Genomic DNA, 57,671 nt, shown 5'->3' with positions numbered 1-57,671 from the left:
GCGCCCTTGAGATCTTCTGCTTCGACTTCGCCATCAGAGCTGCGTGCTTCCAGAGAAGTGTGCACACCGTCGTGAATATCTGAGGACTGCTCACCGATCGAAACGGAGACGCCGCAGGTCTTGCCGTCAAAGCCCTTTTCAGAAGAATCGAAACCGATCTCCTTCAGTCGACTCCGGACAATACCGGGGATGTCAACGTAGCTCTTCGTGCGAACTTCGCCAACAACATGGACTAAACCGGTAGTCACCACAGTCTCAACGGCGACCATCGATGCAGAATCCTGCGCGAGCATAGCGTCAAGGATGGAGTCCGAAATCGAGTCGCAAATCTTATCTGGGTGCCCCTCGGTAACAGATTCACTGGAAAACAGCCGAAGATTAGAGGCCACGAGCAGTACAACTTTCTTCTAGATCATTTCCCCAGCCCTGCGATGTCGCTGCGGCGTGGGTTTTCGTTTGATTCGATAATTATAGACCAAGCGGTTCAGTCGCCGTAGTAGGCACCGGCTACTCCGCTGGCTGAGGTTCCTGTCGCAGCTCGGAGACTGCATCCAAAATCGAACCGGCTACCGAGAACTTTGAGCCTCGCGGCACGTCCCACTGCTCGCCATCGAGAGACAGCAACCATCCGACATTGTCCGTCGCACCGAAAGTTTGCCCACCTGAGACGTCGTTACACATGAGCAAATCGCAGCCCTTGCGCACAATTTTCTGCTTCGCAAGCTCGAGTGGCGTCGTCGTCTCGTCGCCGGTCTCAGCCGCAAAGCCCACCATCGTCGTGGTTGCCGGAATCTCGCCCGCTTTACGCCGCTCCACAGTGGTAGCCAGAATGTCAGGGTTTTCTACGAGCTGGATGTTGCTCAAAGCGTCGTCTGCGACGCCCTTCTTCATCTTGGCCCCAGCGGTCGATGCCGGACGGAAGTCGGCGACGGCAGCGGCAAAAATGCAGACATCGGCCAACTTGGAGTGTTCGTGGGCGGCCTTGGCCATCTCCAAAGTGGAATCAACCTTTACAACATTCGCGCCCAGCGGTGTCGGCAACTGATCTGTATGTCCTGCCACCACAGTGACCTGAGCGCCACGCTGTGCTGCCATCTCAGCTAGCGCGAAGCCCTGACGCCCTGAGGAGTGGTTGCCGATAAAACGTACCGGGTCGATAGCCTCACGGGTGCCACCGGCAGTAATCATGAAGCGCACGCCCTCGAAGTCGCGGCGGAAGTGGCGCGGATTCTCGACTGCCGCTAATGCCAGCGAAACTATCTGCTCTGGCTCCGGCAGACGACCTGGACCAGTGTCCTTACCAGTCAAACGGCCATGGGCCGGATCGAGGACAATAGTGCCATGGCGACGAAGAATCGCGACATTATCGCGCGTAGCTGGATGGTTCCACATCTCAGTGTGCATGGCAGGAGCCAGAACCACCGGGCAGGTCGCCACAAGCAAAGTTGCGGTGAGAAGGTCGTCGGCACGCCCGTGTGCGGCACGCGCCATAAAGTCGGCAGTCGCGGGAACCACGACGACGAGGTCGGCCTCCTGCCCCACGCGGACATGCTGAACTTCATCGACTGCGTCAAAAACCGTAGTCGACACCGGGTTCCCCGACAGCGCCTCGAAAGTAGCCGCACCTACAAAATTCAATGCGGACTCGGTGGGAACGACGCGAACATCGTGACCGAGTTCCTTGAAGCCACGAACAACGTGTGCGGCCTTATATGCAGCGATGCCGCCGGCAACCCCGACGACAACCTTTAAACATTCGGATACGTCAGCATTACCGGCGGCATGCATACAGATATCTCCCCTTAAGGAAATGCTCTAGCCCTCAGTGTGGTCCAGCAGACCAGCGTTGATTTCACGAAGAGCGATGGACAGAGGCTTCTCAGCGACCCCCGGAGTAACCAGCGGGCCAACGTACTCCAGCATGCCTTCGTCAATCTGCTGGTAGTAGTCATTAATCTGGCGTGCACGCTTGGCAGCGAAGATAGCCAGAGCGTACTTCGAAGAAGCCTTACCAAGCAGCTCATCGATCGGCGGATTGGTAATACCAATTGGCGGGTCGAACACTGCCTCGGTGGCGGTATTTTCCTGGGTCACGAGAAATCTTTCCTCAATAGAACGTGAGTTACTGGGGTGACAATAGAAACCGTCGGAGCAATAGAAACACCATTGCTTGGAAACGATTTCTACTATCGATGATGTGGAGTCGCCCTGTTACTTGCCAGTAGTCAGCGCCTGAGCGATGGCCGCCACAGCATCATCGACATTGTCGTTGACAACAACCTCATCGAATTCGTGCTGAGCATCCATTTCCACTCGCGCGGTTTCCAGGCGACGCTTGACTTGCGCCTCGGTTTCCGTGCCACGACCAGTGAGCCTGCTGACGAGAATCTCCCAGCTTGGCGGAGCCAAGAACAGCAGGTGAGCATTCGGCGCTACCTTACGGATGGAGCGGGCTCCCGCCAGATCCACCTCAACGAGTACCGGACGTCCCTCGGCGAGAGCTTTATCCACCGGGCCACGCGGCGTTCCAGAACGCTGCAGACCACCGTGGATTTCAGCCCACTCGAGCATCTCTCCTGCATCAATATGCTGTTGGAACTTCTCCGGGGTCACGAAGAAATAGTCGCGGCCATCGACCTCACCCGGCCGTGCGGCGCGGGTGGTCATGGAAACGCTGAAGTACAGTCCGGGAACCTCGGCACGGAGCCGACTGACAACAGTGGATTTTCCCACACCGGCAGGGCCGGCAAGGACTACCAGCTGACCGTTTTCATTCCCGGCCACTGCGACTAGTCCTCCACTGCGTAGCCGAAGCGCTCCAGCAGAGCGCGACGCTGACGGTCACCCAGGCCACGCAGGCGGCGGGTCTGAGCAATCTCCAGGTCATTCATGATGTCCTGTGCCTTGACCTTGCCGACCTTCGGCAGAGCCTCGAGCAGAGCGGAGACCTTCATCTTGCCGATGATCTCGTTCTCGTCAGCCTGCTTGAGAACCTCTGGCAGGTCGATAGCGCCACGCTTCAGCTTGTCCTTGAGCTCTGCGCGTACCTTGCGGGCCTGAGCTGCCTTCTCGAGTGCTGCTGCACGCTGCTCCGGGGTCAACTGCGGAAGGGCCACGTGTTCCTCCGTAAAAATAGATTGGTTAGTTTCTTATTTACTTGCACGAGCCTCGCGTCCACCAAGGGCAGGCAACGACACCGTGCTTAACGATTGGAGACCGTACCGCACTTACCGGTTGTTGAGGCAAATGCTGACGGGGTGTCGATAAAAATGACACCAGGGCTTTATCCGCCCCACCTTTCGGTCGTGGTCAACCAACTCCGGCGATTGTAGCACCGTTTGCCCAGGAGAATGGAAATTGACCACGGTTTTTGTACGAAATCTCCCAGGAATCGTCACAGTAACTTGCCTATACCTACTCCGCCGCCACCTGAGGCTCATTAGGAAAATCTCGGCAGCTAGGTACGGAAGAAGCCCGCAGGGGCACCTGTTCTATGAGGTGCGCCCTGCGGGCCTCTGCCAAATTGTCGATTCGCTGCTAACTCTCGGATAGGAACGGAGCCGCAGCTTCAATAGTTGCGCGCCGCAGCGCAGCAGGATCAGGCCCAGCGGAGAGAATTGCACGCGAAATATTTGGCAGTGCAAGCCCCTTGGATTCCCCTGCCAGACGATCTACATCGGCCGGGGTTCCACCCTGAGCTCCCACACCGGGCATGAGAATGGGACCACGCAGGTCACTGAGCACCGGGGCGTCGTCAAGCGTTGCGCCAACAACAACGCCGATGCTGCCCGCCTTTGCACCAGCGTCAATCTGGCGGGCATTAATAGCGGCTGCCTGGTTGACCATGGTCTGAGCCAGACTCTCACCCGAAACCGTCGCCTTCTGTACGGACGCACCTTCCGGATTGGACGTTGCGGCCAGCACGAACAGGCCGCGTCCGTTCTCCAACGCCAACGAAAACGCCGGATCAAGAGCACCGAACCCAAGGTACGGAGATACCGTCAGTGCGTCGGCGGCTAGCGGCGAGCTATCCGACAGCCAGGCATCAGCGTATGCAGCCATCGTCGAACCGATATCGCCCCGCTTGGCATCTGCAATCGACAGCGCACCGGCGTCCTTCAGATCCGCCAACGTCCGCTCCAGGACGGCAAAGCCCTTGGAACCGTAGGCTTCGAAGAACGCCACCTGGGGCTTGACGACGGCAACGATGTCACCGAACGCTTCGACGCATGTGGCGGCAAAACGCTCTAGACCGTCAGCCGAATGCGGCAACTGCCAGGCATCCAGCAGCCCCGGGTGCGGGTCGATGCCCACGCAGAGCCGACCGCGCTCGGCGACAACCTCGCTGAGGCGATCGCCGAAACCTTTGACTGTCCGCACTGCGGAACCTTCAGCCTTCGCGGTCATGTTAGGCCTGCTCCTGAGCAGCCAACTCTGCCGGGTGGAGTTCCTGCAGAGCCTTAACGCTCATCTCACCGTTGCGCAGTGCCAGAATGCCCTGCAGTGCGGCGACGGCCCCCTGAGCGGTGGTCACACAAGTTACGCCCTGGCTCACAGCAGCAGCGCGAATCTCATATCCGTCAGAGCGTGCGCCAGCAGAACCGGACGGGGTGTTGATAATGATGTCAACCTCACCGTCGCGAATCATGTCGACGATGTCGCGCTCGTCCGTCGGCGCATCGGAATCAGTCGTACGCTTTGCGACGACCTCACACTCAACACCGTTGCGGCGCAGCATACCGGCCGTACCCTCCGTTGCCAGGATGCGGAAGCCCATATCCGCCAGCGTGAGGATCGGGAAGACCAGAGTGCGCTTATCGCGGTTGGCCAGCGAGACGAAGATCGTGCCCTCGGTCGGCAGCTCACCGAAACCGGCCAGCTCGCCCTTGGCGAAAGCGGCACCAAAGTTGTCTGCCAAGCCCATGACTTCACCGGTGGACTTCATCTCCGGGCTCAGCAGGCTGTCGAGAGCGCGGCCCTCGAAGTCGCGGAAGCGGTTGAACGGCAGGACGGCTTCCTTAACCGCAATCGGAGCGTCAGCAGGCAGAGAGCCACCGTCGAAGTTGGACGGAATCATGCCCTCTTCGCGCAGTTCCGCGATAGTAGCGCCCATCATGACGCGGGACGCGGCCTTAGCCAGCGGAACTGAGGTTGCCTTGGAGACAAACGGTACGGTACGAGATGCACGCGGGTTGGCCTCGATGACGTAGAGCGTCTCGTCCTTGAGTGCGTACTGAACGTTCATCAGGCCCTTGACACCGATGCCGTGTGCCAGTGCCTTGGTGGATTCACGCACCTTGTCGATGATGCCTGCAGACAGAGTCATCGGAGGCAGCGCACACGCGGAGTCGCCGGAGTGAATACCGGCTTCCTCAATGTGCTCCATAACGCCGCCGAGGTAGACCTCTTCCCCATCACACAGTGCATCAACATCAATCTCGATGGCGCTGTCCAGGAAGCGGTCAACCAGTACCGGGTGCTCATTGGACAGCTCGGTAGCGCGGTTGATGTAGTCCTCCAGAGTGGCCTCATCGTAGACGATTTCCATGCCACGGCCGCCGAGGACGTAGGACGGACGGACCAGCACCGGGTAACCGATACCAGCGGCAACCTGGCGAGCTTCTGCGAAGGAGGTGGCGGTACCGAACTCCGGCGCCGGCAGCTTCGCCTCAGCCAGCACCTTGCCGAACTCACCGCGGTCCTCAGCCAGGTCGATTGCCTCTGGGCTAGTGCCGACAATCGGAACGCCTGCGGCCTGCAGACGCTCCGCCAGGCCCAGCGGAGTCTGGCCACCGAGCTGAACAATGACGCCTGCGACCTTTCCGGACTGGCTCTCAGCGTGGTAGACCTCGAGGACATCCTCGAAGGTCAATGGCTCGAAGTAGAGGCGATCTGCGGTGTCGTAGTCGGTGGAAACCGTTTCCGGGTTGCAGTTGACCATGACGGTCTCGTACCCAACCCGGGAGAGCTCGAGCGCCGCGTGGACACAGGAGTAGTCGAACTCAATACCCTGGCCGATGCGGTTAGGACCGGAACCGAGGATGATGACCTTTTCCTTTTCGGTCTGCGGGGCGACCTCGGACTCAGCAGCCGGGTCCAGCTCGTATGCCGAGTAGTGGTACGGAGTCTGTGCTTCGAACTCGGCGGAGCAGGTATCGACAGTCTTGAATACCGGGTGGATGTTCAGGCGCCAGCGCAGCTCGCGCACGCCGTCTTCGCCGGCCAACTCCGGACGCAGCGCAGCAATCTGAGCGTCGGACAGGCCCCAGTACTTAGCCTCACGCAGCAGGTCGGAGGTCAGCACCGGAGCGTCGATAAGCTCCTTGCGGATATCCTGCAGGTTTTCCATCTCGGCGATAAACCACGGATCCAGGCCGGAAGCTTCGTGGATCTGCTCGATGGATGCACCCAAACGCTGAGCCAGCTCAACGTCGTAGATGCGGCCTTCAGTCGGACGCTTCAGATCCTCAAGGACAGCGTTGACATCGCTTGCGCGCTCACCTGCGAAGTCCTCATCCGGAACAGTCCAGAAACCAGCTGGCTTGTTCTCCAGCGAACGCATAACCTTACCGAGCGCGCCGATGTAGTTACGGCCGATAGCCATGGCCTCACCGACGGACTTCATGGTGGTGGTCAGCGTGTCGTCAGCACCTGGGAACTTCTCGAAAGCAAAGCGTGGAGCCTTGACAATCACGTAATCCTGCACCGGCTCAAACGCTGCCGGGGTTTCACCGGTGATGTCGTTGGTGATCTCATCGAGGGTGTAGCCGATAGCCAGCTTGGCAGCAATCTTTGCAATCGGGAAACCAGTTGCCTTGGAAGCAAGCGCCGACGAGCGGGAGACGCGCGGGTTCATCTCAATGGTGATGATGCGGCCGTCATTCGGGTTGATGGCGAACTGGATGTTACAGCCACCGGTGTCAACGCCGACCTCACGCAGAATTGCGATGCCCTGGTCACGCATGGTCTGGAACTCGCGGTCGGTCAGAGTCATCGACGGAGCGACAGTCACCGAGTCACCCGTGTGGACACCGAGGGCATCAACGTTTTCAATGGAGCAGACCACGACAACGTTGTCGTCGCCATCGCGCATGAGCTCGAGCTCAAATTCCTTCCAGCCGAGGATGGACTCCTCGATCAGAACATTGGCCTCGGGCGATGCGGCCAGGCCGCCACCTGCAATACGGTCGAGGTCTTCCTGGTTGAAGGCCAGACCGGAACCCAGACCGCCCATGGTGAACGACGGGCGAACAACGACCGGAAGACCGAGCTCTGCAACAGTCTCGTGGACTTCTTCCATGTTGTGGCAGACGCGGGAACGTGCGGATTCGCCACCAATCTTGGCGACGATGTCCTTGAACATCTGGCGATCCTCACCGCGCTGAATGGCCGGAATATCAGCACCAATCAGCTCGACATTGTACTTCTCCAGAATGCCCTCGCGGTCCAGCTGAATAGCTGCGTTCAGTGCAGTCTGGCCACCGAGAGTTGCCAGGACAGCGTCAATCGGGTTGCCCTCTGCAGCTTCCTTGGCCAGGATCTTTTCGATGTACTTGGTTTCAATCGGCTCGATATAGGTGGAGTCTGCGAACTCCGGGTCAGTCATAATCGTTGCCGGGTTGGAGTTGACCAGCGTGACTCTCAGGCCCTCTTCGCGCAGCACGCGGCAAGCCTGGGTGCCGGAGTAGTCGAACTCGCAGGCCTGACCGATAACAATCGGGCCGGAGCCGATAACCAGTACGTGGTTGATGTCTGTACGACGTGGCATGGTGTTAGGTCCCTTAGCCCTTTCCTACTTGTTCGAGTTTCCGGTTGCGGACTTGTTGAAATCGACCTTCTGGATCAGCGCCAGGAAGTCATCAAAGAGAGAGTGCGCATCGTGCGGGCCGGCTGCGGACTCCGGGTGGTACTGCACAGAAAAGGCCATGCCGTTCTTCAGTGCGACACCTTCCACGACGTCGTCGTTAAGGCAGGTGTGCGTAACCTCTGCCTCGCCCCACGGGGTATCGAAACTCTCGCCGGCCTTGCCTTCAAGTGCGAAACCGTGGTTCTGAGCGGTGATAAAAATACGGCCAGTGCGGTGGTCTTTCACCGGAACATTGACGCCGCGGTGACCGAAGACCAGCTTGTAGGTATTCAGGCCGAGTGCGCGACCAAGAATCTGGTTACCGAAGCAGATACCGAATAGCGGCATGCCGTCATCGAGGGCAGCCTTGGCGACCGCAACCATCTCATCAGCAGTTGCCGGGTCACCCGGGCCGTTGGACAAGAAGACACCGTCCGGCTGGTATTCCTTCTTAATATCTTCGTACGGAGTGTTAGCCGGAACAACTACGACTTCCAGGCCACGCTTAGCCAGCTCACGCGGGGTGTTGGACTTGATGCCCAGGTCGTAGGCCACAACACGTGCCTTCTTCTCCCCCTGTGGTTCCACGACATAGGCCTCATCGGTGCTGACCTCGCGAGCCAGATCCGCGCCCTTCATCGCAGGCTGAGCGCGAACGATTTCCACCAGCTTATCGACGGGCTGCTGTGCGTCCTCACCGGAGAAAATACCAGCGGCAATCGAGCCATTGTCGCGCAAATGGCGAACCAGCGCGCGGGTATCAATCTGGCGGATACCGATGATGCCCTGTGCCTTCAGTTCATCTTCCAAGCTGCGCTCCGAGCGCCAGTTGGAGGGAATGCGCGACAAATCGCGGATAATAAAGCCAGCTGCCCAAATCTTGTTTCCGCGGGACTCGTAGTCCTCATCGTTCCAACCGGTGTTGCCGATCTGTGGTGCGGTAGCCACAATCAGCTGGCGGTGGTAGGACGGGTCCGTCAGGGTTTCCTGGTAGCCCGTCATAGCGGTGGTAAAAACTGCCTCACCCAGGGTTGTACCGGTGGCGCCGAAACCGCGTCCGCGGAACACTCGGCCATCTGCCAATACCAGGACTGCCGCTGTAGCGGCCGCGGCCTGCGACTCGTTGCTCACGTTATTGCCTTTCAGTTGGGTAGCGTGCGAGGAATTTACATTAATCATACGGGACGCATGTGAATTTTTATGCGTTGACATGAATATTATCCAGCGACCTCTCCGTTAAGAGCGGTCACCTTACCGCGCAGCACGGTAGCTGCCACGGACACGGCCATCTCCATTTCCTCATAAGGAGTGTTCTCGGACTTCGACGCCAGGTCTTCGCCGCGGACCGTCCACTTTTTGCCCGGGTCAACAACGGTCAGGTTGGCAGGCTCACCGACAGCAATCGGACGGCCGTGCCCCGGTAGCTTCACGATTTGAGCGGGACGCTCACTCATGACCTTGGCCAGCCAGCGCCAATCACAATCGCCCTTCAAAACGAACTCTTCGGCGATGATTGGCATCGAGGTCTCCAGACCAAGCATGCCGGGCTTAGCGTGCTCGAACTCGCAGCACTTTTCTTCAGAGCCGTGCGGAGCGTGGTCGGTAGCGACACAGTCAATGATCCCGTCAATCAGAGCCTGACGCAGAGCCAGGGTGTCGCGCTGCTCACGCAGCGGCGGATTGACGCGGTAGACGCCGTCGTAGGTCTCCAACTTCTCATCGGTGAGAATCAGGTGATGCGGGGTAACCTCGGCGGTCAGCGGAATACCATGCTCCTTTGCCCACTTGACCAGCTCAACCGTACCTTCGGTGGAAGCGTGGCAGATGTGCATGCGTCCGCCGTAGTCGCGAGCCATAATGGCATCTCGGGCCACGATGGACTCCTCAGCTACGCGCGGCCACCCGGTCAGGCCGAGTCGTGCGGCGGTCGGACCTTCGTGAGCCGATGCATCTGCGGTCAGACGCGGATCTTCGCAGTGCTGCGCCAGCAATACGTCTTCGCCGCGGGCGTATTCAATCGCGCGGCGCATAATCAGCGGATTATCAACGCACTTACCGTCATCGGAGAACATGCGTACCTTCGCCTGCGAGTCTGCCATCATGCCGAACTCAGTCAGCGTCTCGCCCTTCAGCCCCTTAGTAATGGATCCGACCGGGTGAACGTCGCAGAGGTTCAGCGCCTGGCCCTTGAGCCACACCGACTCAGCAATCGAGGGGTCATCGGTTACCGGCGCGGTATTGGCCATAGTGAACACTGCGGTGAAACCACCGCGTGCTGCGGCGGCGGAACCAGTGGCCAGGGTTTCCGTATCTTCACGGCCCGGCTCGCGCAGGTGCACATGGATGTCAACCAGGCCTGGCAAGAGAACGAGGGAGTCGAACTCCAGGACCTCTACCCCGTCCTCGGCCGTGAGATTTTCACCAATCTCAGCGATAACGCCATCTTCGATCAGAACGTCGACATCTTCGCCTTCACCGTAGGGACGCACACCCTTCAGCAGCAGCTGTCCCCTCGCGGACGCTGCCAGCGGTCCTACCTCGGGGTACGAGGCTTCGTCATACTCATTGCGATTCGACATTTATGCCTGTCCTTCCAAGTTGGCGGAAACACCTGAGGTCAGCAGTGTGAAAAGAACTGCCATACGGACGTGGACACCGTTGGCTACCTGCTGCAGCACGGCAGTGCGCGGCAGATCAGCGACGGCATCGTTAATTTCCATGCCACGAAGCATCGGGCCTGGGTGCATCACAATGCAGTCGTCGCGAAGCATCTTCTCGCGAGCCTTCGACAGCCCGTAGCGAGTGGCGTATTCGCGATGGGATGGGAAGAAGCCTCCGTTCATGCGCTCCTGCTGAACGCGGAGCATCATCACGGCATCAGCATCTCGGATCTCGTCTTCCATGCGGTAGGCAACACGCACCGGCCAGGTCTCGATGCCAAACGGCAGCAACGTCGGTGGCGCGACGAAGACGACCTCGGCGCCGAGCTTGCTTAGCAGATCGGCGTTAGAGCGAGCGACGCGAGAGTGCAAAATATCGCCAACGATGACGACCTTGCGCCCCTCAATTCCACCGAGGCGCTGACGCAACGTCACCGCGTCCAGGAGAGCCTGCGTCGGGTGCTGGTGCTTTCCGTCACCCGCGTTGATGATCGATGGACCGTTGCCAAATTCCTCAGTCCACTTGGCGATCAGCTGTGCCGCGCCCGACGATGGGTGCCTAACGACGATGGCATCGCCGCCGATAGCATCCAAAGTCAGCGCGGTGTCTTTCAGACTTTCGCCTTTCTTCACAGAGGAAGAGGAAGCCGAGATATTAATAACATCGGCGCTCATCCACTTACCCGCAGTCTCAAAAGAAGAGCGGGTACGCGTGGAGTTCTCGTAAAAGAGGTTGTAAATAGTGCGGCCGCGCAGGGTCGGCAGCTTCTTAATTTCCCGACCGCGGATGACCTCCTTGAAACGATCGGCCTCATCCATCAGGCCGACAATTTCATCCTTGGTCAAATCCGCAATGCTAATCAGGTGTTTCACTGTTCCTCCGCCCGGGTGAGAATAACCGCGTCACGGCCGTCAAGTGCCTCTACCAGCACATCGACGTCTTCGTCGCGGGAAGTTGGCAGATTCTTACCGACGTAATCGGCGCGAATTGGTAGTTGACGATGACCACGATCAACCAGCACTGCAAGCTGAATTACTCGCGGGCGACCCATGTCAGCAATAGCGTCGAGTGCGGCACGAATTGTGCGACCTGAGAAGAGGACATCGTCTACGAGAACAACGGTGGTGCCGTCGATTCCGGAGTTTGGAATGTTCGTGGGCTGCAGGGCGCGGTGCGGGCCCTTGCGCAAGTCATCCCTGTACAGGGTGATATCAAGCGATCCAGTTTCCGGGCGAATGCCGGAGAACTGTTCAATCAAATCGGCTAGCTTCTCCGCCAGCGGTACGCCACCAGACGGAATACCGAGGAGAACTACGCGCCCAGCATTTGGGCTATCCAGCGCAGTTTTTTCAATAATTTGGTGCGCGATGCGCGCGATGGTACGTGCAACTTCGTCTGCATTGAGCAGCTCGGTTGTTTGCGGCGTTCCTTCGCTCATCGTGACCTCCTTCCCCGCCTCTCAGTGCGGTCCGTTAAAGGATGTCTTGATTGTGGATATTTGATTATCAGTTTGCGTGACCCGCAACTACGGTCGCGGTGCAAACTTCCGCTGACCAGAATAGCACTCACACTTAAATTGCCTCTAAATGCAACAAAACTCCAAGCCCCCAAAAAAGGGACTTGGAGTTTCAGACAATCCGCGAGAACCGACTGTGATCGGCTCGCAGTGAGCCCGGCCGCTTTGATTGGCTAGGACCCGTTCTCGCTCTTAGCCACGTCTTCAGCCACCAGCTTGGCAATATCGCTCATGTCCAGGCCGGTAATCTTAGCCATCTCATCGGAGTCAGCCAGTGCCTTGTCAGCTTCCTCATTTGCAGCAGCCTGTGCCTGAATAGCCTCGTCGAACTGGGACTCGCCCACCGAAGTGCTAACAGCTGCTGCTGCCAGGCGTGCCTGGTCGGCAATCTTGGCCTCGGCATCGAGAACTGCGTTGATGTACGGTGCCGCCACATCAGTGGAGTATTCCGATGCCAGCTCAACGCCTTCCACCACGGCCACACGCGGAGGCACGTCGGAGTTGTAGAACAGCTCCCAGGTGGAAAGACGCAAAATAGCACGGTCGACTGCCGGTAGGCGACGCAGCGGCCACTCCTCCGTCAGGTACGAAGAAATCGTCGAGTCGATACCGATAATTTCCGCAGCTACACCGCGCACGATCTGCTCGGTGTACTCCGCAATTGGATTCACATCCAGATCGGGATTACGGACCATTTCCAGCCGCTCTTCAAGAAGCTTGACGACGTCGACGCCTCGCTGCTCGGCCTCAAATAGCAGATCTACCGCACGACGGCGCGCACGGTAGCGCGCGCCGTGGCGCTTGTAGTTAGGTTCGCGAACTTTCGCGGACTCCTGCGCATCCGGGGTCTCGACGGACTTGTGATCCTTTTCAGTCATGGATGTGTATGTATCGCTCTCAACAAAAGGGTGAACTAGATGAGGGAATTAGTGGTTGACGCGGGACAGGTAGGAGCCGTCACGGGTGTCGACCTTCAGTACGTCGCCGGTTTCGATGAACAGCGGCACCTGAATCTCAGCGCCAGTCTCCAAAGTTGCCGGCTTGGTGCCACCGGTGGAGCGGTCGCCCTGCAGACCCGGGTCGGTCTGCTCAACCTTCAGTTCAACCGAAACAGGCATTTCAGCGAAAAGAACGTTGCCCTCATGGAAGGACACCTGGCAGGTGGTTTCCGGAAGCAGGAACTTAGCACCCTCCGGCATCTGAGCGTCCAGGATGGAAATCTGGTCGTAGGTCTTGTCGTCCATGAAGACGTATCCTTCACCGTCGTGGTACAGGTACGTCATGTCGCGACGGTCGACGGTAGCAGTCTCAATCTTGACGCCAGCGTTGAAAGTCTTGTCAACAACCTTGCCGGTCAGAACGTCCTTCAGCTTGGTGCGGACGAATGCCGGACCCTTACCTGGCTTGACGTGCTGGAACTCCACGATCTGCTGAAGCTTATTGTCGTGCTTGATAACTAGACCGTTTTTAAAATCTGCGGTGGTAGCCAACTAAACTCTCCTGAAATTGTTAAAAAGCTCTCTGACGAAACCACGATACTCCGTATCTCATCGAGAGAAAAATAAAACGCCGTGATGTTAGGCCCGCGGTTTCGGCAGCTGCGTAATAATTTCCGGCTCGGTGTCGGTGATAATCAACGTATCTTCGATGCGCACACCGCCGAACCCCGGCACATAAATACCAGGCTCGATGGTCAACGTCATGCCAGCTGCCAACTTCCCCTTGCCGGTGCGAGCAGCAAATGGAGCCTCATGCACCTCAATACCGATTCCGTGGCCGGTGGAATGAACGAAGTGCTCCCCATAACCAGCCTTTTCAATAATGTCCCGGCATGCTGCGTCTACAGCCACAACATCAGCCCCTGGCACGGCCGCTTTTACGCCAGCCAGCTGGGCTTCCAGCACGACATTGTAAATCTCTCGGGCCTTCTCGTCTGCGAACTCCACCCCGGCAACAATCGCGCCGTCCAAATCTGACGACGTATTGTTCGGACCGTTTTCGCTTGACGACGTTCCCGCCTCACCGGCAAAGAGGGTACGTGTCATATCTGAGTTGTAGCCCCCGGCAAAGGCGCCAAAGTCAATAGTGACCAGGTCACCTGCCTCGATTACGCGATCTTCCGCTCCGTGGTGTGGCTTGGCGGAATTCGGGCCGCTCGCGACAATCGTGTCGAAGCTTGGCCGATCGGCGCCATGCATGCGCATGCGGTACTCCAACTCTGCGGCGACTTCGCGCTCCGTGCGGCCGGCGACCACGATGCCGTCGTGAAGCAAGTCCTCGAATGCGCGGACCGCGATGTCGGCGACGTGGCGCAGAGCGACGAGTTCTGTATCGGACTTGACCTCCCGCAGTTTAGAGACGACGCCCGTAGTCGATACCAGCTCGAGTGCCTGTGGCCGGGCATCCTCTAGCTCTTGATAAGCGGCCATAGTGAGGAACTCAGATTCAACACCAAGACGCGAGATATCCAGCTTTCGGCATTGACCGACGAGTGCCACGCCGGTGTTGCGGGCGGTGAGTAACTCCACGTCCGGTGCCTGTTTGCCAGCCTGAACCGTATAGCGGCCGTCGGTGGAAAGCAGCGCTTCCCCACTGGCCGCAACAATCAAACCAGCATTCGAGCCGTGGAAACCTGTAAGCCAACCAACATGCGTCGGATCGACTGTGAGGAAACCGTCGCAGTCGTTGTCGGACAATGCGTCGATAAGAGCGGCTCGGCGGGCGGCGTAGTTCGTGGAGATATCTGTCATAGTTTCGTACTCACCCTTCTCAGTGCCATGGAATACCCATCAGTTCCGCATCCGACGATAACGCCCGCGGCAAGCGCCGACAGGTACGAGTGGTGCCGAAACTCCTCCCGGGCGTGAATGTTTGAAATATGGACCTCGTGGAAGCCCGCGCCGTCGGCAATTTCGGCAAGCGCGTCACGTAGGGCGACGGAGGTGTGTGTCAACCCCCCCGGATTGATAATGACTGGCCAACCGTAGTCGGCAGCTTCGTGAACCCACTCGATGAGTTGACCTTCATAGTTGGATTGGCGGCAATCCACTACGACGCCAAGCTCCTTGGCTAGGGTGCGAAGTTCAGATTCGACATCGGCCAAAGTAGTGGCACCGTAAATTTCTGGCTGACGCTTGCCCAGACGATCGAGGTTCGGGCCGTTCAGAACAAGCACGGTCGGAATCGCCGTTGTGGCATCAGTTGCTGCGCGAAGAGAGGTCATTAGCGGGTTGACTCCTCAGATGCGGCCTGCCCATTGTTGCAGAGCAGTTCGTATGCACGCTCGAGGTCATCCATGCCCGGACCTTCAAGACGGGCTGTTTCACCGGGGCGTTCCAGAATAACGAATCGGATCGCACCATCCCGGTTCTTCTTATCCCTGGTCATAGCATCGTAGAGCTCGGTAAAACGACCTGTCTGGTAGGTCGTTGGCAGCCCAATGGACTCTAGGATGCGACGATGGCGGTCTACGAGTTCCTGATTAATATGTCCGGTGATCTTGGCCAGCTCGGCGACATAAACCATGCCTACAGCGACGGCGTGGCCATGGCGCCAGCGGTAGTTTTCAAAGTGCTCAACGGCATGACCGAAAGTGTGGCCATAGTTCAGGATCTCGCGGAGGCCAGATTCCTTCAAATCCTCAGCGACAACGCGTGCCTTGACAGCAATCGCGCGCTCGACCAGTTCTGGCAAGTCACCGTCAACATCGAGGCAGGTCTGCGGGTTTGCCTCGTAAAGATCGAGAATCTTCGGGTCCGCGATAAATCCAGCCTTGATGATCTCTGCCGAGCCCGCAATCAGTTCAGCCTTCGGCAAGGTGCGCAGGACATCCAGGTCACAGAACACCGCGGCAGGCTCGTGGAAGGCGCCGACCAGGTTCTTGCCGGCTGCAGTGTTGATACCGGTCTTACCACCGACAGCTGCGTCGACCATGCCGAGCAGCGTTGTCGGGACCTGGATAACCTTCACTCCACGCATCCACGCGGCGGCGACGAACCCACCGAAATCTGTGGCTGCACCGCCGCCAATCGCGATTACCGCGTCACGCCGGCCCAGACCGCGTTCACCAAAAGTGTCCCAAACTGTTTCAGCAACAGCGAGCGTCTTGCCCTCCTCCGCATCCGGAATCTGGATGCTGAAGGCGTCGACTCCCTTATCCGCCAGTGCCTTGATGACGCCGAAGCTCAGCTCTTGAACGCTCCCCTGGTGAATCACCGCAACCTGGGAGGCAAACGTAGCGGCCTCCGCAATCTGCTCGGTGAGTCCATGCCCCATGGTCACCGTGTACGGGGATGGGCCTTCAACACGGATTGTGCGGGTTGAGTTCATTGTCAGTCCCTAGTCGTTAGCGTAAGAAAAGTATGGAGTTGCTGGTTATGCGGCAGTGATTAGCTGCCGCCATTTAAGAGTCGCCGGTTAAGCCTCGTCGCAGGTTTCATCGAGGTAGCTGAGGATCTCGGCTACAACGCGCTGCGGGGAACGTTCGTCGGAACGCACCTTGAAAGTGGCTGCATCTTCGTAGAAAGCTCGGCGAGCCTCATAGAGTGCGCGGTAATGAGCCTCTGGGTCAGCCGCCTGGAGTACCGGGCGCGAATTGTTACCCGCGGTACGGCGGACGCCCTCTGCAATGCTGATCTCGAGGTAGACGACGTTATGGTCTGCCAGCAGGTCACGGGTCGCCTGCGAAATCACGGCACCACCGCCAAGTGAGACGATTCCGTCGTGGGTCAGAGCCTCCGCCACGACTTGTTCCTCGATGCGACGGAATTCCGGCTCTCCCAGCTCGGAAAAGACTTCCCCACAAGTCTTGCCCATGCGCTGTTCAATCATCTCATCGGTATCGGTGAGTCTCGTGCTCAATGCACGAGACAGTCGACGACCGATGGTGGACTTTCCCGATCCGGGCGGTCCGACAAGGACAATAGTAGGAACGGACATTCCCCTCGTTTTACCCTTCTTCGTGTGCGCGACAGTGGCGCTATTTCCAATCAAGGCGACGTCGAGTCTGCTCCAAGTAGCCCTCAACGTTACGCTTGGTTTCCTCCAGGCTATCGCCGCCGAACTTCTCCATTACTGCACGCGCCAGTACTAGCGCAACCATTGCCTCTGCGACAACACCACCGGCCGGGACCGCGCAGACATCAGAGCGCTGGTGGATTGCGGTAGCTGCATCACCGCTGGCCATATCGACGGTCTTCAGCGCACGCGGAACGGTCGAAATTGGTTTCATCGCAGCACGCACAACGAGAGGTTGAGCATTAGTCATGCCACCCTCCAGGCCACCGGCGCGGTTAGTTTCCCGATCCACGCCGTCGTCGGTACGCACCATTTCATCGTGAGCCTCGGTGCCACGGCGACGGGCTTCCTCAAAACCGTCGCCGATCTCCACGCCCTTGACGGACTGAATTCCCATCAAGGCAGCCGCAAGCTGCGAATCCAGACGGGCATCACCGGAAATGTGCGATCCCAGACCCACCGGCAGACCGTGGACAACGACCTCGACGATGCCACCGAGGGTGTCGCCCTGCTTCTTGGCGGCCTTGATTTCGTCAATCATCGACTCCTCCGCAGCTGCGGAGAATGCACGTACTGGCGACTCGTCAATCTTGTCCTGATCAGCGAAGGTCGGCAGTGGCCCCTCGTAGGGCTCCGAACGACCGATGGAAATAACGTGGCTGACAACTTCCACACCGAGAGTCTCACGCAGAATTGAGCGTGCCACAACCGATGCCGCCACACGTGCTGCAGTCTCACGAGCCGATGAACGCTCCAGGATGTTTCGAGCATCGGTGTGGTTGTACTTCAGCATGCCGTTGAAATCGGCATGCCCCGGGCGCGGGCGGGTTAAGGTGGCGCCACGAGCTGTATCCAAAACAACTGGGTCAACTGGATCCGGGCTCATGACCTCAGTCCACTTGGGCCATTCGGAGTTGCCGACCATAATGCCAATCGGCGATCCCAGCGTCTCACCATGTCGAATGCCAGTCAGCAGGGTGACCTCATCAGCCTCAAACTTCATTCGCGCCCCGCGACCATAGCCGAGGCGGCGGCGTGCGAGGTGGCGTGATACGTCATCTGTAGTCAGGGGAAGTCCGGCTGGCGCGCCTTCTACGAGAGCGATAAGCGCTTTGCCGTGAGATTCACCCGCGGTAGTCCAACGAAGCATAGGTATCATAATGTCACGTTTGCCGTACTTCTTGTGCATTTGGGGGCATACAAGTTTCAAATATGCCCCAATTCATCGCCCCTGGTCTACCGCTTCAGGGGACTTGTAGGTACCCTCCGCTTATCCCCCACACAATGGCGGTTGCTGCAAGCATCGCAGGCCCATGAGGCACGCTCGCCGGTACAGGCGCTGTTTTTGCTTTACGACGGTCACCCCAGCCCCGCTTTCCCGCGGTGACTCCTGCCATGAGGAGAGTGAGTCCGGCAGCCAACAGAATTGCCACTGCAATCCAAATTGCTGTCGCCACTGGCTCGCCCGATACCAGACCGACACCGCCCCCGAGAATTGCTGCGAGCTTCACATCTCCAGCCCCCATAGAGCGTGGGTTGAAGATGAAGACTGCTACATAGAGGCCAAACCAGAGGCCTATTCCTGTTCCTATGGCTGCGACTGCACTGGCGAGATTGTCAGCCAAGGTGCTCTTTTGCTGGAGCACCATTCCAGTGGTTGCTATCAGACCCACTGCCCCTAGCACTAACCACCAGTTCGGTAGTCTTCGCCGAGTCACATCCAACCAGCAGCCAATACCGCCCCAGCCGAGTACAAGCATCACGACTAGGAAATAGAAAACCCGGTCAAGGTAGACCGGGTCAATCCTGTGCTGTCCAATCGGAGACAGCCCTATCTCAGTTATTCCCCACCCCATAACTTTGGGATTGTAACGGTTGTGAGCTAGTTCGGCAGCGCTGCACGCATCGCCTCGACATCGGGAGTGCGTCCAGTAAACTGCTCAAACTGTCCCACCGCTTGATGTAGCAACATGGACAATCCACCGACCGCCTGTGTCCCTCCGCGTTCCGCTGCTTTCACAAGTGGGGTTGGCCAGGGATTGTAAATGACGTCGAGAATCTTCGGTGCTCGAGCGAGGTAGCCAGCAACCGACTCAATTGCGGCTGACGGCACCGTAGAGACCAGCACGTCGGCATTACCAGCAATATCTGCCAGGTTTGGAACATCAAAAGTCACCCAAACAAATTCCATCCCCAGCGCGGCAGCTAATGGTTCAATGTCATATGCGCGCTCGGAGCGCGCTACTACGGTCACATGATTGACACCCAGCTGCGACAGCGCCCAAAGTGCCGGTCGTGCCGTGCCACCGGCACCAACAACAACGGCGCGGCCACGTGGTGCGTTCGTGCAGTCTATCTCGCGCAGTGCTCCCAGTACGCCGTCGCCATCGGTGTTGTCGGCAAACCAGTCCGAATCGCGACGGACCAGAGTGTTCGCTGAACCTATGAGCCGTGCGCGCTCACTGACTTCATCCGCGAAGTCCAGCGCGGCAAACTTGCCAGGCATCGTGACGGAAAATCCCTGGAAACAGGGGTCTGCTCCACCAACGACGTCGGCAAGTTCTTCGGCGTTGCAGCGAATGCGGTCATAGTGCCAGTCATTCATTCCCGCAGCGCGGTAACCGGCGTTGTGAATAGCCGGCGAGTACGAGTGATCAATCGGATCTCCCAGCACGGCTGCGCGATGAGTTATAGGCATAGGAGTTCTACCTCTTAGCGGTTGGAATCCAGCACGCCATTGTTGCGTGACTCGTCGATAGCGGCCTCGTGCTCTTCGAAGGTCGTGCTAAAGACAGTATTTCCTTCCTTGTCCACCGTGACAAAGTACAGCCAGGTGCCGTCAGCCGGATTTTCCATGGCACGAATCGCCTCGATGGAGGGCGAAGCAATGGGGGTTTCCGGCAGCCCCTCCTTGGCGTAGGTGTTCCACGCGGTCTTTCGCGCGCGGTCCTCATCCGTGGTTGCGATTTCCTGATCTGGCAGGTCGTAGTTGACTGTCGAGTCGAACTGCAGCTGCATCGGTTCGTCGAGACGGTTGAGAATAACGCGAGCGACCTTATCGAAGTCGCCATCTGGCGCCTCCATCTGGATCAAAGAAGCTGCGGTAATCAGCTCGTATGGAGTAAGACCAACCATGTCCGCTGAAGCCATGAGACCCGTGTCCTCATAATTCTTCACCGATTCCTTGACCAATTTTGCCAGCATCTGTTCGGGCGTCTGCTGCGGGTCAAGGTGATGAATACCCGGCGTAATGAGTCCCTCAAGACGACGGGGGTCGTTGCCGCGCGCAGCTACCGCGTCCCGTGCCCATTCTGGAACACCGAGCGCGGCCAAATCGGCCTCCCCAGCAGCACGTTCGAGGTCGGCCTTGGACACGCAGTCATTGTCCTCAACACAAGTGGCCTCAGAAATAAGCGAGAAAATTCCCTTACGTACATCCGATGAGGACACAATGCGGGTATCGGCGAAACGGACGCCAGTCGGAATGTCAACGGTACCGACCTGATTTTCGACATTCAGAAGAGCCTCGACGGTCTCGTCGGCCTTCATCCGCTGATGGAGTCGGTAGAAACCCGGCTGCAATTCACTTGAATGGGAGTTCTCATTCGCGGCCTGGATGAACGCACGGGAAGACTTGACGACGCCGCTTTCCACCAATTGGTTGGACAAATCAGTAAGTGACGTGCCTTCACTGACTTCGACAATCGTCAATGGACCCTCAGCTTTGCCATCGTAATCGTCAACAATGCCGCCACGATTCCAGACGAGGCCAATCACTCCGAGGACCAACACGCATAACAGCACAGAAGTCACGTTGATTGCCACTGCCGTTTGGCGGTGACGAACTCGAGGCTTTGTCCCACCGCTACGAGCACCAGCGCGGTCCCGGTCGGCACGGCCGCTAGCAGTGCGGCGCGCAGTCTGCGCGTCTTTACTCATCAATAATCTCCTCGAATGCAGCTCACTCTCCCATCGGTATCAGCAAGGAGTCCTCCCATTTGGGTACGACACGCGACTGATAACGACTGGTGCGACATAGCTTTACGACGAAGTCGTAGCACTAGGTTGCATTGTAGGTGTGAATCGCCACTTCAACTTTTCAAATCCCATGCACGAAGAAAACGTGCTCAGGTATTACACACTTAATAATTGCGCAAAGGTGGGTGAATTGTCACCTTTCGGTAACTTTTGTGTGCCCCTAGTCGGTATTTTCGTCCAAAGCTTTTGCCCGTCTGTCCAACCAGGATTGTAGAATTTCTACTGCCGCAGCCTGGTCAATAATCTTCCGCCCGGACTTAACATCAATACCTGCTGCGTGCAGCCGTGATTGAGCCATTACCGTCGTCATACGCTCGTCGGCGTAATGCACTACGACTCGGTCACCGAGTCGGCGCTGCAGCCGGAATCCAACGTCAGTAGCTTTCCGCGCAGAAGTCCCGAACGTGCCGTCGAGCATAAGGGGCATGCCGACAACAATCTCGACGACCTCAAGTTCAGTGGCGAGTTCCACGAGCCGGTCAATATCCGGCCCGTCAGGATCTTTTCGCCCCGTTGCTCGAGTGACTGTTTCAACCGGGGTCGCCAGGATACAGTCGGGGTCAGAGACTGCGACACCAACGCGGACATCGCCGACGTCGATTCCGAGCCGTCGACCCCGACCGGGATCATCCTGGCCGGGGGTATCAATGCGGGGCTTAGCCATTGTTTACTGCTCTTCCGATAGCACAGCCGTTAATTGGCTACTTGGACAGTTCGGCCTCAACAGCGGCCAATGCTGCGTCGATACCGGAGGTATCAGAGCCGGAGCCCTGTGCCATTGCCGGTTTACCGCCGCCCTTGCCGCCGACCTCGGCGCCCATCAGCTTCACCAAATCGCCGGCCTTAATACCGCGATTGACGGCTTCATCCGAAACCGAGGCCACAAACGGAACCTTGCCGCCGGCGTTGGAGATCAACGCAATGACGCTTGGGCGATCCGCAAGGCGCTTCGCCAAGTCATTAGCCAGCGAACGGATGTCCTTCATCTCCGTACCGTCGGGAAGCTTAAGTCCGAGGTAGGTGACATCGCCGATGGTGCGAGCGGACTCCAGGTGAGACGCGGCATTGGCCAGCAGCTGTCCGGCCTTGAAATCAGCGAGCTGCTTCTCTGCAGCCTTGAGCTTCTCAGCCAGTGCTGCAATGCGGTCTGGCAGCTCAGCAGACGGAGCCTTGAATTCAGTGGCCAGTCGCTCAGCCAGGAGACGCTCGGTGGACAGGTAGCGGAAGGAATCGATACCCGAGTAGGCCTCAATACGGCGCACGCCCGATCCGACCGAGGACTCGCCCAGCACAGCTACCGGACCAATCTGCGAAGAATGCGAAACGTGGGTACCGCCACACAGCTCAATTGAGAACGGGCCACCGACCTCGACAACGCGGACGATGTCGCCGTAGTTTTCGTTGAACAATGCCATGGCACCAGCGGCCTTGGCCTCTTCCAACGGCATCTCGGCAGTATTGACAGCCCAGTCGTTGTCGACAGCCTCATTGGTAATCTGCTCAATCTCACGGAGCTGTTCCGGTGTGAGCTGCTCACCGTACTTGAAGTCGAAACGGAGGTAGCCCGGCTTATTCATGGAACCAGCCTGAGTTGCAGTATCCCCCAGTACCTGACGCAGAGCACCGTGAATCAGGTGAGTTGCAGTGTGCGCCTGACGAGCACCGTGACGCCACTGCTCGTCTACCAAAGCTTCAGCGGAGACGCCCGGGGTAAACTCACCGGCTGTGACGATGCCCTTGTGAAGCCACAGCTTCTTGCCCACCTTTTGGACATCGTTGATGTGGACCACAGCGCCGGAATCAGTCACGATTCGACCACGGTCAGCCAGCTGACCTCCGGCCTCGGCATAGAGCGGAGTGCGGTCGAGGATAACCTCAATCTCATCGCCCTCTGCGGCAAACGCCTGCTTCTGGCCATCAGCAATGATGCCGAGAATCGTGGATTCGTCGGCAAGCCGATCGTAACCAGTGAAGGACGTCGGGTGTTCATCGATGAACTCGCGGTAGACGTGCAGGTCGGTGTGCGACTGCTTCTTTGCCTGGCTGTCGGCCTTTGCACGCGCACGCTGCTCAGCCATCTCGCGATCGAATTCCTCGCGGTCGATGGTCAGGCCAGCTTCTTCGGCCATCTCGATGGTCAGGTCGATTGGGAAGCCGTGGGTGTCATGCAGGGTGAAGGCATCGTGACCGGATAGAACGGTTTTACCCTCTGCCTTGGCCTTGGTGGCCGCGCGCTCGAACAGCTCCTCACCAGCGGACAGCGTCTTGGTGAAGGTCTTTTCCTCGGCGACGGCGACGCGGCGAATACGGTTCCAGTTCTCCGCGATCTCTGGGTACGACGGGGTCATGGTCTCGGCCGCGATACCAATCAGCTTCTCCAGCACTGGACCGTTAGCGCCGAGCAGGCGCGCAGAGCGGATAATACGGCGCAGCAGGCGACGCAGAATATAGCCACGATCGGAGTTCGAGGGGGTGACACCGTCGAGCATCAGCATCAAGCCGGTACGGCTGTGGTCAGCGATGACGCGGAAACGGATGTTGTCCTGGTGGTTCGAGCTGTATTTCGAACCGGTGAGCCGCTCAGCCTCGTCGATAACCGGACGCAGTAGGTCGGTTTCGTAGACGTTGTCGACACCCTGCAGCAGGAAAGCAACACGCTCGATCCCCATACCGGTATCGATGTTCTTCTTCGGCAACGGGCCAAGAATCTCGAAAGAGTCCTTGCCTGTTCCTTCGCCACGCTCGTTTTCCATGAAGACGAGGTTCCAAATCTCGATGTAGCGATCCTCGTCGGCCTCTGGGCCACCATCAGCTCCGTACTCCGGGCCGCGGTCGTAGAAAATCTCTGAGCACGGACCACACGGGCCAGGCACACCCATGGACCAGTAGTTGTCCGCCATACCTCGGCGCTGAATGCGCTCCTCCGACACACCAACCTTCTCGTGCCAGATGTCATGGGCCTCATCGTCGTCGAGGAAAACAGTTACCCACAGCTTCTCAGCCGGGATGCCAAAGCCGCCGTCCTCAACAGCACCAGTCAGAAGGCTCCATGCATGAGTGATGGCACCTTCCTTGAAGTAATTTCCGAATGAGAAGTTACCCGCCATCTGGAAGAAGGTGTTGTGGCGGGTCGTGATACCTACCTCTTCAATGTCCAGTGTGCGCACGCACTTCTGAATTGAGGTCGCGGTGGAGAAGTCCGGAGTCTCATTGCCGAGGAAGTAGGGCTTGAACGGCACCATGCCGGCATTAACGAACAGCAGGTTCGGGTCATCCAAAACCAGGGAGGCACTGGGGACCTCGGTGTGTCCCGCCTTTACGAAATGCTGGATGAAGCGATTTCGAATTTCATGAGTCTGCACGGTGTTCTACTTCCTCGTTTCACGTCGAGCGTCCGAGATGTTTAATACAAAACTAGCAGTCTACCCGCTCGGTTCGAGCAACTTTAAAACCACCCCACCGGCACCCCGTAGATCCCGACCGATCTCGCCTACTTCGATTTCCGGCGGCTCCCCCGGATAATTCGGCGAATGCGTCCGAGGTACTCAGCCATGCCGTTTTCACGACCGTGATTGGATGGAACGAAATAATCAGTGCCCACCAACTGATCTGGTGGATACTGTTGGGCAACGACACCCATGGGGTCATTGTGCGGGTAGATATAGTCCACCGCGTGACCAAGGTCCTTAGCCCCGCTGTAATGTCCGTCGCGCAAATGCGGTGGCACCGGCCCGGTTTTCCCGGAACGAACATCCTTCAACGCCCCGTCGATTGCGCTTATGACCGAATTGGATTTCGGTGCCGTGGCCAAGTGAATCGTGGCCTGCGCCAGCGTCAGCCGAGCTTCCGGCATGCCTATCAAGGCAACGGCCTGCGCCGCGGCGACGGCGGTTTGCAGTGCTGTCGGGTCTGCCATACCGATGTCTTCGCTAGCCAGAATTACGATTCGGCGGGCAATAAACCGAGGGTCTTCCCCACCCTCAATCATCCGCGCCAAGTAGTGCAGGGCAGCATCGACATCAGACCCTCGAACGGACTTAATAAACGCGCTGGTGACGTCGTAATGCTGGTCGCCATCGCGGTCATAGCGAACCACGGCCCTGTTGATCGAATTGGCAAGCGACTCAGCGGTAATCTGCTCACCGTCGGCTACGGCTTCTGCGGCTGCCTCGAGGTACGTCAGGGAACGACGAGCATCACCAGCTGCCAGCGCAATGAGTTGATTACGTGCATCGTCTGTCATACTGACGCGACCATTGAGGCCGCGCTCATCAGTAAGTGCTCGATCAATGAGCGTGCCGACGGCTTCGTCGTCCAGTGACTGCAACTGCAACAGCAGTGACCGACTGAGCAGCGGGGACACCACTGAGAAGGATGGGTTTTCCGTCGTTGCCGCGACGAGAAGGACAATCCGGTTTTCCACGGCACCCAACAGGGCATCCTGCTGGGTCTTGGAAAAACGGTGCACCTCGTCGATGAAGAGCACCGTTTGAATGCCCTGGTTAACGAGTGTGCGACGAGCAGTATCGATAACCGCACGCACTTCCTTCACTCCTGCATTAAGCGCGGAAAGCGCTTCAAAGTGTCGTCCGGTCGCCGCGGAAATCAAACTGGCGAGAGTGGTTTTGCCAGTTCCAGGAGGGCCGAACAGAATAACGGAAGTGTCGCCGCCACCTTCGACCAGACGGCGCAACGGTGCTCCGGGGGCTAACAGGTGGTCTTGACCAACGACTTCATCGAGGTTTCGCGGTCGCATCCGAACCGCCAACGGCGCGTGTGCACCTGGGTGAAAGTAGGCGCTCGCATCGGAGTTCAGGCCAGTGCTTGCTGGCCCCGCACTCCGACCTTGGCTCTTGGCCGCTGTAGGTCCGGCGACCGAAGGCTCGTCGAAAAGCCCTGGAGCGTCATCGGCGGAGCCGTTTGCACCGCCTGACGGCAGCTTATTCGGATCCGCCACGTGTGCCCTAGCCTTCCTCTTGCTCTAAGAAATCGATGACTGCATGCGCGAACTGTTCCAGCTCGTCGGCACGATCGTCCTCACACTTATGGGCGAACTGTGCAATCGCGCGAGCCGTGTTAGCCATGTCGCGCCGCTCCAGTGCTGAGCCGCCAACTTCCGGCTTCAGGTCCGTGCGTCCTTCATGCCCCACCCACAGCGCTTGTTTTGGAGAACCGAAGAAGGAAACCGTTGCGGAGATGAAAAACCAACCGAGCAACGCCGCAGCGATGAACGCCATCAAACGGCGGTCGCTCGTGCCGCGATACCAATGGTCACGAATCTCTTCCATCCAGGCACGGACAAACACGTCGACCTCTGCCTCCGATGGACGCTCCACGAAAACGTGCAGCGGGAAGCCTGCGACGACGCTGGCCACGTCGAAGATGACATCGCGGTAACCAGCCCACTCATAGTCGAGGAACTGGACCTTATCCGCCAGCAGAATGTTGTCCGGGGCGAGGTCAAACGGAGTAAACGCCCTATGCGTGCCCTTCTCAATTCGACGAGCAGCATCCTCACCGAAAGAGCGCACAGCGTCGGGAACAGGAATGCCGGACCCCTCGACAGCTCGCATACCAAAGCGAATCCCCGACACAATGCCGTGGTCACGCGCCTCGAGAGCCTCGCGATCGACCTTGTTCTTCACCCACATACGACGACGCAGGGTCTCAAATCCCTCTTCACGAGTATGCGTGTGAATATGCATCCGACCCAGCGAAGCGCCGAGGCTGCGGAATGCGCGCAATCGTCGCTCTTCATCGCCACGAAAGAGTACGTCCGCAAGAGTGTCCACGACACCGACGTCGCTGAGAACCAATAGCTGCTTTGAAACATCGTAAGCAAGAAGCTGAGGCCCCGGGCGGACGTCGTCAGGCAGTGTATTGATGAACTGGTACGCCACGACTTCCCGTAAAACGGCGGGATCGACGCCTTCAGTCGTCGTAGGAATTTGCTTTACGACGACCGTGCGTTCCTGCATAAAGGGATTTGTGGCGACCCGTACGCGGACAACAAGAGCGTTTGACTGACCTGTAAGTACTTCTGGATCCGACAACACTGGAGTGCCGCCGAATCGTGCGGAAAGCAGTGTCTCTGCATCTTTAACTACGCTGTCAACTTCTGCTGCAGCGTCGTCCGAGTACTCCATTGAATGCCCTTTCAATGAGCCAGTTTCAGTCAGGCGATACGGATGTTGCGTTGTGGCCAGTACCGCCTTGGTTAGGAGGAATTGGCGCCACTCGCGCTGTTCACGCTGGAGTGGCAGATCACATTCCTCGCAATGTGATTTCTTTGTTTACTTGCTGTCGCCTGCGTCGGCTGCTGCCTTAACGCCGTCTGCCTTCTGCTTTGGCTTCGGCTTGAAGTCGATACCGGTCTCCTTGCGCTGCTGAGCGGTAATCGGAGTCGGGGCGTCAGTCAACGGATCAACGCCGCCACCGGACTTCGGGAAGGCGATAACTTCGCGAATGGAGTCAACGCCGGCCAGCAGGGAAACGATACGGTCCCAACCGAATGCGATACCACCGTGCGGCGGAGCGCCGTACTGGAAGGCATCCAGCAGGAAGCCGAACTGCTCCTGTGCCTCTTCCTCGCCGATGCCCATAACATCGAAGACGCGCTTCTGGACATCTGGGCGGTGAATACGAATGGAGCCGCCACCAATTTCGTTACCGTTGCAGACGATGTCGTAGGCGTAAGCCAGTGCGTTGCCAGGATCCTTGTCGAAGGTATCCATGTGCTCTGGCCTCGGCGAGGTGAAGGCGTGGTGCACAGCAGTCCACTGCGAGTGGCCCAGGGCAACGTCACCGGAAGCGGTAGCGTCGGCAGCCGGCTCGAACAACGGTGCGTCGACGACCCAGGTGAATGCCCAGTCGCCTTCCTTGATAAGGCCGAGCTTCTTGGCAATCTCTCCACGAGCAGCACCCAGCAGTGCACGGGAGCTCTTAGCGTCACCTGCAGCGAAGAAGATGCAGTCACCCGGCTTCGCGCCTACGTGCGCCGCGATGCCTTCACGCTCTGCGTCAGTAATGTTCTTGGCAACCGGGCCGCCCAGAGTGCCGTCCTCCCCAACAAGGATGTAGGCCAAGCCCTTTGCGCCGCGCTGGCGGGCCCAATCCTGCCAAGCGTCGAGCTGACGACGAGGCTGCGATGCGCCACCGTCCATAACAACTGCACCGACGTAATCGTTCTGGAAGACACGGAAAGTGGTGTCCTTGAAGAACTCGGTGCACTCCACCAGCGGAATGTCGAAGCGCAGGTCCGGCTTGTCAGAACCGTACTTCTCCATGGCCTCCTTGAAGGTCATGCGTGGAATCGGGGTCTGAACAGTGACACCGGCCTCGGCGAAGATAGCAACCAGAATCTCTTCTGCCAGCGCAATGACATCGTCCTGCTCGGCGAAGCTCATCTCAACGTCGAGCTGAGTGAACTCCGGCTGGCGGTCAGCGCGGAAGTCCTCATCTCGGTAGCAGCGGGCGATCTGGTAGTAGCGCTCCATGCCAGCGACCATAAGCAGCTGCTTGAACAACTGAGGGGACTGCGGCAGTGCGTAGAAAGTGCCCGGCTTCAAACGAGCCGGCACCACGAAGTCACGAGCACCTTCCGGCGTAGAGCGAGTCAACGTCGGGGTCTCGATTTCGGTGAAGTCGTGGCTGTCCAGCACCTTACGGGCTGCGCGGTTGACAGCCGCACGGAGACGCATAATCTTGGCCGGGCCTTCACGGCGTAGGTCTAGGTAGCGGTACTTCAGGCGGGCTTCCTCGCCGACAGTGCCAGAAGTTCCAACATCCTCGAGCTGGAACGGCAATGCCGCCGACTCGTTGAGGATGGTCAGCTCCGTAACATTGACCTCAATTTCACCCGATGCCAGGTTCGGGTTTTCGGAGCCCTCCGGGCGCTTCTCAACGACACCGGTGACCTGAATGCAGTATTCGCTGCGCAGGTGGTGTGCACGCTCAGCAACTTCGCTGTTGCGGAACACAACCTGGGCGTAACCGGAGCGGTCACGCATGTCGATGAAGATCACGCCACCATGGTCACGGCGGCGTCCTACCCAACCGGTCAGGGTTACTGTGCTGCCGGCGAGGTCAGCGCGGAGGTCTCCGGCAAGATGCGTACGAAGCACTGCGAATTGGTCCTTCCAAAATTGGTGCTATAGGGATTAACGCTGTGGATAGCGGTTTCGTCCGTGTAGTCTACCTTGAAGCCAGAAAGGTGAGAAGAAGACCCCGGCTATTTTGCTTATTACCGGTCATCGCCTTGGGCCTACCTCGGGCTTCATGTACTCACTTAGACAAAGTTCTCCGTAGATCCTGACGTTGATTTACATGCGGATACTATGACGCAGCGCTATTCAATGGCCCGTTTTCCGCACCTTATGCAATAGTCTTACTCCTATGACCTTCCGGAATGACTTCCAAAAGAGCTCGGCTCGTGCCGAGCGACGCTCGGGTGGTGGCCGCGCTATCGCCGTAGGCGGTGGCGGTATCGGCGGCCTTGTCCTCATCGGCCTGTACTTACTTCTCGGCGGCGACCCGGGACAATTGGGACAGCTGACAGGTGCCCAGAACAACCAGTCCTCGCAGACTGCACAGCAGTCCCCTGGCGAGGATCCCTGCAAGACCGGCGAAGATGCCAACAGCCGCATCGATTGCCGGATGGAATTCACCGGTATTTCGGTCGACCGAGTCTGGGAAGAACAACTCCCCGCACAGGCCGGCATCGAGTACACGAACCCAGGCTTAGTCCTCTTTGAAGGCTCCACTCAGTCGGGCTGCGGCGCAGCGTCCTCGTCCACCGGCCCGTTCTACTGCCCCGCCGATCAAACGGCCTACTTCGACACGGAGTTCTTTAGCACCCTGGAGCGCATGGGCGGAGGCAACGGACCGCTCGCACAGGAATACGTCGTGGCCCACGAATTCGCCCACCATATCCAAAGGTTGGAGGGCACACTTGGCCGCAGTAACTACAACGAACCGGGCCCCGATTCCGACGCTGTAAAGATCGAGCTGCAGGCCGACTGCTACGCGGGTATCTGGGCTCATTACGCGGACAAGGGGCCGGACGCAATCCTCGAACCGCTTTCCGACGAGCAAGTTGCCGATGCCCTCAAAACTACGAAGGCCATTGGCGATGACACCATCCAGCAGCATTCCGGCGGTGGTGTTCAACCGGACTCCTGGACCCACGGCTCGGCCGAGCAGCGTACGAAGGCATTCCTCACCGGCTACAAGTCAGGAAAGATGTCTCAGTGCGACACTCTCGAGCGCGGCGTCTACAGCTAGACTCCGCACTCAACAAATGCGCGTTTCCTAGATGCGCGACTGCAACTCCTGAACCAGTGCATCTAGGGCGACTGCGTGCTGCTCGTGGGACTCAAGGTTCTTCAGCTGAACCTCGCCCGCGGCCAATTCAGACTCGCCGAGGACCAACGCAAATCGGGCTCCAGCGCGATCGGCACCCTTCATCGCGCCCTTCAGACCGCGGCCGCCGTAGGACATATCTGCGCGGATACCCGCTTGGCGCAGCTTATTGATCTGCACCGCCATAGCGTGAGCGGCTTCTTCACCGAGCGCAACACCATACACATCGACGCGTCGACCATCGCTGGCCTGCTTGCCCTCTGCTTCCAGTGCGAGCAGCGCGCGATCCACACCCAAACCAAAGCCAATTCCAGACAGCTCTTGGCCGCCTAGCTGCGCCATCAGCCCGTCGTAGCGACCACCGCCACCGATACCCGACTGAGCACCAAGGCCGTCGTGAACAAACTCGAAGCACGTCTTGGTGTAGTAGTCCAGTCCGCGCACCATTCGAGGATTGATGACATAGGGCACCTTCATGTCATCCAACAGTCCAGTCACAGCTTCAAAGTGACCGCGAGCGCTGTCAGAAAGGTGGTCCAGCATCAGCGGCGCGTCGGCAAGCATTTCCTGCATTTCCGGTCGCTTATCGTCGAGAACGCGCAGCGGGTTGATGTTTGCACGGTGGCGCGTTTCCTCATCCAAAGGCAGGTCAAACAAGAACTCCTGCAGCTTAGCGCGATATTCAGGGCGGCAGGTGTTGTCGCCAAGGCTTGTCAGTTCAAGGCGGAAGCCTTCGAGCCCGATACCACGGAAGCATGCGTCGGCAAGCGCGATGACTTCAGCGTCCAGCGCAGGATCATCGACGCCGATTGCCTCTACGCCCACCTGCTGCAACTGACGGTAACGGCCTGCCTGCGGGCGTTCATAGCGGAAGAATGGCCCCGCGTAGGAAAGCTTGACCGGCAACTGACCGCGGTCCAAATTGTGCTCAATGACCGCGCGCATCACGCCCGCGGTACCCTCCGGGCGCAGGGTGACCGAACGGTCGCCGCGGTCGGCGAACGTGTACATCTCCTTGGTGACGACGTCCGTCGATTCACCTACGCCACGTGCAAAAAGCCCGGTTTCCTCGAAAATTGGCAGCTCAATGTGCTCATAGCCCGCAAGTCGTGCGCGGTGCTGGAATGAGTTTCGCACCGCCTCGAATTCGCGGGAGACCGGCGGGACGTAATCCGGCACGCCCTTGGGCGCGGAGAATGGCTTCAACTTCTTTGGCTTCTGGCTAGAGTTCACCCCGCTAACTCTACCTGCCAACTCTCACGACGTGTCAGCCAGGCTAGGTGAGGTTTTGCAGGAACGGGTTGGTCGCGCGCTCCTCGCCTATCGAAGATGCGGAGCCATGGCCCGGAAGAATCATGAGGTCATCCGCCAGCGGGAGGACCTTATCCTTCAACGACTGCTGCATGTGCTCCGGACTACTGCCCGGCAAATCTACGCGACCGATAGCCCCCTTAAAGAGGACGTCCCCGCTGAAGACAATCTCATCTTCCCCATCGGAAGCGCGCAGCATCACGCATCCCGGAGAGTGACCAGGAGCGTGAATGACTTCGAAATCCAACCCTGCCCACTTTACTTCGTCGCCATCCTCGAAGAAATCGGCTTCCGTATAAGCCTGCATAGAATCGATGTCAAAGAGGTGTCCGAAAGAAGAACCGCCGAGCTTCGGATTGGCCAGCAACACATTGTCGCTTTCGTGAATGAAGACGGGGATATCCCAGAAGTCGGCGGCCTCCGCGACATCGCGGACATGGTCGATATGACCATGGGTCAGCAGAATTGCTTCCGGCTTCCAATCTCGCTTCTCAACCTCGCCGCGTACTACCTCGAACGCCCCCATGCCCGGGTCAACAATGACGCATGGGGTGGACAGGCCGTCCATTTCCGGAGCGCCTGTTGCCACGTAGCAGTTGGTCTGAAAAGGGCCGGCTGCAAAACCAAATATCTCCATGGCGCTCCATTGTAACGATTGTGTACAGCCCCCGGCAGGCTATTTGCGCCTTCCAACAACGGGAAGAGAGCACCTTTCCCCTTGCTCGTTGGCCTGTCATCTCGCAAATGGGAAGCAATCCCGGGCATAATGGTCGATTGTGTACGCGACGGTGACCGACTGAGCTGTTACTTCAAATGCGGTCACTATCAATGGGCAAAATCGTCCGCTGGTGTTCCGTCACCAGCAATAGATGACTAACAGATACGGAGAAAGACTAGTGGCCAATAATGAGCAAAGGCGCAAAGATGCGATGCGGACGCTCGAGCGCGAACTTAAGCGCCGTGCACGTGCCGAGAAGCTGAAGCCACTGGGCGTTGTCGTAACTACCTTGGCTATCCTGCTCTTTATCGGTGGCGGCATCTACTTGCTGACCACGGCTGGCGGCGCTGACGACAATGAGGCCGCTGATGAATCCACGACTCCAGTCGAACCTGCAGCTCTGACAGCTACTCCCGTCAGCGGTGAAAAGGTTCCAATGAAGCGCTCTTCCCCACTTCCGGAAACCGTGACCTGTGACTACCCGGATGATGGCGAGGCATCGAAGGACATAGATAAGCCAGCTACCGACAACGTTCCCGCCACTGGCACTGTAACCATCACCCTGAAGACTAACCAGGGCGACATTCCGATGGAGCTGGACCGCGCTATTTCACCTTGCGGCGTCAATGCAATTGAGCACATGGCCAAGTCCAACTACTTCAACGACACCGTGTGCCACCGTATTACCGGTGGTGGCCTGAACGTTCTGCAGTGTGGCGATCCGACTGGTACCGGTACCGGCGGACCGGGCTTCAAGTTCGCTGGCGAGTGGCCGGTCAAGGATTCCGGCCTGGATCAGAACACCCCGTTGGTGTACCCGAAGGGCTCTATCGCCATGGCAAACCCGAGTGACCCGGATGCCAACGGCAGCCAGTTCTTCCTCAACTGGGCAGATTCTCAGCTGCCTCCGCAGTACACCGTGCTTGGCTCCATGACTGACGAGGGCACCAAGACGGTTGCGGACATTGCGAAGAACGGTATCGAGGGTGGCGGTACCTCTGACGGTAAGCCAGCTAAGGAAGTCCGTATTGAGAAGGCGGAAGTCAAGTAGTTGACTCAACTAACTGATTGAGAAATTAATCAAAAACAGGGTCAAGGTGAATCACCTTGGCCCTGTTTTAGTATCTACGCGGTCTCATCCTTTTTCACATATCGATGGCTACTAAACCGCCTACTGACCAGAAGTAATGCGGTAGACATCGAACACTCCCTCGACACCGCGCAGAATGTTGAAGATATAGCCCATCTGCTTAGTGTCCGAAACCTCGAAGCTAAAACGCATTACGGCAACGCGGTCATCGGAGGTATGAGAGGACGTCGACAGGATTGAGACCTTCTGATCGGAGAAAACGCGAGTGATCTCCGAGAGCAGTCCGTGACGGTCAAGTGCTTCGATTTGCACCGTAACCATGAAGACCGCACCGGAGGAATCCGTTGCCCAGGAAACCTCGATAATGCGCTCGGGCTCCTGGTGCAGTTTCTCCGCATTAGTGCAGTCCGTACGGTGCACACTGACCCCACCGCCGCGGGTGACGAAGCCAAAGATGGCATCGCCCGGCACAGGCGTACAGCATTTGGCGAGCTTAGCGGCCATATCCGCGCTGCCTTCTACCAACACACCCGTGCTGTCAGCGCGGCGCGGAGTGTTGTGCACGTTCATCTTTGAAATTGGCGTGCGGGAGACCAACTGCTCTTCGGCATCGTCCGCGCTCGAGAACTGCGCCATCAGCCGGTGAGTCACATGCTGCGCTGAGACCTGCCCCTTACCGATAGCGGTATAGAGCGCATCGACATCCGCATAGTGCAGCTCGGAGGCAATCTGCTTGATGGACGCCGGAGTGAACAGGCGGTGCATCGGCAGACCGCCGCGCTGTACCTCTGCAGCCAGCGCGTCACGGCCGGCATCGAGTGCCTCTTCGCGGCGCTCCTTGGCAAACCACTGACGGATCTTTGCCCGCGCACGTGGAGTTTTAACAAACTTCTCCCAGTCCTTAGACGGACCGGAATCGGCATCCTTGGACGTGAAAATCTCGACGCGGTCGCCAGTTTTTAGCGGTGATTCCAACGCCACTAGCTTGCCGTTGACTTTGGCACCAATACAGCGGTGACCTACTTCAGTATGGACCGCGTAGGCAAAGTCGACCGGCGTGGAGTCCGCAGGCAATGTGATGACATCGCCCTTAGGCGTGAACGCAAAAATTTCAGTGACTGAGAGGTCATAGCGCAGGGAGTCCAGGAACTCGTTAGGATCTGCGGCCTCGCGCTGCCAATCCAGCAGCTGACGCATCCACGCCATCTGATCGACTTCGGCGGAATCTCCCTTGTGAGAGCCCTTGGTTTCCTTGTAGCGCCAGTGTGCGGCAATGCCGTACTCAGCGTTGTAGTGCATCTCATGGGTGCGAATCTGCACTTCTAGCGGGGAGCCACCTGGACCGATGACCGTTGTGTGCAACGACTGGTAAACCCCGAAACGCGGCGCGGAAATATAGTCCTTGAATCGCCCCGGCATGGGTTTGAACAGCGAGTGGACGGCACCCATGGCGGCATAGCAGTCCTTGGTCGTGTCCACCAGAACTCGAAGTCCGACCAGGTCAAAAATCTCGTCGAACTCATGGCCGCGGACAATCATCTTCTGATAAATCGACCAGTAGTGCTTCGGCCTGCCCTGTACCTCAGCAGCAATGTGAGACTCCTTCAGATCCTTCTGAATCATCTCGGAGACTTCCTGGATGTACCGGTCCCGCTGCGGCGCTCGATCTGCGACCAAACGCACAATCTCGTCGTACTTCTTCGGGTACAAAATGGCGAAGGAGAGATCTTCCAACTCCCACTTCACGCTGGCCATTCCCAAACGATGCGCCAGCGGTGCAATCACCTCGAGGGTCTCACGGGCCTTCTTAGCCTGCTTTTCCGGCGGCAGGAAGCGCATTGTGCGCATGTTATGCAGCCGGTCAGCCACCTTGATAACCAGCACGCGCGGGTCCTGGCTCATGGCGATAATCATTTTTCGCACGGTCTCTGCCTCGGCGGCGGAGCCCAACGCGACCTTATCCAATTTGGTCACGCCGTCGACCAACCGTGCGACTTCTGGGCCGAAGTCCCGCTCCAGGTCCTCCAGCGTGTAATCGGTATCTTCGACCGTGTCATGCAGCAGCGCTGCCACCAGCGTGGTGGTATCCATGCCGATCTCGGCCGCAATAGTAGCGACTGCAAGCGGGTGAGTGATGTATGGCTCGCCGGATTTCCGATAGACGCCGTCGTGAAGGCGCTCGGCGGTATCGTAGGCACGCTGAAGCACAGCCAAATCTGCGCGCGGATGCACCTGTCGATGCACCGCGACAAGGGGATCTAGCACCGGGCGGATCTTCGTTCTGTTGCCGGTAAGGCTTCGCGCTAGGCGGGCACCATAACGGCGTGCGGGCCCTTCAGCCATGACTCATTCACCCCTTATTAACCACGTACAGAGGCAGATCAGCAAGCTTCTCCCGAGCTCCCAGGCCTTCAACCTCCAGCACGGTGCACAGCCCGGTTACCTCGACTCCAGCTGTCTCCAGCAGAGCGCGAGCTGCACACAGGGTGCCACCAGTTGCCAACACATCGTCGACAAGTACGGCCTTCTTGCCCTTCAGCTCAAAACCACTAGCCGGAATCTCAAGCGCGGCCGTACCATATTCCAGTTCATAGGTCTCGGTCAGCACAGGCGGTGGCAGCTTACCCTTCTTACGAATAGCGAGCACTCCCAGTCCGAGCTTGTACGCCACCGCAGAACCCAGCAGGAATCCACGCGCATCTAGGCTGCCTATAACATCAGCCCCGAACTCTTCCACCTTGGCGGAAATCTCGTCCACAATCAGGGCGAACGTCGTGGCGTCGGCAAGCGCCGGCGTCAAGTCCTCGAAGAGTACGCCCTCAACTGGAAAATCGGGCACAAACCGAATCTGATCGGCTAATGCCTCACGCGCGTGTGCATACGACACAGGTTTAAGCTCCTTTTCGGCGAAAAGAAAAAGTGCGGGTACCTGTCAACGATACCCGCACAATGCGCTTTTAAAGTAGTTTCACCCGAACCACTGGGAGGCGCTACCTCCTACTGCCCCGGACGCCAGGACAGCGGCTTGTTTTCATCGCCCTCAAGCGTCGGAGTCGTCACCGTTCGTTTCGGCGTCGACTGCTCCATTTCGCTTGCCGACGGCTCCTTCGAGCCCGAGTCCTCCGCAACATCAGTGGTGGCGGAATCGGTGCCCGAACCGGCTCCCTCAGATGCCTTTGCGCGGGCAGACAGTACCGCCTCTTCATGCTTGCGGTATTCACGCTGCCGCGACTTAAGAGACACCAACAGCGACGAAGCCAGGAAGATCGAAGAGAACGTACCTTGAATAATGCCGATGAGCTGAACGAGTGCAAGGTCCTTCAGCGTTCCGACCCCTAGCATGCCCACGGCGATGACCATCAGTGCCAGGATTGGCAGGAGCGTCGACACCGTGGTGTTGATAGAACGCATGATGGTTTGGTTGACCGCCAGGTTCACCAACTCGGCGTAACTTCTACGGGTCGATGAACGATAGCCTGCCGTGTTCTCGTCGACCTTGTCGAAAACCACGACGGTGTCGTACAGGGAGAACGACAGCACTGTCAGCAAGCCGATAATGGTTGCCGGGGTGACGTCAAGACCAATGAGCGCGTAGATGCCCATAATCACGATTGCATCCACAACCAGGGCGAGAATTGCGGCAATGGCCATGTCGCGCTCGAAGTGAATGGTGATGTAGATGAACACCAGACCCAGGAACACCACTGCAGCCAGCAGCATTCGGTTGGTAATCGAAGAGCCCCACGACTCCGACACGGTCGAGTCACCAATGGCATCCGGGGTCTGCTGCCCCTGCACATCGACGGGCTTGAATGCATCATTCAACGCGATACGAGCACTATTAATCTGGTCCTGAGTCAGCTTCTCAGAGGTGATCTCCAGGATTCGGCCCTCACCAGAACCGATAATTTGTACCAGCTCCGGCTTCACGCCGGTCGCCTCGGTGAAAACCTCCTCGGCCTGCTCAGTTGTCACTGAGGCCGGCGGCATAGTCATCTTGGTACCGCCCTCGAAGTCGATACCGAAGCTGAACCCGCGAATCAGCATCGCTGCGAAAGCAACAACGATGATGGCGACGGCAATCTGGTACCAGCGCTTCCGCTTGCCGACGATGTTGATTCCACCCTCGCCGGTGTAGAGGCGGCGGAAAAAGGAGTCGTCTTTCACGCTTTCTGGCTCAGTGATTAGCGCCGGATTCGTCTGAGTAGTATTCATGGATTCCTACTTCCCCTCATTCGCGCTGGAGTGAGCTGCACCGGTGTCGGCAGCCGTACTGGCGGAGGCATCGGAGGCTCCGGCCTTCTTACCGGCAGCTACAGTCTTATTCCTCTGTGCAATCTCCATGACCGAGCCGAAGCCGTTCATCGACGGCTTGGACAAAGCTGGCCACTTACGAGTAGCCAGGATGACCAACGGCGCAGTCACGAGGAAAGCCGTCACAATGTCGAATGCTGTGGAGAGACCAAGTGTGAACGCGAAACCGCGGACATCGCCAACGGCCAGGATGTAAAGAACCACAGCCGCAATGATGGACACAAAGTTACCCGATAGGATGGTGCGCCGTGCTCGTCGCCAAGCGTGCGGAACCGCGGAGCGGAAAGTTCTACCCGCGCGGATTTCGTCCTTAATGCGTTCGAAGAAGACGATGAAGGAGTCAGCCGTTACGCCGATAGAGATGATGATGCCGGCGATGCCAGCGAGATCGAGCGAGTAGCCAATCCAACGACCAAGAAGGACAAGGACGCCGTAGACCATCGCTCCAGCTGCTGCCAGCGAAACCAGCGAAATCACGCCCAGGCCGCGGTAGAGAGCAATCGCGTAGACGACAATCAGGGCGATACCGATAATGCCGGCAAGCAGACCGGCTTCCAAGGAAGCCGAACCAAGCATGGCCGGGATAGTCGTGGTGGTGCCGCCCGGCTCGCCGTCCTCACCTGCGAACGACAGCGGCAGTGCACCATAACGCAGGTTATTGGCCAGTCCCTGTGCCTCGTCGATTGAGAAGTCGCCCGTGATGCGGGTGGCAGAACCAACTGGGGTTGCCTCCTGAATCACCGGGGCGGAAATGACCTTCGAGTCCAACACGATAGCGACCTGCCGCTGCAGGTAGTCATTGGTCAACTTGGTCCATGTGCGAGCGCCGGTGTCATTCTTCCCGGACTTGAAGCTAAAGGAGACCTGAATCTGACCAGACTGCTGATCGTAACCACCGTTAATCGGCGCATTGGTATCAATAGCGTCGCCGGACAGACGCTGGCCCTTGGCCTCGTCCTCCTGCCCAATCAACAGCGGAGCCTTGCCCAGGAAGATGGCTTTACCGCCTTCGGGCGCACAGGTCACCAGCGGCTTGGCCGGGTCATCGGCACCCTGTAGCGGATCAACTGCATCGCGGTTATCGCAGGTCATCAGCGCAGCGGCTGCAAACTGTGTCGTTGGGTCTTCGGACTGGCGAGTCGCCAACAGCACGTCACGAACCTTCGTACGCAGCTCGGCCGCTTCAATTGAGTTCGCCGGCTTTGCCGGAGCTGTTGCGTCCAACTTCGGGGCCTCGCCCAGCGACTTGGACAGCTCCTCGGGAACCGGCTGATCTGGGTTCTGTTCCTTGAAGGCATCAATTGCACGCTTCTGCGTTTCGTTCATGTCCTTGTAGAGGTCATCAACACGCTTGGTGGCTTCCTCCTTCGACAGGACACCGACTGACACCCAATCTTCAGCAGTCTTCTTAACTACCTCGCCAAAGGCAGCTTCATCAGGGCCCTGGGTGGGCTGTTCTACCGGACGGAAGAAGAGCTGCGAAGTCTGGCCGAGCGTACGCGCCTCCTGTGAGTCTTCACCCGGCACGGTAATGACCAGCGTGTCACCGTCGGTGACAACTTGAGCGCCGCTGACGCCCATGCCGTTTACGCGGTTCTCCAGAATCTTGCGAGCCTGGTCCAGCTGATCGCGCGTCGGCTTTTCGCCCTGCGGCACCAAGGTTACTCGGGTACCACCCTGCAAGTCGATGCCCAACTTTGGCTTGGCTGATCCGCCGCCGGTGAAAAAGACGAGTGCGTACGTAAGGATGAGGAAGCCAACAAACAGTGCCAACAGCCACTGCGGCCAGTTCCTCTTGAATGTATTCGCACCGGATCTGGATTTGCTGTTCAAAGCAAAGTCTCCTGAATCGTGACGTTTAGGTACTTAAGCGCTTCGGGTAGAAACGCAGGTCTATAACCGCACCGCGAAATCGCGCGATACCAGGAAGAGGCATTGCGGGCGTCGCTAAGCAAAGCTATAAACACCAACCGCTAGAGAATAACCGATTTAGCGTAGTGCGCCGGTTTTGACTTGTACCTATTTAGTGAAAATCTTGCCCACGCTTGCCGACGGCGAAACCTGGGACGCGCCCGCTAGCCTCACGGCGCACGCTACAGCTTGGATGCATGCAAACCGACGGGGCGTGGGCGTGCAAAAAACTGCTACTGCTTTTCGGTGGAAGTGGAACCGTCTGTACCCGGGTTATCCGGGGTACTCGGAGTATTCGGGTTCTCGACCTGCTCATTGACGTCCGAAGCTGCATTGTCAGCCGGGCCGTGGCCGGTGATTTCTTGGACGTCGCCGACGTGGTCATCTGGCGCATCGGAAACACGGCCACGTCGGTCACGGTGAGCGTAGCTAGCTCCGGTACCGGTGGTGAGGTTGCGGGCAATGGCGCCCTTTTCCCAACGGGTCACGATGCCGTCAGCGATAATCAGGTCGACGGTTGTTTCGGTCGTATCAACGACTACACCATGCATACCGGAACCGGTGATGACCTCTGCGCCCGGGGCCAACTTATCCTGCATGTCCCGAATGGTGCGCACCTGCTTGTTCTGCTTGATGATCTGCCAAATTGGCAGCGCCAGGAACAAGAAAATAAGTAGGAGGAGAATAGTTTGATCCATGTCTGCCGAGTTTAACGAATTGCCAGCTAGCAATTCCACACTGCCCCGGCCGGGTCGATGAGAAAGCTATTCTCCGATAGTTCCCTCCGGCGGCTGCAACCCCAAGTGCCGCCATGCTCGGGCAGTTGCCACGCGTCCGCGCGATGTACGCGCAATCATCCCGGCACGGACCAGGTAGGGCTCGCACACTTCTTCCACAGTCGAGGGCTCCTCACCGACTGCCAACGCCAGGGAATTCACGCCCACCGGGCCGCCACCGTGCCCCTTGACCAGGGCAGTCAGCACTGCGCGGTCCAAGCGGTCCAGCCCAAGCTCATCGACATCGAAGACAATCAACGCCGCCTTGGCCGCACCAAGATCAATAACGCCACCGGAGTGAACATCTGCGAAATCGCGAACGCGACGCAGTAGGCGGTTGGCAATTCGCGGGGTACCTCGCGAACGCGAGGCAATCTCCACTGCAGCCTCTGGGCTGATGTCTACCCCGAGGATCCCAGCGGCACGGGTAACCACCTTTGTCAGATCTTCGACCTCATAGAACTCCATCTGCGCGGTAAAACCAAAGCGGTCACGCAGTGGGCCAGTCAGCATACCCGAGCGCGTCGTCGCACCGACCAACGTGAATGGTGGAATCTCGAGTGGAATCGACGTAGCTCCAGGCCCTTTGCCTACGATGACATCAATACGGAAATCTTCCATTGCCATGTACAGCATTTCTTCCACTGGCCTGGCAATGCGGTGAATCTCATCGATAAACAGGACATCGCCCTCGAGCATGTTCGACAGCATTGCTGCCAAATCGCCAGCGCGAATAAGCGCCGGACCGGAGGTCATTCGCAGGGAGCTCCCCATCTCCTGCGCAATAATCATGGCCATGGTGGTCTTACCCAGCCCGGGAGGTCCCGACAGCAGAATGTGGTCCGGAGTCACATTTCGCCCCCGTGCCCCGGAAAGCACTAAATCCAGCTGTTCGCGGACCTTGGGTTGGCCGATGAACTCCCCTAACGACTTTGGTCGCAGGTTCGATTCCGCATCGACTTCCTCGACCTGAGCGCGGGCATCGACATCACGTTGTGCACCATTTCCACCACCGCCAAAATGGTCGTTGGCTTCCCCACCTAAAGAGTCCCTGAAGGGATTGCCCGACACGTTAAACTCCGTGCGCTCGATATCGCTCATAGTCCCCTCATCCTAGTGCACTGCCAATTTTCATCATCAATGTAGCTGCAGGTCCTCAACCTGGATTTACTTCTCGCCCAATGTCTTTAGCGCCGCCTTCAGCGCCATTGAAGTATCCAAGGTCGGATCAATCCGAACAACGGTCTCCGCTGCCTCATTCGCGTCAGCTTCCGGGAACCCAAGCCCGACCAAAGCACCAACGACCTGATCCAGATCTGCCTTCAAAACAATGCCAGGTGCTGCTCCGTTTGCAGCTTCCTCCAGCGGCGATACCGCCCTGTCCGCGAAAACTTCGACCTTATCCTTCAATTCAACCAACAGGCGCTCCGCCAATCGCTTGCCGACGCCGTTAGCTACTTGCAAGGCCTTCGCATTCTTTGAGGCGACCGCATTGGCAATCTCGGCCGGCGACAGTACCGAAAGAACTGACATCGCCACCTTTGGCCCCACTGTCGAGACAGTGCGCAAGAGCGCAAACATCTCACGTTCCTGTGAATTGGTAAAACCAAAGAGCGTAATCGCGTCTTCACGAACCGCCATTGTGGTCAACATAAAAGTCTGCTCATGCCTCACCAACTGGGAAGCTAGCCTGCCTGTAATGGTGACCAAATGCCCGACACCACCGCACTCGATAACGCAATAGTCCGCACCGAGATCGATAACCTCACCGCGTAGAGATGCAATCACTTCTCACAATTCCTTTCACTACGGCTTCCCGAAAGACACCGAGATAAACGCCGAACTCACAAGTGTGCTCTAGCAGGCTCCCCTACCGCGAGGGATTCTCACGGCGAGAAAGCTCCAACTCCCGCTCCTCGTGTTGCTTAGCAAGCGCAGCCAAGGTGTCGCGCTGGCGTTGCAGAACCGGACCACGCCAACAGTGGCAGATAGCGATGGCCAACGCATCCGCTGCGTCCGCAGGTTTTGGCGGAGTTTCCAACCCGAGGATTCTCGTCACCATCATGGTCATCTGCTTCTTATCAGCCCGACCGTTGCCGGTAAGCGCCTTCTTTACCTCCGACGGCGTGTACATATGCACTTCCAAACCGCGTCTCGCCGCAGCGAGGACAAGGACACCAACCGCGTGCGCAGTCTGCATTACGGTGGACACATTGCCGCGCTCGAATACCCGTTCCATCGCAACCACGTCCGGCTCGTACTCATCCATCCACTGCTCCACGGCATTGGAAAGCCGTAGAAGACGATCCTCCAACGATGCCGTGGTTGGTGTGCGGGCGACCCCCACCGCAATGGGAATGACTTTCCTGCCCTGAGCACCTTCCGCAATGGAGAGACCACAACGAGTAAGGCCAGGGTCGATACCCATCACCCGCAGAGATCCAGCTCGATAATTCACCTCTCCACTAATACCACATTTCGAACAGCTGTTTGTATCGTAGCTACACGGGGTACCAACCGTTGGTTCTGATAGGTTTAACACCATGAATTCACCGAAGAAGCTCTACGGCGTTCTCGCTGCAGCTGAAATGGTCACGTGGGCTCTGCTGCTCTTGGGGCTGGCACTGAAGTACCTGTTCAAAGTCACTGACATCGCCACCACCATCTTCGGCGGCATCCACGGTTTTACGTTCCTGTGCTACGTAGTCACCACCATCATGGTGTGGATCAACCAGCAGTGGAGCTTTGGCCGCGGTGTCATCGGCCTCGCCTCTTCTATCATTCCATTCGCAACCTATCCGTTTGAACGAAACACCCTGAAGGCAGGCCTCTTGGATCGGCCCTGGCGCTTTACCGACGAATCCGAGGAGCCACAGGGCATTTTCGAGTGGGCACTCGCGATGATTATTCGCCGCCCGTTTATCTCGGCATTCGTCATCCTGATTGTTCTCGCCGTGGTCTTCACACTGTTGCTGATGGCGGGACCTCCGACTCAGTGGTTCTCTTAAAACGGTTCTACTAAAACTTTCAGAAACCAAAATCGGGTTTATTGGCAAAAGTGTGTCCGTCTGGCGTGTCGACCGGTGCGTCGGCGGGCGGGCACCCTTCGCTACTTACCCCAATGCGAGTTACTGACTGCGTTTATGACAAAAATGACCTGTAAAATCGTCTGATAGTGACATAAACTCGCACAGTTTCACATTTGCAGCCCGTAGTTTTTCCCCAAAAAATCCCCATCGGACGACTCTCCGATGGGGATCTTCCATTCACACCAGCTCACCGCGCAATTCAGCGCTGCGGACTACCCTGCGCGGGCACCCCTTTAACGCCGGGAAGCCGGTCAGCGGAACCGTCGCCAAGCAAACGCCTAGTCGTCGAGTTCGGCGATAACCTCGTCGCTGATGTCGGCGTTCGAGTAGACGTTCTGCACGTCGTCGGACTCTTCGAGAGCGTCAATCAGACGGAAGAGCTTGCGTGCACCGTCAGCATCGAGAGCGACCGTGGTAGAAGCCCGGTAGTCCTGATCTGCGGAGTCATACTCCATTTCGGCATCGACAAGAGCGGTGCGGACATTCATCAGATCGGTAAAGGCGGAGACAACCTCGAACTTTTCGCCCAGGTCGTTGACCTCCTCTGCACCGGCATCGAGAACCGCCATAAGCAGGTCATCCTCGGTCAGTTCGCCCTTCGGCAGCTCGACGACACCCTTCTTTTCGAACAGGTAAGCCACGGCGCCGTTGTCCGCCATGTTGCCGTTGTTCTTGTTGAACGCCGAGCGCACATCGGAAGCAGCACGGTTACGGTTATCAGTCAGGCACTCCACAATCAAAGCGACACCGCCAGGTGCATAGCCTTCGTAGACAATGGTCTCCCAGTCAGCACCGCCGGACTCCTCGCCGGAACCACGCTTGCGGGCACGCTCAATGTTGTCGTTGGGAACCGAGGCCTTCTTGGCCTTCTTGATCATGTCATCGAGGGTGGGGTTACCAGCAGGATCACCGCCGCCGGTACGAGCCGCGACCTCGATGTTCTTGATCATCTTTGCCCACTCTTTGGCGCGCTTGGCGTCATTAGCAGCCTTCTTGTGCTTTGTGGTTGCCCATTTTGAATGACCCGCCATGTGCTAGTTCCTACCAATCCTCTCGTCAATACCCATGTAGATGGGAATTCGTCAGGTGTTCATTATACAAACCGGGGATTTAAATTCCGACAAGCTCTCGCAAAAAGAACTCGTGGAGCCGCGTCTCCCCCGTCGACTCCGGGTGAAAGCTGGTGGCCATCGCAGCCCCCTGCCGTACTCCGACCACTGTACCTGCGGTCTCTCCAGCCGATTCTGGCACCCGCGCTAGCACCTCAACATCATCACCGACACGCTCGACCCACGGTGCGCGAATAAAGGCGGCGTGTACAGGCGGCTGGTCACCGCTGATCGCTAGCTGCGGAATATCCAAGTCAGTTTCGAAGGAATCCACTTGCCGGCCAAATGCGTTACGACGGACCGTGATGTCAATCGCTCCCAGGCTAACGGCATCCGGACGGGTATCGAGCACTTCGTCGGCAAGCAAAATCATGCCTGCGCAGGTGCCATATGCCGGAAGGCCATCGCGGAGGGCTTCCCGCAGCGGGTCTTCAAGCTCATTGAAGACCATCAGCTTGCTCATGGTTGTGGACTCGCCGCCGGGCAAAATTAGGCCGCTAAGCCCTTCCAGATCACGGGGCAAGCGCACCTTTCGGTGCGGGACGCCGAGCTGGTCAAGCACATATCCGTGTTCGGCAACGTTGCCCTGAAGAGCGAGGATACCGATTGTTTCCTGTGTCATTAATCTAGGTTCTCACTGCGAGCATCGAAGTTCGTCGCCACTGGCACGGGCTCGACACCCGGGGCCAGGCTTCGGGTCAGCCCTTCCTGCGTGACGACGGCCACGAGCTCGCCCTTTTGGTTAAAGATGCGACCGTGAGTCAATGCGCGACCCGCGTGCGCCGATGGCGAAATCTGGTCGTAGAGCAGCCATTCATCCGCACGGAACGGACGCATAAACCACATCGCGTGGTCGAGGCTGGCTTCCTGGACCTCAACGCCTGGATGCGGAACGAGTGCCGATGACAGCAAAGTCATATCCGACATGTACGCCAGCGTGCAGACGTGGAAGGTCTCGTTATCCGGCAGGCGATCCTTGCACCGGAACCATACCAGCTGCTGGGACGGGGTGTACTTGTTGTGTTCGAACTGATCATCCGGCACTACCCGGATATCCCAGTCCGCCCACTCGCGCATTAGTAGACGACGTGTGTTCGTCATCTCAGAGGTGTCGGTGACCACGTCTTCAGGATCTGGCACCTTGCGCATCACGTCAGAGTGCTCGAGTCCCTCATCCCCCTTACGGTGGAAGCTGACCTGCATGACGAAAATCGTACGGCCATCTTGCACAGCTTCGACGGATCGGTGGCAGAAAGACCGGCCGTCGCGAATACGCTTGACCATGTACACCGTCGGGATATGGGGGCGGCCCGGGCCTACAAAGTAGGCGTGGAGGGAGTTCACCGCGAAGGTATTACCCACCGTGCGCGTCGCCGCGACGAGGGACTGGCCGGCAACTTGGCCACCGAAAGTGCGCTGCAGGATTGACTTAATGACTGGGCCACGGAAAATGTCCCGGTCAATCTGCTCCAGATCTAATACCTCGCGGATGTTAGCCATTTTTACCAGCCACGCTCAGCGAGTCGGTGCGGCTGCGGAATCTCGTCGACGTTGATGCCGACCATTGCCTCGCCGAGACCGCGGGAGACATCAGCGATGACCTTCGGATCATCGTAGTGCTGGGTTGCCTGGACGATAGCCTTGGCGCGCTTCTCCGGATCACCGGACTTGAAGATACCGGAACCAACAAAGACACCCTCGGCACCGAGCTGCATCATCATTGCAGCGTCAGCCGGAGTTGCAATGCCTCCTGCGGTGAACAGCACGACTGGCAACTTACCGGTCTCAGCGACCTCGCGTACCAGCTCGTACGGTGCCTGCAGCTCCTTGGCGGCAACATAGAGCTCGTCCGGAGCCATAGAACGCAGACGGTTAATTTCAGCGCGGATGGTGCGCATGTGAGTCACAGCGTTGGAGACATCACCGGTACCGGCCTCGCCCTTGGAGCGAATCATGGCAGCGCCCTCGTTGATGCGGCGCAGAGCCTCACCCAGGTTGGTCGCACCACAGACGAAAGGCACGGTGAATTCGAACTTGTCGATGTGGTTCGAGTAATCGGCCGGGGTCAGAACCTCGGACTCGTCAATGAAGTCAACACCGAGGGACTGCAGAACCTGTGCCTCAACAAAGTGGCCGATTCGGGCCTTGGCCATAACCGGAATGGAGACGGCATTGATAATGCCCTCGATCATGTCCGGGTCAGACATACGCGACACGCCACCCTCTGCGCGAATATCGGCGGGGACACGCTCCAGCGCCATCACGGCAGTTGCGCCGGCATCTTCAGCGATCTTGGCCTGCTCCGGCGTAACGACGTCCATAATGACGCCGCCCTTCATCATCTCAGCGAAACCGCGCTTCACGCGTGCGGTGCCCTGCCCGGAGTTGTTCTCAACCGTGCTCAACGAACCCTACTTCCCTAATAAAACTGGTGAATGTGACCGTTTGTAGTCGTTTAACACTATAACGCCTGAACTAGACAGTGCTGTTCATTGAGTCACAAAACACGGCGAACTTCCAGCACAACAGCGAATTTTCCCACAATTAAGCAGTTGTCAGTCCGTCTGCAACATCGAAATATTCCGGTTCGGGTGCAGTGCCCGCCAGCCGCAGCGCGCGTACTAGCGGCCTGGCTCGCAGTGCTTTCGTATCCGTCACCGCATCATTGTAGAAACGGCGGGCGAGCTCGAGCCGCGTGTGGGCGTCAGAAAGCTCAATTGCCATCGTTCGGTCCACGGGCTGTTCCTCATAGAGCGCCACAATTTTCCTAGTCAGTTCGTTTTCCACGTCTGCGCGCTGTCCAGTGTTGTTGGCTCTAAGTGGTGTGGCTTCCACCTTCGTCACTACGCCGGCGAGTTCCGGGTAGGCGGCACGAGCGACTGCGGCCCTTCGCCCCAACGCCGCTTCCAGTGAAGAACGCGCCAAGTCCGTGCGAATGTGCATACGGTTCAAACGCGTCGCTGTCGATGAAGCCACCAAACCGCTAACGAGTACGACAATCAGCGCAATGACTAGGACAACGACCCAGATTGGAACGGTTACGTCCACCGAAAACCCACTTTCACTCCGCTGCGTTTAATCAGCTAACACGACGGAAATCTCTATGGCGCAATGACGACCTTTTCGCCATCCATGCGCACCGTATCGTACACACGCAGAACGCCGTCGGCGACCTGCGACCAGTCATACTCCCAAGCCCGTTTATGCCCGAGTGCGCGAAGCTCCTCCCCCAACTTTGGCTGCGTCAAAAGGCGTACGACTGCATCCGCAAGGTCTGCGGAGTTACCGTTTTCAAAGTGAAGCCCGTAATGGCCGTCGTCAAGCACGAGTTTGAACGCATCGATGTCGCTGGAGATCACCGGCGCACCCGCCGCCATCGCCTCTACCAGCACGATGCCGAAACTCTCTCCACCACGCTGCGGGGCAATGTACGCATCCGCATCGGCGAGTATTGACGCCTTAGCATCCTCCGACAGTCTGCCGACGAAATGCAGGACATCTGCGTTTCTGCCCGCTTTACGACGAGCTGCCGCGACATCACCATCACCAACAACACAGACCTCAAGCTGTGGAATCTCTGCACGTATTGCCGGCAGCGCGTCGAGCAACACGTCAAAGCCCTTACGAGATTCGTCGAAGCGTCCGAGGAACACGAGCCGATAGACCCCCTCACGCCGTGGCGGGATCTCAGGCAACGATGAGGCGGCCGGGCAGGACTCAAAATCTCCAACACGGACACCATTGGGAATGAGAACCGGGTCGCCGCCGAGTTGCTCAACCTGCCAGCGACGAGCCACTTCCGAGACAGCGATGCCTCCCCGAATGCGTTCAAGGTACTTCCGCAAAAATGGCGTGGCCAACTTCAATGCTAGGGAGTCCGTCGCCGCAGAGTGATAGGTCGCGACAATTGGCCCGACCGAGTTTACTAACGACAGCATTGAAAAACTGGGCGAATTCGGCTCATGGATATGAAGAATGTCAAAGCTACCTTCCTCGATCCATGTGCGGACTCGACGGCTCGTGCGGGGACCAAAAGACAGCCGAGCGACTGAGCCGTTATACGGAATCGGGATGGCGGCACCACCTCGAATAACGAAATCCGGCACATCCGCCTGCGCGCTAGCCGGGCCGATAAGACTGACCTCGTGGCCGCGGCGGATGAACTCCTCACACAAGTCAATCGCGTGAGCTTGAACCCCACCTGGAACATCGAACGAGTACGGGCACACCATTCCGATTCGCACGGCTACTTTGACCTCTTCTTATCCGCTGGCCACAGTGGCTGCATCATGTGCCAATCCGCTGGATGCTGAGCAATATCAGATTCAAAAACAGTAGCGATGTCTTGGACAATGTCAGCTAGATTGCGCCCCTCAGTCGGCACGAATGGATGCGCTACAAAGCGCCAACCATCGCGCGTGTAGGACAGGCCCGCGGGCATAAGCCGAGCGCCCGTGTCCTGTGCCAGCTTTGCCGCGCCGACCGGCATTGTCGTCTGCTCGCCGAAAAAAGTGACCGGGACCCCGTGGCCGCCGAAGTCACGATCAGACAGCAGGCACACAACGCCACCGTCTTCCAATCGCTTCTGCAGTTCCGGCATCGCGGGTTTGCCACCGGTAAGCGGGAGAATGTGGAATCCGAGGGATTCGCGGTACTCCACGAAAGCGTCGTAAAGCACCTCTGGCTTCAGCCGTTCCGCCACGGTACTGAACCGGCCATGGCGGGAAACGAGCCACATACCTGCCATATCCCAGTTACCAGAATGCGGCAGTGGGATGACGATGGAATCTCCGGCCTCGAGGGCCTCAGCAACTCGTTCGAGCCCATCGCTGGTGGATTCGACCGTGTCTGCCAGCTCTGGAGAGGCGATGGAGGGCAACCGGAATGCCTCCACCCAATAGCGTAGATAGGAACGCATGGAAGCCCGAATAAGCCCTTGCGGCACTTCCTCAGGCGGACAGCCCATAACGCGAGCCAGGTTCTTGCGAAGCTGGCGGGTCGTCGTGGGATTTGCTGCTACCCGATCGGCGGCTATGTTGCCGATGCGGTAGGCCACGCGTTCCGGCAGCAGACCAAAAATCTTCCACCCGGCCATATAGCCGAGCGCAACGAAATCATCTTTCGAGCGAGGCAGGAAGAAACTAGTCATCGTATCCTCCTTTAGTTGTTGGAATCAGCCGAACCCGTGGACTTCGTAGCAGAGTCAGGGTTGATAGATGAACTATCAGCTGCGCCTTCTGGCGGGGCGATGGGATCCAACGCTCCTGGCTGCTTAGCCACCATGTACAAGCGCTGAATGACGGTGAATACCGAACCAATCGCCAGGAGCCACATTGCGACGTAGAGGGCATAGTCCACGCCAAGCCCCTGGAGCCCAATGCCGATTAGACCGATAATCAGGCGCTCCGCACGTTCGACGAGACCGCCGTTGACCTTGAGGCCGCTAGCTTCTGCCCGAGCCTTAACGTAGGAAATGACCTGGGAAGATCCCATAGTGATCAGTGTCAGAATAAGCAGCACTGAATCCGCGTCATGGTGATACACCACCCAATACGCTATCGCCCCGAACAGTGCAGCATCCGTAATGCGGTCACAGGAAGCATCCAGCGTCGCTCCGTATTTCGTTCCCTGCCCTCGAAGTCTGGCCATCGTGCCATCGAGCAGGTCAAAAGCAGTGAAAATAGCGATTGACACCGCAGCTGCGAAAAGATGGTTGGTAGGAATCAGGATTACCGCAAGCAGAACGGAAACTACCGTTCCCACCAGGGTGACCGTGTTCGGGCTAATGCCGACCCGCAAAAGTGCAGCGGCAATCGGTTCAACTACTGGGCGGATTGGAGCCCTGCCACGGACACTCAGCATGCTGCCCCATCCTCTTGATTAAGGGCACGCCAGCCGTCGGCAAGCAACTCGCGAGTCTGACGAAGAGCCTGCGGTAACACTTTGGTGCCATCGATCACGGTCATAAAATTGCTGTCACCCGACCAGCGCGGTACGACGTGCATATGCAGGTGATCGGCGACCGAACCGCCGGAGGCCTTGCCTAAGTTGAAACCTACATTGACGGCGTGCGGGCGCGAAACCGATTTGAGAGTACGAACCGCATGCTTGGCAAATCGCATCATCTCGGCTGTTTCTTCGTCGGTCAAGTCCTCAAGGTTGGCGACTTCGCGATATGGAACCACCATGAGGTGCCCTGGGTTGTACGGGAACAGATTCAAAACGGCGTACACCCACTCGCCGCGAGCGATAATGAGTGCTTCCTCATCGCTTTGCTTCGGCAAATCAACGAAGGGGTTACGAGATGGCTTGGAGTTATGCACACCACGCTTGACGATGTAGTCCAGCCGGTAGGGTGCCCATAAGCGCGTGAGCCGATCCGGTTCGCCGTAACCGCTGTCGACGTATACGCCATCAGACGATTCCTGCTGGCCGGCATTGCCCTGCTGCTGCGGAGGCAACTCTTCACTTCCCGACTGATTCACTGCCATCCCCTTCGTTGCGTGGCCGGGACCCCATTCGAGCCCCGACCACATATATTTCTCTGCTGTAGTTTACGACCTCGCGGTCAACTTCTTTGGATTACCACGCGTGGTTCACCAGTTAAAACAACGCGGTCGAATTAGAGAGCGTTAACGACCTCTAGAGAGCAGAGACATTCTCCTTGTTCGGCTGTTCGTTATTCCGCGAAGCAACCCAATCACAGATGATGTCCACAGCCTTCTCAACTGCCACCCCGTTAATCTGGGTACCATCGAGGAACCGGAAGCTGACGGCGCCTGCCTCAATGTCGCGGGCACCAGCCAGAATCATGAACGGAACCTTGGCCTGGGTGTGGTTGCGAATCTTCTTCTGCATGCGGTCATCGGACGTATCCACGTGGACGCGGATGCCACGAGACTTCAGCTGTACAGCAAAGCCCTCCAGGTGTGGGATACAGTCATCCGCAACCGGAATACCAACAACCTGTTCCGGAGCCAGCCAAGCCGGGAAAGCACCTGCGTAGTGCTCCAATAGGACGCCAAAGAAACGTTCGATGGAGCCGAAAAGCGCACGGTGAATCATAATCGGGCGCTTCTTGGTTCCGTCAGGTGCGGTGTACTCGAGCTCGAAGCGCTCCGGCAGGTTGAAGTCGAGCTGTACCGTCGACATCTGCCAAGTACGGCCGATGGCATCGCGGGCTTGGACGGAAATCTTCGGACCATAGAAAGCGGCTCCGCCCGGATCAGGAACGAGCTCGAGGCCAGAAGCATCTGCAACGCGCTGAAGAATAGCTGTGGACTTCTCCCAAATTTCATCCGAGCCGACGAACTTCTTTTCGTCCTTCGTAGACAGCTCCAGGTAGAAGTCATCCAGGCCGTAGTCACGCAGAAGCGAAATGATGAAGTCGAGGACATTAGTGAGCTCTTCTTCCAGCTGATCCTCGGTGCAGTAGATGTGGGCATCGTCCTGCGTAAAGCCACGGGCTCGGGTAAGACCGTGGATAACGCCTGATTTCTCGTAGCGGTAGACGGTGCCGAACTCGAACATACGAATCGGAAGTTCACGGTAGCTGCGACCACGCGATGCGAAAATGAGGTTGTGCATCGGGCAGTTCATCGGCTTGACGTAGTAGTCCTGCGGAGCCTTGGTGCAGTTGCCGTGTTCGTCATATTCGCCGTCGAGCTGCATCGGCGGGAACATGCCATCCGCGTAGAAGTCCAGGTGACCAGACTTCTTGAACAAGTCACCCTTAGTTACGTGCGGCGTGTTCACAAAGTCATAGCCCGCTTCGATATGACGGCGACGGGAGTGCTGCTCCATCTCGTTGCGGATGATGCCACCCTTGACATGGAATACCGGGAAACCAGAACCAATCTCATCCGGGAAGCTGAACAAATCCAGCTCGGAGCCCAAACGGCGGTGATCGCGCTTCTCAGCCTCGAGCATGCGGTCGAGGTACTCGTCTAACGCTTCCTTGGACTCCCACGCAGTGCCGTAAACACGCTGCAGGTTATCTCGAGATTGGTCACCCCGCCAGTACGCAGCGGAAGAACGCATGATCTTAAAAGCAGGGATGTAGCGGGTGGTCGGCACGTGCGGGCCGCGGCAAAGATCAAACCACTCGGTCTCACCGGTACGCGGATTGACGTTGCGGTAGCCGGTCAAGGTCGTGCCTGCACCACCGACGTCGACATTGGCCTCATCATCTTCGGCCACCTTGCCGGCCGACTTTTCAACAATCAGCTCGAGCTTATACGGCTCGTCGGCAAGCGCTTCCTGCGCCTGATCGGCAGACTCGAACGCGAAGCGCTCGAATCGCTGACCAGACTTGATGATCTTCTTCATACGCTTTTCGATGCGCTTGAGATCCTCCGGCGAGAAAGGCTCATCGACACGGAAGTCGTAGTAGAAACCATTGTCGATGGCAGGGCCAATGCCCAGCTTCGTCCCAGGGAACTCCAACTGCACGGCCTGAGCCATCACGTGAGTCGCAGAGTGGCGGATGACATCGCGACCGTCCGGAGTATTCGCCGGAACGGGCTCGAAGACGGTTTCCACTTCTGGCTTAAAGGACAGATCCTTCAAATTGCCTTCAGGGTCGCGGACACAAACGATGGCGTCAACGCCCTTGTTCGGGAAACCCAGGTCTCTCATCGCCTCGCCCGCAGAAACTCCTGCGGGCACGGAAAACGGTGCTGGGGTTGCAAATTCTTCTGACACGGCGTGCGTGTACTCCTTTTCAAAGTGTCTTCGAAAATCACATACCTGGTGACCTTCGTCAGTCGTTCACACACTTTACCGCACGGTCAAAACTCAGGCCTCGAAAAGGTCCTGGGCCCAGTACTCCTCCTCAGAAGTTCCTCGTGGCATAACAAACACGGCGGATCCAATGTGGAAAATCCACTGATTGAGACGGTCGTTCTTGGACAGCCGCTCTTGAATCGGATTGAACTGCTCCAACGGGTCCTTCTGGAAACAAATGAATACCAGGCCGGTGTTGGTCTCGAATCGACCATTCGGTTCCGGTGGCAGGTCATAGTTGTAGACCCGTCGCAGAATCCGCTGATTAGGTTTCTCTTTCGGAGGCATTGACAGCGCAACATGGCTGTTCGGATCCGTCAGAGGCAGACCATATTCATCAGTCTTCGCCAGGTCGACGGTCTCAAACTCGTCCTTACCTCCAATTGGCGCGCCGGTGCCGATATCTCGGCCGGTAATAACAGTGCGGCTTTCGCGGTCCAACACATCCCAGCCTGGAATATCCATTTCGATACGGCGGACAACCATCGCTGTACCGCCCCGCAACCAATCCGGACCACTATCAATCCACACCTGCTTGTCGAATTCTTCACGAGTGCGCGGGTTGACCGTACCGTCCTTCTGACCGAAGAGATTGCGCGGGGTCTCGCCTTCCTGCGTAGAACCATTGGCGTGCTGGAAACCAGCTTGCACCCAGTGAACATCCAAATAAGAACCTGCATTTCGGATCATCATTCGGGCCGCATGGGAGACCATTACTGGGTCGTCCGCACAAATCTGCAGGCACAGGTCTCCGCCGTTCCACTCCGGGCGGAGCTCATCGTTAACGTACTTTGGCAGATCTCCCAGCCACTCAGGCTTCTGGTCTTCCCTATCGATGATTGTGAAGAAATTCTCCCCATATCCAACTGTGATAGTCAGATTGGCCGGACTCCCCATGAGCTCGGGTTCCAAATCCGTTCGAGTAGCCTTGCCGGCTGTCATTCGGCGGGCGTCATCCGTCCAGGCACGCATGAGGTTTTGGAGGCGATTGCGATCGACCCCCTTCTTCACGTTGAAGGCTATTAGCCATAGATTCGCCTGTGCGGGCGTCGCAATCCCCGCCTGGTGAGCGCCATCAAAAGGTACGGTTGCTGTCTGCAAAGGCGGTTTCGGTGGCTCTTCCTGTGGACGTTCCAACCCAATCGCCTGGGCTTCCGGCGCCCCCAGGGCGAGCGCTGAGGCTCCTGCGGCGGTGCCGAGCCCGCCAAGAAAACGCCTTCTGGAAAAGCCTTCGGACATTTTGTGCACTCTTACCTTTCTGATTACTTCGAACTGGAACACATGAGATGGCTGGGGATCCGCCAACTTTTCAATAGCTTCAACGCAACCACTGGCCTATCCAATTCGACCGTATCGAAAACCTTTTTCGGAAAAAGAAAAGCGCCGGAGTTCGTTGCATATGCTGCAATAACCTGCCAACTCCAGCGCTTCTGCCACCATTAGATTCAGCTAGTCAATTCCTCGACGTACCTGAGCTCACGCCCGCTTTACGACGAACGATTGCTTGATCAACTTGTCACAAAAATTAGTGGCCCGAGTGATCCATCTCACCGCCACCCATGTGCTCTGGGTTGTTCAGGTCACCGTCATTACCGTAGTCCTCTTCACCTGCTGGCTGGACACGAACCTCAACGTCCTGGGTAATGCTAGAGCCGTCGGAAAGCTCAATGACGAGCTTGTACTCAGCTCCCACATCCATAGCTTCATCATTGTTCATGATCATGAAGTGAGTGCTACCCGGTTCGAGAACGAGTTCGCCATTAGCAGGAATCGTCAAACCTTCCGGCACCTCGAACATCTTGCCGTCCTTGGTATCGTGCTGCTCGAACTTCGTGCCTTCCTTCAGCCCCTCAAGCTTGAAGGAGGAAACCTTGATGTCCTTATCGGTGTTGTTGGTCAGCGTACCGAAGATGGCGGTCATGCCCTTGTCAGCCGGCTTTTCCTTGATGTAGGCATCGGCCAGCTGCACAGCAGCATCACTCTTCTCCATCTGAGAGGTAGCTTCGGTCGCAGCGGAGGTTGCGGACTCAGTCACCTCAGCAGCAGTGTTATCGTCGGACGAGCATCCTGCCAGAGCAAGGGTCAGAGCTGCGGAACCAGCGATCAGTGTAGTTGCAGTGCGATTGAGCTTCATGTGTCTATTTTGCCTTTCGATTAATAACGATGACGACAGCGGCGATGATGACGATGAGTCCACCACCGAGGCCATAAGCCCATAGCGGTATTGACTTCGTTTCCTCGGCGTGCGCACCGGTCTGACGAGATTCTGCCCCGGCTTCGGCTGCGCCAGCAGCATCCGGATCAGCCACTGAAAAAGAGGTCTTTCCTCGGGTGGAGTGACCATCAGAGGAGGTGATTTGGAAACCAATGATGTAGTTACCAGGGCCTGGATTAATATCCTCAGGGATATCCAAAGAGACCTCATTACCCACTACCTCTGGCTCGTGGGAGTACAGGACTTCCTTGGCATCTGCATCACTAATTGCAACGGTGTTGAAATTGTTCTTGGGGTTGCCGGAGAACTTGAGAGAAACGTGGTGCGGAAATTCATCGAGAACCTGCTTGTCGCCTGGGTTAGACGACAGCACGGAATCGTGAGCATGCGCGGGGCCAGCATTAATAACTGACGCACCTGCAAAGACTACAAGCGCCGCAGCAGCGGCTACTGCACGCCGGAAACCCGACTTTGAGAACCGAAACGTTTCGCCTGAAGCGACCCGGGGACTCACTAGAACAGTTCAACTCCTTTAAGCGGGACAGTTCGAGAAGAACAGCAGTAGTCTGACCGCTGCCCTTATACCTATTGTCGGATGGTAGTCCAGAAAAGTTCCCGAGAGGGACGAATATAGTTCAGGTCACACAGCAAAACCCCGGCCGCGCAGTTTTTATACGATGCGTCGACCGGGGTTTTAAATGGTAGTCCCAACTGGGTTCGAACCAGCGACCTTTCCGGTGTGAACGGAACGCTCTTCCACTGAGCTATGGGACTCGGACAGAAAAGCACTAAGCCTTTGCTGCTCTGCGGAATAAGTTAGCACGCGTTTTGGAAGTTTCCCTAATTGGGTTGCATTGCGTTTGCGATTGCGCAGTTCGACGATTTATTACCCCACCAATGGAACTCCATGACGATAGCGACTCGATAGCCCCCAGTAACCAACCCACGAAAGCGAATAAATGACATCGTTGCGATTCAGAGGCATCAAAGGTTGGTCTTTAGCCCTACGCCCACAGGCACAATACAGATGTTCACCTGGTAATTTGTAATCAATCGCACAAGCACGCTAAAGTATCTTTCGCACCGCAAGAGAGCAATTGAGATTCTTCTTCGCTCTCCTTGCAACGTGATGCGGATGTAGCGCAGCTGGTAGCGCATAACCTTGCCAAGGTTAGGGTCGCGGGTTCGAGTCCCGTCATCCGCTCTGGTTTCTCAAGAAGTTAAGCTCTGTGGTATAACTTCGAGGCAACCACTGAGGCGGCAGCCTCACGGTGGAATGGCCGAGTGGCGAGGCAACGGCCTGCAAAGCCGTGTACACGGGTTCGATTCCCGTTTCCACCTCAGCAGAGATTCCTTACCGGTTTCGATGTAATGCGCGTTTAGCTCAGCGGGAGAGCGCTTCCCTGACACGGAAGAGGTCACTGGTTCAATCCCAGTATCGCGCACCACGTAAGCCCTTATGGGCGAGCGTATTTGCGGATGTAGCGCAGCTGGTAGCGCATAACCTTGCCAAGGTTAGGGTCGCGGGTTCGAGTCCCGTCATCCGCTCAGTGCAAAACCCCCTTCTCCTGGAAGGGGGTTGCGCTTGAAAGCTTCTATATAGCTTTTACCCCAGCGCGATTAGCTCAGTGGGAGAGCGCTTCCCTGACACGGAAGAGGTCACTAGTTCAATCCTAGTATCGCGCACCACGTAAGCCCTTATGGGCGAGCGTATTTGCGGATGTAGCGCAGCTGGTAGCGCATAACCTTGCCAAGGTTAGGGTCGCGGGTTCGAGTCCCGTCATCCGCTCAGACCAACTCCCTTCCGGGTATCCGGGAGGGAGTTTTCGTTTAACCTTTGGGGTTAAGTGACAAAAAGTGTGTCCGCTCGGTGTGTCGCCGGGTGGGCCCTTTTTATCTCATGGGCCCTTTCCGGAT

At 57.7% G+C, this 57,671-nt stretch carries 51 protein-coding genes, 7 tRNA genes and 1 pseudogene (1 of these 59 running past the window's edge); 9 read left to right on the top strand and 50 right to left on the bottom strand.

Annotated elements, in window-relative coordinates; genetic code table 11:
- The 26 genes and pseudogenes from metK to aspS form a co-directional block, all read right to left on the bottom strand.
- A protein-coding gene (gene metK / locus QP982_RS03925) for a methionine adenosyltransferase (protein WP_070438390.1) crosses the window boundary here: on the bottom strand, nucleotides 1–389 show its 5' portion. 829 nt of this gene lie to the left of the window's left edge; 389 of the gene's 1,218 nt are visible here — the first part of the coding sequence; it begins with the start codon at nucleotides 387–389; the stop codon falls past the left edge of the window.
- A 118-nt stretch (nucleotides 390–507) separates the two neighbouring features.
- Nucleotides 508–1,788, bottom strand: a complete 1,281-nt coding sequence (gene coaBC, locus QP982_RS03920; protein ID WP_070547083.1) for a bifunctional phosphopantothenoylcysteine decarboxylase/phosphopantothenate--cysteine ligase CoaBC — start codon at nucleotides 1,786–1,788, stop codon at nucleotides 508–510.
- Nucleotides 1,789–1,815: 27 nt separating this feature from the next.
- Nucleotides 1,816–2,094, bottom strand: a complete 279-nt coding sequence (rpoZ, locus tag QP982_RS03915) for a DNA-directed RNA polymerase subunit omega (protein WP_005510796.1) — start codon at nucleotides 2,092–2,094, stop codon at nucleotides 1,816–1,818.
- Between the two features lie 117 nt (nucleotides 2,095–2,211).
- Entirely contained in the window at nucleotides 2,212–2,784 is a 573-nt protein-coding gene (gene gmk, locus QP982_RS03910; RefSeq protein ID WP_070438382.1) for a guanylate kinase, read from the bottom strand.
- A gap of 5 nt (nucleotides 2,785–2,789) precedes the next feature.
- Nucleotides 2,790–3,116, bottom strand: coding sequence for an integration host factor, actinobacterial type (gene mihF, locus QP982_RS03905; protein ID WP_016422714.1), 327 nt, complete (start codon nucleotides 3,114–3,116; stop codon nucleotides 2,790–2,792).
- Between the two features lie 421 nt (nucleotides 3,117–3,537).
- Entirely contained in the window at nucleotides 3,538–4,407 is an 870-nt protein-coding gene (gene pyrF / locus QP982_RS03900; protein WP_070438379.1) for an orotidine-5'-phosphate decarboxylase, read from the bottom strand.
- A gap of 1 nt (nucleotide 4,408) precedes the next feature.
- The gene (gene carB, locus QP982_RS03895) at nucleotides 4,409–7,768 is read right to left on the bottom strand and encodes a carbamoyl-phosphate synthase large subunit (protein ID WP_070595279.1); all 3,360 of its coding nucleotides are present in this window, start codon (nucleotides 7,766–7,768) and stop codon (nucleotides 4,409–4,411) included.
- Between the two features lie 24 nt (nucleotides 7,769–7,792).
- Nucleotides 7,793–9,025, bottom strand: coding sequence for a glutamine-hydrolyzing carbamoyl-phosphate synthase small subunit (carA, locus tag QP982_RS03890; RefSeq protein ID WP_255465687.1), 1,233 nt, complete (start codon nucleotides 9,023–9,025; stop codon nucleotides 7,793–7,795).
- 38 nt (nucleotides 9,026–9,063) lie between these two features.
- A complete protein-coding gene (locus QP982_RS03885) occupies nucleotides 9,064–10,425 on the bottom strand; it encodes a dihydroorotase (RefSeq protein WP_284870232.1) in 1,362 nt (453 codons plus the stop codon).
- Nucleotides 10,426–11,379, bottom strand: coding sequence for an aspartate carbamoyltransferase catalytic subunit (locus QP982_RS03880; protein WP_016422709.1), 954 nt, complete (start codon nucleotides 11,377–11,379; stop codon nucleotides 10,426–10,428).
- On the bottom strand, nucleotides 11,376–11,945 hold the full coding sequence (gene pyrR / locus QP982_RS03875) for a bifunctional pyr operon transcriptional regulator/uracil phosphoribosyltransferase PyrR (protein WP_049193730.1): 570 nt from the start codon (nucleotides 11,943–11,945) through the stop codon (nucleotides 11,376–11,378). The genes QP982_RS03880 and pyrR overlap by 4 nt, the downstream gene beginning before the upstream one ends.
- A gap of 434 nt (nucleotides 11,946–12,379) precedes the next feature.
- Nucleotides 12,380–12,901: pseudogene (gene nusB / locus QP982_RS03870) on the bottom strand (transcription antitermination factor NusB); the annotation flags it as partial.
- Between the two features lie 48 nt (nucleotides 12,902–12,949).
- Complete coding sequence (gene efp, locus QP982_RS03865) at nucleotides 12,950–13,513, bottom strand: elongation factor P (RefSeq protein WP_016422706.1); 564 nt, start codon at nucleotides 13,511–13,513, stop codon at nucleotides 12,950–12,952.
- An 87-nt stretch (nucleotides 13,514–13,600) separates the two neighbouring features.
- Entirely contained in the window at nucleotides 13,601–14,773 is a 1,173-nt protein-coding gene (locus tag QP982_RS03860; protein ID WP_070653108.1) for a M24 family metallopeptidase, read from the bottom strand.
- Entirely contained in the window at nucleotides 14,770–15,246 is a 477-nt protein-coding gene (gene aroQ / locus QP982_RS03855; RefSeq protein ID WP_016422704.1) for a type II 3-dehydroquinate dehydratase, read from the bottom strand. Before aroQ ends, QP982_RS03860 begins: the two co-directional genes overlap by 4 nt.
- The gene (gene aroB / locus QP982_RS03850) at nucleotides 15,246–16,352 is read right to left on the bottom strand and encodes a 3-dehydroquinate synthase (protein WP_284870231.1); all 1,107 of its coding nucleotides are present in this window, start codon (nucleotides 16,350–16,352) and stop codon (nucleotides 15,246–15,248) included. Before aroB ends, aroQ begins: the two co-directional genes overlap by 1 nt.
- A gap of 87 nt (nucleotides 16,353–16,439) precedes the next feature.
- Nucleotides 16,440–16,961, bottom strand: coding sequence for a shikimate kinase (locus tag QP982_RS03845; RefSeq protein ID WP_038628898.1), 522 nt, complete (start codon nucleotides 16,959–16,961; stop codon nucleotides 16,440–16,442).
- 40 nt (nucleotides 16,962–17,001) lie between these two features.
- Complete coding sequence (gene aroC, locus QP982_RS03840) at nucleotides 17,002–18,189, bottom strand: chorismate synthase (RefSeq protein WP_187400145.1); 1,188 nt, start codon at nucleotides 18,187–18,189, stop codon at nucleotides 17,002–17,004.
- Between the two features lie 94 nt (nucleotides 18,190–18,283).
- Nucleotides 18,284–18,799 carry a prepilin peptidase gene (locus QP982_RS10660; protein WP_224783722.1) on the bottom strand — a complete coding sequence of 172 codons (516 nt, stop codon included), beginning with the start codon at nucleotides 18,797–18,799 and terminating at the stop codon, nucleotides 18,284–18,286.
- A gap of 122 nt (nucleotides 18,800–18,921) precedes the next feature.
- Complete coding sequence (locus QP982_RS03835; protein WP_049190773.1) at nucleotides 18,922–19,737, bottom strand: shikimate dehydrogenase; 816 nt, start codon at nucleotides 19,735–19,737, stop codon at nucleotides 18,922–18,924.
- Between the two features lie 14 nt (nucleotides 19,738–19,751).
- Complete coding sequence (mltG, locus tag QP982_RS03830) at nucleotides 19,752–20,978, bottom strand: endolytic transglycosylase MltG (protein ID WP_049190774.1); 1,227 nt, start codon at nucleotides 20,976–20,978, stop codon at nucleotides 19,752–19,754.
- Nucleotides 20,979–21,237: 259 nt separating this feature from the next.
- Nucleotides 21,238–21,741: a Holliday junction resolvase RuvX gene (gene ruvX, locus QP982_RS03825; RefSeq protein WP_070601472.1), complete on the bottom strand. Its 504-nt coding sequence runs from the start codon at nucleotides 21,739–21,741 to the stop codon at nucleotides 21,238–21,240.
- 37 nt (nucleotides 21,742–21,778) lie between these two features.
- Nucleotides 21,779–24,439, bottom strand: a complete 2,661-nt coding sequence (gene alaS / locus QP982_RS03820; RefSeq protein WP_284870230.1) for an alanine--tRNA ligase — start codon at nucleotides 24,437–24,439, stop codon at nucleotides 21,779–21,781.
- Nucleotides 24,440–24,567: 128 nt separating this feature from the next.
- Complete coding sequence (locus QP982_RS03815) at nucleotides 24,568–25,893, bottom strand: replication-associated recombination protein A (protein ID WP_284870257.1); 1,326 nt, start codon at nucleotides 25,891–25,893, stop codon at nucleotides 24,568–24,570.
- A gap of 148 nt (nucleotides 25,894–26,041) precedes the next feature.
- Nucleotides 26,042–27,223 carry a phosphotransferase family protein gene (locus QP982_RS03810; RefSeq protein ID WP_016422694.1) on the bottom strand — a complete coding sequence of 394 codons (1,182 nt, stop codon included), beginning with the start codon at nucleotides 27,221–27,223 and terminating at the stop codon, nucleotides 26,042–26,044.
- 147 nt (nucleotides 27,224–27,370) lie between these two features.
- Entirely contained in the window at nucleotides 27,371–29,200 is a 1,830-nt protein-coding gene (gene aspS, locus QP982_RS03805) for an aspartate--tRNA ligase (protein ID WP_070862635.1), read from the bottom strand.
- Between the two features lie 271 nt (nucleotides 29,201–29,471).
- On the opposite strand from aspS, the gene ypfJ reads away from it, so the two are divergent.
- Nucleotides 29,472–30,359 carry a KPN_02809 family neutral zinc metallopeptidase gene (ypfJ, locus tag QP982_RS03800; protein WP_016422692.1) on the top strand — a complete coding sequence of 296 codons (888 nt, stop codon included), beginning with the start codon at nucleotides 29,472–29,474 and terminating at the stop codon, nucleotides 30,357–30,359.
- A gap of 27 nt (nucleotides 30,360–30,386) precedes the next feature.
- Here the strand turns inward: ypfJ and hisS are convergent, their stop codons facing one another.
- Both hisS and QP982_RS03790 read right to left on the bottom strand, forming a co-directional pair.
- The gene (gene hisS / locus QP982_RS03795; protein WP_016422691.1) at nucleotides 30,387–31,670 is read right to left on the bottom strand and encodes a histidine--tRNA ligase; all 1,284 of its coding nucleotides are present in this window, start codon (nucleotides 31,668–31,670) and stop codon (nucleotides 30,387–30,389) included.
- Between the two features lie 43 nt (nucleotides 31,671–31,713).
- The gene (locus QP982_RS03790) at nucleotides 31,714–32,385 is read right to left on the bottom strand and encodes an MBL fold metallo-hydrolase (protein WP_284870229.1); all 672 of its coding nucleotides are present in this window, start codon (nucleotides 32,383–32,385) and stop codon (nucleotides 31,714–31,716) included.
- 292 nt (nucleotides 32,386–32,677) lie between these two features.
- On the opposite strand from QP982_RS03790, the gene QP982_RS03785 reads away from it, so the two are divergent.
- On the top strand, nucleotides 32,678–33,517 hold the full coding sequence (locus QP982_RS03785) for a peptidylprolyl isomerase (protein WP_016422689.1): 840 nt from the start codon (nucleotides 32,678–32,680) through the stop codon (nucleotides 33,515–33,517).
- Nucleotides 33,518–33,637: 120 nt separating this feature from the next.
- On the opposite strand, the gene QP982_RS03780 is transcribed toward QP982_RS03785, so the two are convergent.
- The 8 genes from QP982_RS03780 to ruvC all read right to left on the bottom strand — a co-directional run bounded on the left by QP982_RS03780 (nucleotide 33,638) and on the right by ruvC (nucleotide 42,985).
- The gene (locus QP982_RS03780; RefSeq protein ID WP_016422688.1) at nucleotides 33,638–35,899 is read right to left on the bottom strand and encodes a RelA/SpoT family protein; all 2,262 of its coding nucleotides are present in this window, start codon (nucleotides 35,897–35,899) and stop codon (nucleotides 33,638–33,640) included.
- 7 nt (nucleotides 35,900–35,906) lie between these two features.
- The gene (locus tag QP982_RS03775) at nucleotides 35,907–36,443 is read right to left on the bottom strand and encodes an adenine phosphoribosyltransferase (RefSeq protein WP_016422687.1); all 537 of its coding nucleotides are present in this window, start codon (nucleotides 36,441–36,443) and stop codon (nucleotides 35,907–35,909) included.
- Between the two features lie 110 nt (nucleotides 36,444–36,553).
- Nucleotides 36,554–37,771: a protein translocase subunit SecF gene (secF, locus tag QP982_RS03770; protein WP_088611530.1), complete on the bottom strand. Its 1,218-nt coding sequence runs from the start codon at nucleotides 37,769–37,771 to the stop codon at nucleotides 36,554–36,556.
- A 6-nt stretch (nucleotides 37,772–37,777) separates the two neighbouring features.
- Complete coding sequence (secD, locus tag QP982_RS03765; protein WP_049193686.1) at nucleotides 37,778–39,703, bottom strand: protein translocase subunit SecD; 1,926 nt, start codon at nucleotides 39,701–39,703, stop codon at nucleotides 37,778–37,780.
- Between the two features lie 311 nt (nucleotides 39,704–40,014).
- Entirely contained in the window at nucleotides 40,015–40,479 is a 465-nt protein-coding gene (yajC, locus tag QP982_RS03760) for a preprotein translocase subunit YajC (RefSeq protein ID WP_070438357.1), read from the bottom strand.
- Between the two features lie 66 nt (nucleotides 40,480–40,545).
- The gene (gene ruvB / locus QP982_RS03755; RefSeq protein ID WP_150960968.1) at nucleotides 40,546–41,658 is read right to left on the bottom strand and encodes a Holliday junction branch migration DNA helicase RuvB; all 1,113 of its coding nucleotides are present in this window, start codon (nucleotides 41,656–41,658) and stop codon (nucleotides 40,546–40,548) included.
- A 66-nt stretch (nucleotides 41,659–41,724) separates the two neighbouring features.
- Complete coding sequence (gene ruvA, locus QP982_RS03750; RefSeq protein WP_284870228.1) at nucleotides 41,725–42,345, bottom strand: Holliday junction branch migration protein RuvA; 621 nt, start codon at nucleotides 42,343–42,345, stop codon at nucleotides 41,725–41,727.
- Between the two features lie 82 nt (nucleotides 42,346–42,427).
- Entirely contained in the window at nucleotides 42,428–42,985 is a 558-nt protein-coding gene (gene ruvC / locus QP982_RS03745) for a crossover junction endodeoxyribonuclease RuvC (protein ID WP_048731311.1), read from the bottom strand.
- A 115-nt stretch (nucleotides 42,986–43,100) separates the two neighbouring features.
- Here ruvC and QP982_RS03740 point away from each other — a divergent pair, with 115 nt between their 5' ends.
- On the top strand, nucleotides 43,101–43,565 hold the full coding sequence (locus QP982_RS03740; RefSeq protein ID WP_049190796.1) for a DUF3817 domain-containing protein: 465 nt from the start codon (nucleotides 43,101–43,103) through the stop codon (nucleotides 43,563–43,565).
- 359 nt (nucleotides 43,566–43,924) lie between these two features.
- Here QP982_RS03740 and QP982_RS03735 read toward each other — a convergent pair whose 3' ends face one another.
- The 14 genes from QP982_RS03735 to QP982_RS03670 all read right to left on the bottom strand — a co-directional run bounded on the left by QP982_RS03735 (nucleotide 43,925) and on the right by QP982_RS03670 (nucleotide 56,528).
- Nucleotides 43,925–44,677 (bottom strand): YebC/PmpR family DNA-binding transcriptional regulator, encoded by a 753-nt coding sequence (locus tag QP982_RS03735; protein ID WP_049172992.1) that lies wholly within the window; start codon nucleotides 44,675–44,677, stop codon nucleotides 43,925–43,927.
- Nucleotides 44,678–44,756: 79 nt separating this feature from the next.
- The gene (gene pdxT / locus QP982_RS03730) at nucleotides 44,757–45,377 is read right to left on the bottom strand and encodes a pyridoxal 5'-phosphate synthase glutaminase subunit PdxT (protein ID WP_048731318.1); all 621 of its coding nucleotides are present in this window, start codon (nucleotides 45,375–45,377) and stop codon (nucleotides 44,757–44,759) included.
- Complete coding sequence (locus QP982_RS03725; protein ID WP_016422678.1) at nucleotides 45,377–46,255, bottom strand: acyl-CoA thioesterase; 879 nt, start codon at nucleotides 46,253–46,255, stop codon at nucleotides 45,377–45,379. The genes pdxT and QP982_RS03725 overlap by 1 nt, the downstream gene beginning before the upstream one ends.
- A gap of 2 nt (nucleotides 46,256–46,257) precedes the next feature.
- Nucleotides 46,258–47,160 carry a pyridoxal 5'-phosphate synthase lyase subunit PdxS gene (gene pdxS / locus QP982_RS03720; protein ID WP_049172998.1) on the bottom strand — a complete coding sequence of 301 codons (903 nt, stop codon included), beginning with the start codon at nucleotides 47,158–47,160 and terminating at the stop codon, nucleotides 46,258–46,260.
- A 139-nt stretch (nucleotides 47,161–47,299) separates the two neighbouring features.
- Nucleotides 47,300–47,803: a hypothetical protein gene (locus tag QP982_RS03715; RefSeq protein ID WP_016422677.1), complete on the bottom strand. Its 504-nt coding sequence runs from the start codon at nucleotides 47,801–47,803 to the stop codon at nucleotides 47,300–47,302.
- Nucleotides 47,804–47,856: 53 nt separating this feature from the next.
- Entirely contained in the window at nucleotides 47,857–48,999 is a 1,143-nt protein-coding gene (locus QP982_RS03710) for a glycosyltransferase family 4 protein (protein ID WP_070767465.1), read from the bottom strand.
- Nucleotides 49,000–49,001: 2 nt separating this feature from the next.
- Nucleotides 49,002–49,904 carry a phosphatidylinositol mannoside acyltransferase gene (locus tag QP982_RS03705; RefSeq protein ID WP_070429454.1) on the bottom strand — a complete coding sequence of 301 codons (903 nt, stop codon included), beginning with the start codon at nucleotides 49,902–49,904 and terminating at the stop codon, nucleotides 49,002–49,004.
- 11 nt (nucleotides 49,905–49,915) lie between these two features.
- The gene (gene pgsA / locus QP982_RS03700) at nucleotides 49,916–50,617 is read right to left on the bottom strand and encodes a phosphatidylinositol phosphate synthase (protein ID WP_049193676.1); all 702 of its coding nucleotides are present in this window, start codon (nucleotides 50,615–50,617) and stop codon (nucleotides 49,916–49,918) included.
- Nucleotides 50,611–51,246: an ATP adenylyltransferase gene (locus QP982_RS03695; RefSeq protein WP_042388668.1), complete on the bottom strand. Its 636-nt coding sequence runs from the start codon at nucleotides 51,244–51,246 to the stop codon at nucleotides 50,611–50,613. Before QP982_RS03695 ends, pgsA begins: the two co-directional genes overlap by 7 nt.
- 151 nt (nucleotides 51,247–51,397) lie before the next feature.
- Nucleotides 51,398–53,392: a threonine--tRNA ligase gene (gene thrS, locus QP982_RS03690; protein WP_284870256.1), complete on the bottom strand. Its 1,995-nt coding sequence runs from the start codon at nucleotides 53,390–53,392 to the stop codon at nucleotides 51,398–51,400.
- Nucleotides 53,393–53,551: 159 nt separating this feature from the next.
- Nucleotides 53,552–54,778 carry a Dyp-type peroxidase gene (locus tag QP982_RS03685; RefSeq protein ID WP_040361740.1) on the bottom strand — a complete coding sequence of 409 codons (1,227 nt, stop codon included), beginning with the start codon at nucleotides 54,776–54,778 and terminating at the stop codon, nucleotides 53,552–53,554.
- A 286-nt stretch (nucleotides 54,779–55,064) separates the two neighbouring features.
- The gene (locus QP982_RS03680; RefSeq protein WP_049190804.1) at nucleotides 55,065–55,673 is read right to left on the bottom strand and encodes a copper chaperone PCu(A)C; all 609 of its coding nucleotides are present in this window, start codon (nucleotides 55,671–55,673) and stop codon (nucleotides 55,065–55,067) included.
- Nucleotides 55,674–55,677: 4 nt separating this feature from the next.
- Entirely contained in the window at nucleotides 55,678–56,268 is a 591-nt protein-coding gene (locus QP982_RS03675; protein ID WP_049190805.1) for a copper resistance CopC family protein, read from the bottom strand.
- Nucleotides 56,269–56,453: 185 nt separating this feature from the next.
- A tRNA-Val gene (locus tag QP982_RS03670) sits at nucleotides 56,454–56,528 on the bottom strand.
- A gap of 357 nt (nucleotides 56,529–56,885) precedes the next feature.
- Between QP982_RS03670 and QP982_RS03665 the strand changes: the two genes are divergently transcribed.
- The 6 genes from QP982_RS03665 (at nucleotide 56,886) to QP982_RS03640 (ending at nucleotide 57,543) form a co-directional block, all read left to right on the top strand.
- A tRNA-Gly gene (locus QP982_RS03665) sits at nucleotides 56,886–56,958 on the top strand.
- Nucleotides 56,959–57,024: 66 nt separating this feature from the next.
- Nucleotides 57,025–57,095: transfer RNA gene (locus QP982_RS03660), tRNA-Cys, on the top strand.
- Nucleotides 57,096–57,127: 32 nt separating this feature from the next.
- Nucleotides 57,128–57,202, top strand: a tRNA-Val gene (locus tag QP982_RS03655).
- Between the two features lie 27 nt (nucleotides 57,203–57,229).
- Nucleotides 57,230–57,302: transfer RNA gene (locus QP982_RS03650), tRNA-Gly, on the top strand.
- 66 nt (nucleotides 57,303–57,368) lie between these two features.
- A tRNA-Val gene (locus tag QP982_RS03645) sits at nucleotides 57,369–57,443 on the top strand.
- 27 nt (nucleotides 57,444–57,470) lie between these two features.
- Nucleotides 57,471–57,543, top strand: a tRNA-Gly gene (locus tag QP982_RS03640).
- The last annotated feature ends 128 nt before the right edge of the window (nucleotides 57,544–57,671 follow it).

Source organism: Corynebacterium sp. MSK019 (genome assembly GCF_030232425.1).
Taxonomy (GTDB): Bacteria; Actinomycetota; Actinomycetes; order Mycobacteriales; family Mycobacteriaceae; genus Corynebacterium; species Corynebacterium jeikeium_D.
This window is presented reverse-complemented; position numbering and strand designations above follow the sequence as displayed.

Excerpts from the sequence above, each read along its gene's own strand:
- QP982_RS03835 (WP_049190773.1), bottom strand. The coding sequence starts at position 19,737 with ATGCCTATAACTCATCGCGCAGCCGTGCTGGGAGATCCGATTGATCAC.
- pyrF (WP_070438379.1), bottom strand. The coding sequence starts at position 4,407 with ATGACCGCGAAGGCTGAAGGTTCCGCAGTGCGGACAGTCAAAGGTTTC.
- QP982_RS03685 (WP_040361740.1), bottom strand. The coding sequence starts at position 54,778 with ATGTCCGAAGGCTTTTCCAGAAGGCGTTTTCTTGGCGGGCTCGGCACC.
- QP982_RS03705 (WP_070429454.1), bottom strand. The coding sequence starts at position 49,904 with ATGACTAGTTTCTTCCTGCCTCGCTCGAAAGATGATTTCGTTGCGCTC.
- ruvC (WP_048731311.1), bottom strand. The coding sequence starts at position 42,985 with ATGGGTATCGACCCTGGCCTTACTCGTTGTGGTCTCTCCATTGCGGAA.
- secF (WP_088611530.1), bottom strand. The coding sequence starts at position 37,771 with ATGAATACTACTCAGACGAATCCGGCGCTAATCACTGAGCCAGAAAGC.
- QP982_RS03695 (WP_042388668.1), bottom strand. The coding sequence starts at position 51,246 with ATGGCAGTGAATCAGTCGGGAAGTGAAGAGTTGCCTCCGCAGCAGCAG.
- QP982_RS03725 (WP_016422678.1), bottom strand. The coding sequence starts at position 46,255 with ATGGCTAACATCCGCGAGGTATTAGATCTGGAGCAGATTGACCGGGAC.
- QP982_RS03885 (WP_284870232.1), bottom strand. The coding sequence starts at position 10,425 with ATGTCGAATCGCAATGAGTATGACGAAGCCTCGTACCCCGAGGTAGGA.
- QP982_RS03845 (WP_038628898.1), bottom strand. The coding sequence starts at position 16,961 with ATGTCCGTTCCTACTATTGTCCTTGTCGGACCGCCCGGATCGGGAAAG.
- ypfJ (WP_016422692.1), top strand. The coding sequence starts at position 29,472 with ATGACCTTCCGGAATGACTTCCAAAAGAGCTCGGCTCGTGCCGAGCGA.
- aroC (WP_187400145.1), bottom strand. The coding sequence starts at position 18,189 with ATGCTTCGTTGGACTACCGCGGGTGAATCTCACGGCAAAGCGCTTATC.
- coaBC (WP_070547083.1), bottom strand. The coding sequence starts at position 1,788 with ATGCATGCCGCCGGTAATGCTGACGTATCCGAATGTTTAAAGGTTGTC.
- pgsA (WP_049193676.1), bottom strand. The coding sequence starts at position 50,617 with ATGCTGAGTGTCCGTGGCAGGGCTCCAATCCGCCCAGTAGTTGAACCG.
- thrS (WP_284870256.1), bottom strand. The coding sequence starts at position 53,392 with ATGAGAGACCTGGGTTTCCCGAACAAGGGCGTTGACGCCATCGTTTGT.
- carA (WP_255465687.1), bottom strand. The coding sequence starts at position 9,025 with ATGATTAATGTAAATTCCTCGCACGCTACCCAACTGAAAGGCAATAAC.
- QP982_RS03680 (WP_049190804.1), bottom strand. The coding sequence starts at position 55,673 with ATGAAGCTCAATCGCACTGCAACTACACTGATCGCTGGTTCCGCAGCT.
- carB (WP_070595279.1), bottom strand. The coding sequence starts at position 7,768 with ATGCCACGTCGTACAGACATCAACCACGTACTGGTTATCGGCTCCGGC.
- pdxT (WP_048731318.1), bottom strand. The coding sequence starts at position 45,377 with ATGACACAGGAAACAATCGGTATCCTCGCTCTTCAGGGCAACGTTGCC.
- QP982_RS03860 (WP_070653108.1), bottom strand. The coding sequence starts at position 14,773 with ATGACAGATATCTCCACGAACTACGCCGCCCGCCGAGCCGCTCTTATC.
- QP982_RS03780 (WP_016422688.1), bottom strand. The coding sequence starts at position 35,899 with ATGGCTGAAGGGCCCGCACGCCGTTATGGTGCCCGCCTAGCGCGAAGC.
- ruvB (WP_150960968.1), bottom strand. The coding sequence starts at position 41,658 with ATGAGCGATATCGAGCGCACGGAGTTTAACGTGTCGGGCAATCCCTTC.
- mltG (WP_049190774.1), bottom strand. The coding sequence starts at position 20,978 with ATGAGTAAAGACGCGCAGACTGCGCGCCGCACTGCTAGCGGCCGTGCC.
- QP982_RS03785 (WP_016422689.1), top strand. The coding sequence starts at position 32,678 with ATGCGGACGCTCGAGCGCGAACTTAAGCGCCGTGCACGTGCCGAGAAG.
- ruvX (WP_070601472.1), bottom strand. The coding sequence starts at position 21,741 with ATGGCTAAGCCCCGCATTGATACCCCCGGCCAGGATGATCCCGGTCGG.
- pyrR (WP_049193730.1), bottom strand. The coding sequence starts at position 11,945 with ATGAGCGAAGGAACGCCGCAAACAACCGAGCTGCTCAATGCAGACGAA.
- QP982_RS03735 (WP_049172992.1), bottom strand. The coding sequence starts at position 44,677 with ATGGCGGGTCATTCAAAATGGGCAACCACAAAGCACAAGAAGGCTGCT.
- aroB (WP_284870231.1), bottom strand. The coding sequence starts at position 16,352 with ATGAACTCAACCCGCACAATCCGTGTTGAAGGCCCATCCCCGTACACG.
- QP982_RS03810 (WP_016422694.1), bottom strand. The coding sequence starts at position 27,223 with ATGGAGTACTCGGACGACGCTGCAGCAGAAGTTGACAGCGTAGTTAAA.
- QP982_RS03740 (WP_049190796.1), top strand. The coding sequence starts at position 43,101 with ATGAATTCACCGAAGAAGCTCTACGGCGTTCTCGCTGCAGCTGAAATG.
- QP982_RS10660 (WP_224783722.1), bottom strand. The coding sequence starts at position 18,799 with ATGCTTGTACTCGGCTGGGGCGGTATTGGCTGCTGGTTGGATGTGACT.
- QP982_RS03790 (WP_284870229.1), bottom strand. The coding sequence starts at position 32,385 with ATGGAGATATTTGGTTTTGCAGCCGGCCCTTTTCAGACCAACTGCTAC.
- yajC (WP_070438357.1), bottom strand. The coding sequence starts at position 40,479 with ATGGATCAAACTATTCTCCTCCTACTTATTTTCTTGTTCCTGGCGCTG.
- aroQ (WP_016422704.1), bottom strand. The coding sequence starts at position 15,246 with ATGACCTCTCTTCGCGCAGCAACTGATGCCACAACGGCGATTCCGACC.